A 57,671-nucleotide genomic window follows, 5' to 3' on the forward strand; every position below is an offset into this window, starting at 1 on the left:
CGGCCAGTTGGCCGTATGCCTCAATTATCGCCTGGGACAAGGTATTTTCACTGGCGGCGATCGATGTCGATGGTGAGCGGTTATCGGTCAGAATGCTGAAGATACCGCTGGCGGTATTGTGCACCGACTGACTAAATCCTATGGGTGAGATAGGTTGCTGACGCACTATGTCCTGCAGCAGATTCACAGTGCGATTAAGTTCACCATGGCGCGAGGCAAATATGGTGCGGCACTGAGACGGCGCCTCGCACTGAAAGGCAACCTCTAACAGCATCTTAGTGAGCTTGCTAAAGCGACGCCTTTGCATGGCGGGTACTTGCTTGAGAGCCGGTATAGTCTGCGCTGACGTTTCTGTCTCGTTGGCAATAGAGGGCCACCGCTGCCAGTCGTCCAGTTGCTGGTAATGGGGAGACCAGGCACCCGCTGAGTGTATATGAAAGTGTAACCGCACTACTTTGCCTCTAAATACAGCATCTTGCTGATGTTTTCCATAACCAGAAACTAAGCCACAAGGTAAATTTGTGGGGCGGCTATTGTACACCTATTCAAGGTTTACATAAATATGTGATTGTTGAGAGATAATGGCGTGGGATCGCGGCGTGGTTGCCGGGAAAATGTCGCCCGATCAGGATCGGGCGACAGGTCTGTTATGACTGTTTTAGCTGCTTCTTGAGCTTACGCAGGGCGGCTTTGACCTTCTTGCTGTTCTCTGGGCCCATGCGAATCATCAACTTCTGTGCATTGGGCAAGCCTTCAAGTGCAGGGTCGACAAACTTGTAGTTAACGCTGACGCTGTCTAGCTCTATGGGCGCCTCGATAACGGGGGCTGAGAGCATGACGTCGATCGCCTCTATCATGCGGTCATCGAAATTCATGTCTGGATAACCTAACTCTTCAAATGCCTCGCCCAGTAGCGGTTTTACCTTGTTGTAGGTGGCGAAGAGCTGCTGTTCATCCAGATTGTCCACGAAGTTCGCGTAGAGATCGTATCTATGATAGCTATCAGGATTGAGATAGGTCTTATTGGTGACCTCGGAGACGGTAAACTTGCTGTTGGGCGCCTTGAGCGGGCTGACCTTACGCGCCAATTCGCCTTGGGCCAGATTATCAACAAATACCACAAAGTGTCTGACGATATCTTTTTCAACCAAGATGGGCTCAATCTTCATGCCATTGGCGACTTCGACCGTCTTATCAACAATATACTCATCGCTCTGTGCCAATGTTGGCAACGGCTCTTCTGTGTCGCTTGGGGACTCAGGGATGGGGTCTTCCACTTCTGGTTCGATAATGTCAGGCTCAGGCAAGGCGGCGTCTGTCACTAGGGGCTGCTCCGGTTCTGGCTCGGGCAGGGTTATGGGCGCAGGTATCTCTGGCTCAGGCTGAGGTTCGTCACTGCCGAGGAAGTAATAGGCGCCGCCGGCGAGCATGAGCACAATGATCACCACTGCAATACTGAGCGCATTAATTCCATTGCGCGATGTCTGTGGGGCAATTCTATCTTCTTGACTGACTTGCATGAGATTTCCTTGAATTGTGGCTGGATTGGCCCTGTGACCACAGAGGCCTTACTCCATTCTGCAAAATTCACCGGGCTTGTCTAGGGGTGGCCAGTGAAATAAAAAATATTTAATTGCTGGCAGGCCCTAGTCAAGCCTGCACGTATTGCTGGCGCTCCCCTAACCAGCGCAGCACTATGGCGTCAACATTTTCCGGTACCTGCTGCATCACATGTTGGGCTAATTTCTGAATGTGGGGGATGAGGGCCTGATCCCTGACCAGATCGGCGATCTTCATTTCGGCAATTCCCGTCTGCTTGGTGCCCAGGACTTCACCCGGGCCACGAATTTCCAGATCTTTCTGGGCGATCACAAAGCCATCGTTGCTGTCTCTGAGTACGCCAAGGCGTTGGGTGGCGGTATGCGACAAGGGCGCCTTATAGAGCAACACGCAGTGGCTGGCCACGGCGCCACGTCCGACACGTCCTCGCAGCTGATGCAGCTGCGCCAGTCCCAGACGTTCAGGATTTTCGATGATCATCAGGCTGGCATTGGGCACATCGACCCCAACTTCAATCACAGTTGTGGCGACCAGAAGCTGAATGGTGCCCGTCTTAAAGGCGTCCATGACAGCCTGTTTCTCAGCGGGTTTCATGCGGCCATGCACTAGACCAATGGCAAGTTCTGGCAATATTTGCTTTAGTTCTTCGGCGGTATCTTCTGCCGCCTGACATTCGAGTACCTCGGATTCTTCGATCAGGGTGCAGACCCAATAGGCCTGACGCCCGCCCTCTAGTGCGGCCTGGCGCACGCGATCGATCACCTCACTGCGGCGGTTGTCTGAGATGGCGACCGTGGTGACTGGTGTCCGCCCTGGTGGTAGCTCGTCGATGATAGAGGTGTCCAGATCCGCATAGGCCGTCATCGCCAGAGTGCGCGGTATAGGGGTGGCGGTCATGATCAGCTGATGGGGATGAAAGCCCTGGCTAATTCCTTTCTCTCTCAGCCCTAGACGTTGATGTACCCCGAATCTGTGCTGTTCGTCGATGATGATCAGTGCCAGGCGGTTGAACTCGACCTGTTGCTGAAAGATGGCATGGGTACCGATGACGATATGGGCCTCGCCGCTCTTGATCTGTTCCAGCGATTGGGTACGCGCCTTGCCCTTGAGTTTGCCAGCCAGCCAACCAACCGTTAACCCTAGAGGCCCAAACCAGGCAGCAAAGTTATTGGCATGCTGCTCGGCGAGCAGTTCGGTTGGCGCCATCATGGCCACCTGATAGCCACTCTCAATGGCTTGCAGCGCTGCAAGAGCCGCCACCAGTGTCTTGCCCGAGCCCACATCGCCTTGCACTAAGCGCATCATGGGATGGTGTTGGGCTAGATCGGCTGTGATCTCTGTGACGACTCGCTGCTGAGCACCCGTGGGTTTGAAGGGCAGCGAGGCCAAAAAAGGATTGAGCAGTTGCCCGGTAGGATGCATCGCCTGGGCCGAATCTTGATTGCTACGTTGCCTGAGCTGCAACATGCTGAGGTTGTGGGCCAGCAGCTCCTCTTGAATAAGGCGCTGCTGCGCCGGATGGGTACCTTGCTCTAACGCAAAGGGACTGACATCGCTCGGGGGTCTGTGCAGTAGCTGCAGCGCATCGACTAACGAAAGCTGATTGGGTTGTAACTGGGGTGGCAGCAACTCCTTTAGCGCGCCATGGGCCAACAGGGCAAGCGCCTGGTCGGTTAATTTGATCCAGCTGGCTTGTTTAAGTCCTTCGGTGGTCGGATAGATAGGGGTTAAGGTTTCACTCAGACTCGGTTCGCTGCCGTCATGGAGTAGCTTGTATTCCGGATGAATGATCTCTCGATGAAGTTTGCCTCGGCGCACTTCACCATAGGCGCGAATGCGCGCACCCTCTTCGAGGCCGTTGCGCATGGCGGCCGAAAAATTAAAGAAGCGTAGCGTTAGGGTACCCGAGTCATCCCGCACCGTGCAGGTGAGCATACGCTTGCGGCCTTGGACTATCTGGGTCGATTGGATCACGGCTTCTATGGTGCCGTAGCTACCGGGATAGAGGGCGGCGATAGGATAGATCTGGGTACGGTCTTCATAACGTAGCGGTAGGTGAAACAGCAGATCCTGAACCGTTTTGATGCCGAGCTTCTCCAGCCGCTGCGCCATCTTAGCAGCAACGCCTGTTAACTCTGTCACCGCCATGAGATCGAGTCTATCCACGCTTTATACCCATTTGATTTAACGTTCTATTTAAACAGTATCTGAGTCGATCACTGTAAATATATACATATACTATCAGAGTTCTGTATGAACGCAATCTTGCGCCAAGCTTGCGGGGGGAAAAGCATGCTGGCCTAAATGCAAGTGGCCTTACAGCCAGCCTTTTTGCAGGCACAGATGTCACCGATAAGGGGTGACAAATGTCATCTCTTATCGGTGAGTCGCAATGCCGTCTTATACAGATTGGGCGGAGAGGATCAGGTAGCTCAAGTAGATAAGATAGCAGAGCAGCAGCAATGCCCCTTCGCGCCGACCGATGCGCAGGCCGCTCCAGGCCAGGGGCAGAAGCAGCAGTGCCAGTGTTACCATCACCAGCAGATCCATCGCAGGTACGCTAGCGTTTATGGGCTGGATGAGTGCAGTGATGCCTAAGATGCCAAGCAGGTTAAACAGATTTGAGCCGACCAGGTTGCCGATGGCGATATCACTCTCACCACGTCTGGCTGCCACAACTGAGGTGATAAGTTCTGGCATGCTGGTGCCTATGGCCACAATGGTGAGACCGATAAGCAGTTCACTCATTCCCAGCTGTGTAGCCAGCGCAACGGCGCCGTCGACAAATAGGGCGCCGCCACCGACCAGCATGCCGATCCCCAGGGCGACTAAGAGCATTGACAGTAAGGGCGGAAGGGGACGGCTTGTTTCTTCGACCTTGGTTGCCTGCTGTTTATCAAACAGATAACTCATGGCCAGAAAGGCGACAAGCATAGAAGCCAGGAGGGCACCATCGAGACGACTCAGTCCACCATCGCTTAGCAGTCCACAAAATAGCAGAGTCGAAAACAGCATTAGGGGAATATCCCGCTTCACCATCTGCGACTGTACCCCTACCGGACGCACCAATGCCGTGAGTCCGAGGATGAGACCTATATTGGCGATATTCGATCCCACCACATTGCCCAGGGCGATATCTGCATTGCCAGCGATGGCCGATTTAAGGCTGACGGCCAACTCTGGGGTACTGGTACCAAAGGCGACTATGGTCAGGCCTATGACTAGCGGCGTGACACCGAGTCTGAGGGCGAGGGCACTGGCACCACGAACTAAAGATTCGGCGCCGAGAATGAGGATGAGCAGACCAGCAATAAGGGCTAGCGGGGTAAACATGATTAACTCTCAAATATGGGGGGAGGCAAGCATAGTGATTGTTGAAATTTAGGCAACAAGAATTTAGGGGGACGCTATTAAATTTTGTTTATCTCATCCTATACCGGGCAATAAAAAACACGCCTGATGGCGTGTTTTTATGTCAGACGAGTGTAAGTTTGCGATTACAGCTCATCTTCCCAGCGCACAATAGCGCCGCGCTGTCCATCGACCTTGGCGCTGTATCTCTGCTCCAGCACATGGCGTTTGATCTTCAAGGTAGGTGTTAGCACATCGTTGTCTACATCCCAAGCCTCGGTGACCACTATGATAGCATCGACGGTTTCGTGGGACTCCAGATGAGGGTTAACACTATCTAAGGTCGCCTTGAGTGAGGCTCGCACCTCCTCTTTCGGCTGCAGTGAGGCTCCTTCTGAGAGCTGAACTAGCGCTACCGGATGAGGCAGGCCAGAGCCTATGATGCAGATCAGCTCCACATGGGGGTCTTGCGCCAGCTTACGCTCGATAGGCACAGGCGCAACATACTTGCCTTTGGCTGTCTTGAAGTTGTCTTTGACGCGGCCCGTGATAGTGACACAGCCGTCGGCGTCGATTGAGCACAGATCGCCAGTATGGAAATAACCCTCTTGGTCGAAGCTGGCCTGAGTGACCTCCGGTTGTTTGTAGTAACCAGTCATCAAGCCTGGACTCTTAACCAGTAACTCTCCACTTTCGCTTTGCTTGACACTACAACCCTCTACCGCACGTCCGACTGTGCCAATCTTGCTGGCGTCGAAGGGGTGGTTGATGATGGAGTAGGCGCTGTTTTCTGTCATGCCCCAGGCTTCACAGATATTTAGGCCAATCTTGTGGTACCAGGCGATCAGCGAAGGAGGGATTGGTGCCGAACCTGAGCCTAACAGGTGGCAATGTTCCAGCCCTAGCCCTTGACGGATCTTCTTTTTCACCAGCGAGCTGATAAAGGGGATCTTGAGTAGTAGATTGAGTTTGGTGTAGCCAATCTTGTCGATAATATTTTTCTGGAACAGGCTCCACAGACGCGGCACAGAGAAGAAGACGGTTGGCTTGGCTCGTTGCACGTCAGCGACAAAGCTGTCGAGACTCTCGACAAAAGCAACGCTGCTGCCTGAATAGAAGGAAGAGCCTTCGATGGCAACGCGTTCGGTAATGTGGGCCAGCGGCAGATAGGAGAGCAGTCTATCGTTGCCATCAGTTTTGAGGTCACGCACCACGGCGCGGCAGGTCCAATCATAACTGGCGAAGGTCTGAATCGCCCCTTTAGGTTTACCGGTCGAGCCCGAGGTGTAGATGATGGTCATGATCTGCTCGGGCGTTGGTGCCTCGACATCAGTCAAGGGCTGGCCCATCTTCAGCAGAGTGTCCCATTGGTATTGAGCTGGCATAGTATCGTATGGCATGGCGAGACGCAGTATGTCGCCGCCGACACCGGCTTCCTGATCGGCCCAGTAATCCAGCTTACCGATAAAGATCGCCTTAGATTCGCTGTGCTCCAGCACGTAACGTATGGTATCGGCATTGGCGGTGGGATAGATGGGCACGCTGATGTAGCCACCAAGCATTAAGGCGAGATCGGTAATAAACCATTCGGCGCAGTTTTTCGATAAAACCGCGACCTTGTCGCCTGGCACTAAGCCGAGGTGGCGCAGTGCGCCGGCGATCTGCTGCATCTTCTGCTGTACTTCACGCCAGCTGAAATTGACATATTGGCCGTTTATGGGTTGTTTCAGGTAGGTGTTATCGCCATATTGCTCAACCCAGTGGTGCAACATGTCGACCGGTGATTTGAATAGTGAGTCCATCTTGCCATTCCATATTTATTCTTAGTGTTAAAGGAGACGCAACTTGGTTCGCTTGGCTTTTGCCACTGCGATACTCAACAACCCCCATTATTGAGCGGGCACTGATGTCTGCAATGAGAGCGCCTGGCCACTTTTTATGCGCGTCTTTGAGTATGGCGAAGAATGTGATCTATGACAATTGTTTTGCCGGAATAAAAGGCCAATTGTCATAGTCTTAGAGAGTATGGGGTGATAGGCGTGCTGGTGTTAGCCTTCTAGCTCGGCCTCGGGATCCGGTGCGCGCATTCGCTGCCACCAGGTTTCGTCGGCGACGATCTGCCCCTTTTCGTCGATGGCGGGATAGGGGATCTTCTTGCGTCGACAGGCCTTGGCGTAGATGGGATGTCCCTGTTCGAACAGCATGGTCTGGCAGTAGGCGTCATCTAAGGTGCGCTTGCCATACATGCCTGCCTGGGCGCGCTGGCGCTGGGCTTCATACATGATCAAGGCTGAGGCCACCGACACATTGAGCGATTGCACCATGCCGATCATCGGGATGATGATCTGCTGGTCGGCAATGGCCAAGCCTTCGTCGCTGACGCCGTCGCGCTCATTGCCCATGATCACAACAGTCGGCTTGGTATAGTCTATTTCGCGAAAATCTACAGCGGTTTCTGAGAAGTTGGTGGCCAGGATCTGCATGCCTGCCGCCTTGAACTGTGCCGCAGCCTCATCCATATGATAATGCTTGATGGTCTTGACCCACTGCTGGCTGCCCGAGGCGGTGTTGCCTGAAACGCGCATCTCGATATCGGGCCAAACGGCGTGAATTTGATGTATGCCCACGGCGTCGGCGGTGCGGATCACCGCGGCGATATTGTTAGTCTTGTGTACCTTGTCCAAACACAGGGTGAGGTCGGTCTGGCGGTTGTCTAGCATCTGGTTGATGCGGGCGAAGCGTTCTGGACTCATGATGTTTCGTTTGTAATGTTTATCAAGAACAAAGGGCGCCGCAGCGCCCTCTGGTGTCAACTTAGAGCTTACAGCTCCATCACGCCATCCATCTCAACCAGCGAGTCTTTTGGCAGCTGCTTGACGCCAATGGCGGCGCGGGCAGGATAAGGCTGCTCGAAGTAGCGACCCATGATCTCGTTCACTGTGGCGAAGTTAGCCAAGTCTGTCATGAAGATGTTCAGCTTAACGATATCTTTCAGGCTACCACCGGCGGCTTCACACACAGCAGTCAGGTTGTCGAATACCTGTACGACCTGGGCTTCAAACTCGTCGCTGACCATCTGCATGGTTTCAGGATTTAGCGGGATCTGGCCAGACAGATAGACTGTGTTGCCAACCTTAACAGCTTGAGAATAGGTGCCGATCGCCTGTGGGGCCTTGTCGGTTGCAATGATGATCTTCTCTGCCATAACGCTCTCTCTACTTAGGTTAATAATGGTGGAACTAACGATTACGTGATGTGCGCAGTACTTCCGGTAGTACCCTGATACGGCGCATCACGTTGGCTAAGTGGACCCGGTCGGTGACCGATATCCGTAAGTTAATCAAGAATACCCGGCCGTCGCGCTCTTCGGTGCTCAGGTTGTGGATATTTGAACCTTCGGCGGCCACGATAGAGGTGATCTTCGCCAGTGCGCCCTGGTGGTTGACGATCTCGATCCGCAGGTTGGCCTGGAACTCAACGCCCTCGGCGTTATCCCAGTGTACCGGGATATACTTGTCCGGCTCGCCCTGATAACCACGGATGTTGGCGCAGCTCTCCATATGCACTACCAGCCCTTTACCTGGGCTTACGTGGGCAATCACCGCATCGCCGGGAATGGGGCGACAACAGTTGGCGAAGGAGACCAGCATGCCTTCGGCGCCGCGGATCGGCATCATGTTGGATTCTTTATGCTCGTGTTGCTCGACGCGATCGCCTTTAAGACGCTGGGCGATCACTATGCTCATGGCGTTACCCAGACCGATATCGGCCAGCAGGGCATCGAGGGTGGCGTGCTTGGTCTCGCTGACCACCTTATCGATCTGCTCCTGGGGAATATCCTTGAGCTTGATGTCGCCTAAGGCATGGTTGAGCAGACGCTTGCCGAGCAGTACGGCATCATCTTCTTTGAGGCTCTTAAGCAGCTGTCTGATTTTCGAACGTGCCTTACCCGTCACCACAAAGTTAAGCCAGGCGGCATTAGGTCGTGCGCCCTTGGCGGTGATGATCTCTATAGTCTGGCCGGAAATAAGTGGCTGACTCAGAGGGTAGGCCTGGCGGTTAACCCGCGCGCCGACACAGGTGTTACCCACATCGGTATGAACTTCATAGGCAAAATCCACCGCGGTGGCGCCCACAGGTAGCTCGAGGATGCGTCCCTCTGGGGTGAAGACATAGATCTCTTCGGGGAAAAGTTCTGTCTTGAAGTTTTCGACAAATTCGAAGGAGGTGCTGGCGCTTTGTTGAAGCTCCAGCAGGCTCTGCATCCATTTACGGGCGCGGACCTGAGTCGTGGTGCCTTGCTGGGCCGAACCGGCGCCCTTGTAGAGCCAGTGTGCCGCCACCCCTTTGTCGGCCATCTGATCCATATCCTCGGTACGTATCTGAATCTCTACGGGCACGCCGTGGGGACCAAACAGTGAGGTATGCAATGACTGATAGCCGTTGGCTTTAGGGATGGCGATATAATCTTTAAAGCGGCCTGGGCGTGGTTTATAGAGCCCATGCATGGCGCCCATGACGCGATAGCAGGTGTCGATAGAGTCGACGATCACCCTAAACGCATAGATATCCATCACCTCTTGGAACTGCAGCTCCTTATTACGCATCTTGTTGTAGATGGAATAGAGGTTCTTCTCGCGGCCCTTGACTGTGCCCTGAAGGCCAGTGTCGTCAAGACGTGTCTTGATGGCGCCTTCGATATTCTGGATCAGTTCTTTACGGTTGCCCCGGGCTGATTTGACCACCTCTTTAAGTACGCGATAGCGCATGGGGTAGTACGCCTGGAAGCCTAAGTCTTCCAGCTCTGTCTTGATATTATGAATACCCAGACGATTGGCGATAGGGGCGTAAATTTCCAGGGTTTCCCGGGCGATGCGGCGACGCTTGTCGGGGCGCAGGGCGCCAAGGGTGCGCATGTTATGGGTGCGGTCGGCCAGTTTGATGAGAATAACCCGAATATCCTGGGTCATGGCCATCATCATCTTGCGGAAGTTTTCCGCCTGGGCTTCTTTCTTGTCTCTGAACTTCAGCTTGTCCAGCTTAGAAACGCCTTCGACCAGCTCGCCCACTGATTCACCAAACAGCTCGGAAAGCTCCTCTTTGGTGACAGGGGTATCTTCTATGGTGTCATGCAGCAGGGCAGCCATCAGCGTCTCATGGTCGAGACGCATATCGGCCAGGATGCGGGCAACCGCAACCGGATGGGTAATGTAAGGTTCGCCACTCGTGCGCATCTGCCCTTCATGAGCATCTCGCGCTACCTGATAGGCCTGCTTGAGTAATTCAACCTGCGTCGCTTCTAAGTAGCTGGACGCAGACTCCCTGAGACCTTCAAACAGATACAAGTGGCATCACTCCTTAGATAGCGTTACGGCCTTCAGCGATGGCAGCAACGGCAGCAATTTCGGCTGCTTCACGTTCGCGGACAGTTTGACGCTCATCGGCATCCAATGTGTCGGCGGTGACCAGGCCAAGTTCGATTTCGCGCAGGGCGATAACCGTTGGCTTGTCGTTCTCTTCTTCAACCATAGGGTCTTTGCCCTGCACAGCGATTTGGCGAGCACGACGCGCTGCAACCAGGATCATATCAAAACGGTTGCCGATTTGGTTTACGGCGTCTTCTACAGTTACGCGAGCCATGTATTGAAACTCCAGTGTTTATGGGTGAAAAAATGACGCAAAATTGTACACTATGGCAGCTAGTCTGCCAACAGATCATTAAGCATATCATTTAGAGCATGAATTTGACTAGCACGAGTGAGACGTTGGCTGCGAATAATTGCCTTTAAGTCCACTTGTGCCTGCTCGAAATCATCGTTGACTATGATGAAGTCGTATTCGTTGTAGTGAGAGATCTCCGACGTCGCCTGGGCCATACGTCCGGCGATCACCTCTGCGCTGTCCTGACCGCGACCGGTAAGGCGACGCTCAAGCTCCGTTTTTGATGGCGGCAGGATAAATACGCCGACAGCTTCTGGCATCATCTTTTTGACCTGCTGCGCGCCCTGCCAGTCGATATCGAGAAACACATCGATACCTTTCGCTAGCATGACTTCAATGGCTTCGCGAGAAGTGCCGTAATAATTGCCAAATACCTCGGCCCACTCAAAGAAGGCCTGTTTATCGATAAGCGCCTTGAACTCGTCGACTGTGACAAAATGGTAATGCTCGCCGTCGACTTCGCCCACTCTGGGTTGGCGTGTCGTGTGTGACACAGAGACCTTCATATCGGCTGGGTTATCGCGCAAAATCGCGCTAAGAAGTGAAGATTTGCCGGCGCCACTGGGCGCTGAAATGATAAAGAGGTTTCCGCGAGCGGTCATGTATTTGCTATCCAAAGGCTGTATCGTTTTAGGTAGCCGGATATTATACAGCCTAGAGGTAAATTTAGGCTAGGGTCTGTTGACCTTTCTTATTTTTTTCTGCCTTGATGGGGATCCGTTTGAACGGGGATTCCTTTGACAGACATTAGGCTGGCGGGGAAAATTAACCAAAATTAAGCGTCATCCAAGGCAAGATCCTTTAGACTCTCTGCTGAGATAGCCGTGAAGTGGAATTTTTTATGTTGTTAAACACCTTTTTTTGTCGTCAGGGCGTAGATACCAGCTTACGTTTTCTTGTCATCACCTGTGGCTCGCTCTGTCTTATTTATCTTTTCTCACTGCTGTTTGCCGGCCATGGCATTTTGGTGTTGTTTGCGCTCCCTCTGGTGGCCTTGAATATCCTTAGTGCCGCCCGTCGCCTGCCTAAGGCGCTGAGTTTGCAGGCATTGATTATGCTCCCTGGGCCACTGCTGTTTAGCGTGAGTCTAGTATTGGCTGAGCAGACTTGGCTAACTTGGGTGGCGCTCATTTTGAGTTTGTTGGCGGCCGGCTATATCGTTTCTCGGCCTCAACCTAAGGCACTATCTGCTTTTGATAGCCTAGGTTACAGCGGTCCTAAGCAGCATAGTCAGACGCGTCGACCCCGGGTCGAGCCCACGCTGGCGGGCTCGGCGCCACTTGAGAGTATTGCGTTTGATGCGGTGGACGAGATATCCCCCAGCGATGACCATTATCAGAGTGACGATAAGCTGTCACGTGGTCTCGATAGCGTTAGGCCAATCTTGAATGATCTGCTTGCCAAATTAAAACGTCACCCGCGAGCAGCCTTGTTGGGGTTTGGTTGCCTGTCACTGCTGCTCGGCAGTCTTTTCTGGTTGAGCGGTGATAACACCACTGAGCAAGTCATCAGCGAGGCTGAACCTGAGGCCACAGTTGACCAGGCACCAAGGACGGCCATTAAGCAGGTTTCGATGCCAGACGGCTTTAAGGTGCAGCTCGAAGGCAAGGTGCTGATGCTCAGCTGGTTGGGTGAGCGAGGTGAGCCGGGTATTATTTGGTCGCTCGCCAGCGCCGAGGGCGATAGTAGTTGCCAAAATTTGACCTTCAACAATGGCGCGAGTTATCGGCCGATGGAGGTTCATTTGCTAGCTGACTCCTCGACCCAGGCCCGTTTTTCACCTTTAGATGTTCCCGCCATCATTAACGATATCGCCATGCGCGGTAGTCTGACCCTATGTGGTTATGAGTTTAGCCTCAAGGGCAGTCAGGCGGCGCTGGCTAAAGAGGCGGCATTTAGGCCTTACCTGTGATCTAATACCATGACACGGGCGGTTATAGCGCCGCCTGTGTTATCTCTTCTTAAGGCGAGCTATTCGTCTCGTGTGGTTTGATGTCGATGAAGTTAACAGATGTTGTGTCCAGCGGGGATGATAACTATCCATCTCTGACCCTAGTGATCATGGCGGCGGGGCTGGGGAGCCGTTTTGGCGGCGATAAGCAGTTGGCGGCGCTTGGTCCCCAAGGTGAAACCATGTTGCAGCTGTCGATAGCCAGTGCTATCAAGGCGGGGTTTTCGTCTGCGGTGATCGTTACCAGAGCATCACTGATTGCTCCCTTGCAGGCGCTGCTGGCGGATCTGCCCAGTTATTTTACGGTGCGGTATTGTGTGCAGCAGCTCACCGATCTGCCTTCGGTTTGTCGCGAGATAGTGGCAGAGTGCAAGCATCGCACTAAGCCTTGGGGCACGGCTCATGCGCTCTGGAGCGCTCGCAAGCTTGTCTCAGGTCCCATGGCGGTGATTAATGCCGACGATTACTATGGCGACCGAGCCTTTAGCCTGTTGGCGCAAGGATTTAAGCAAAGACCAAGTCAGTGGCAGATGGTGGCCTATCCCCTTAAAGAGACATTATCTGACCATGGCGGCGTGAATCGCGGCATCTGCGTTACCCGGGATAATCTGCTGATTTCTGTCGAAGAGTGGCTGAATATTGCCTGGCAAGGTGATAATCTGGTGGGCTCGCATCAGGGACTGCAAGCCAATTTGGCTCCCGATGCCTTGGCCTCTATGACCTGTTGGGGTTTTACCCCTGAGATCTTTGAGATCCTAGCCCAGGCCTTGAGTGCTTTTATAGTGCAGCAGGGGCAGAGGCCAGGTAGTGAGTGTTATCTCCCTGCCGTGGTGCAAGCTGCTTTGAGTGCTAAGACGAATGCTAAACAGGTATTCGTGAGCCAAACCTCGGATACCTGGTTAGGGGTGACCTATCCGCAAGATATTGATTGGGTAAAACAAAAATTAATGGAGTTACTGGGTGATTGATTTTATTAGGCAGCAGGTGCTGCCGCACTTTGGCGTAACCGATTCGGCTAAAGTGAGCCCGCTTGGCAATGGTCATATCAATGATACTTTTTTAGTGCGCTGGCCCGAGGGGGAGTTTGTTCTGCAGCGCATCAATACGGACGTTTTTACTCAACCCTTAGCGCTTGTGCGTAATGCACAAAGAGTCGCGCAGCATCTGCAATCGAAACATGACAATGGCGAGTATCGCCTCAATGTGGTGGCTCCTGTGGGTAACTTACAAGATGAGTTGGCGCTGGATTTAGGTGAGCAGGGCTTTTGGCGCGCCATCTCATATCTACCTTATAGTCATAGCCTTGAGGTGGTTGAAGATGCCTCGCAGGCAGAATCTGCCGCCAAGGCATTTGGTCACTTCTCTCGCGCCTTAAGCGATCTCGATGCCAGCCAGCTTGAGGATGTGATCCCTCAATTTCATCATCTGCCGGGGCGTATCGCCCAGCTGCAACAGGCGGTGGCTAAAGACAGTCTAGGGCGCCTTAACGAGTGTCAGGCGTGGGTCGACTTTGCTCTGTCACAGGATGAGCTGCTGAACGAGCTAAGCGAACTCGAGGCGCAGCTGCCGCCGCGAGTCTGCCATAACGACACTAAGATCAATAACATGCTGTTTGATAAGCGCGACATGAGCAGTATGGCAATTATCGATCTCGACACCTGTATGCAGGGTCATCTGATGTACGACTTTGGCGACATGGTACGTACCTTTACGTCGCCAGAGGCAGAAGATTCCACCAACTTGCCCAAGGTCGAAGTGCGCGAGCCTATCTTTGCCGCCATCTGCCGGGGTTATTTAAGTGAGCTGGGTGAGGTGCTGAGTGACAAGGAGCGCCAAAGCCTGTGGTTAGGGGCCAGAGTGATCTGTCTGATGATTGGGGTGCGCTTCTTAACCGATCACCTCAATGGCGATGTTTATTTTCATATTCATCATGATAATCATAATCTTGAGCGGGCAGCTAATCAGTTTACCTTGTATCAAAGCTTATTGGCGCAACAAGCGACGCTCAGGGCTTATCTAGCCTAGAGTCGATAAAAAGGGGCTTTTGGCCCCTTTTTTGTGGCCGCTTGTTGGTAACTTTTGCTTAAGATCAACTTAAGGTGATCTCATTGATAACTTTGCTATCAAAGCGTTAAGTTAGCTCGTACACTGCACACAGTTTTCCGACTATAGGTGAGATAGATGCCACCCATTATCTGTAATACTGCATTAGAAGCCGTCGCCCTGATCCAGAGCGGCGAGACCCTCTGGACTCACTCCATGGGCGCCACCCCCAAGTTGTTACTCGATGCTTTGGCCGAGCACGCCCTCACTAGGCAAGACCTTACCTTGTTGCAGCTGCATACCGAGTGCGCCGAATCTCTCAGTGACCCGCGCTTAAAAGGCCACCTGCGTCATCGCTGTTTCTTTGGCGGCTTGCCGACCCGTTTGTTGTTGCAGCAGGGCGATGCCGATTATGTGCCCATCTTTCTCTCCGAGGTGCCAAAACTCTTTCGTTCGGGTGAGCAGCCCATAGATACGGCGATCGTTCAGGTATCGCCGCCCGATAAGCATGGTATCTGTTCCTTAGGGATCTCGGTGGAGGCCACGCTCGCCGCCTGTCAGGTAGCGGGTAAGATCATCGCCCATATCAACCCCTGTATGCCGCGCACCCATGGGGATGGTTTCATTCATTACGATAAATTTGCCGCCGTATTTGAGCAGATCATGCCGCTACCACAACATCCGCTTGCCGCCAGCGATGAGACCAGCCTCGCCATTGGCATGCATGTCGCCAGTTTAGTGCGTGACGGTGACTGTCTGCAGATGGGCATAGGGGCCATTCCCGATGCCGTATTGTCTTGTTTAACGGATCATAAAGATCTTGGGGTGCATACCGAGCTGTTTTCCGATGGCGTATTGAATCTGGTTGAGCTGGGCGTGATTAATAACAGCCGCAAGAAGGTGCATCCGGGTAAGCTGGTCACTGGCTTTGCTCTGGGCAGTCAGCGCCTGTATGACTATGTGGACGATAATCCTTCGGTGATCTTCATGGATATCGAGCAGGTCAACGATACCTCGATCATTCGTAAGAACCCTAATGTGATGGCCATTAACTCGGCGCTACAGGTGGATATCTCGGGGCAGATCTGCGCCGACTCCCTAGGTACCCGTATCTATTCCGGGGTTGGTGGTCAGATGGACTTTATTCGCGGCGCAGGCCTTTCCGAAGGTGGCCGCTCGGTGATCGCACTGCCCAGCACTGCGGCGGGGGGCAAGGTGTCGCGGATCACCACTGTACTTTCTCCTGGGGCTGGCGTGGTCACCACTCGCGCCCATGTGCATTACATAGTCACCGAATATGGCGCGGCTAATTTGCGGGGAAAATCCCTGCGTGAACGAGCCAGAGCGCTGATCGACATTGCCCATCCCGATTTCAGGGAGCAGCTTTGCCAGGAGACCTTCGATATGTGGGGATTAAGCGTTTAGCCTAGTTTCCTATAACGAAAAAGCCCCGAGTTGATACACCAACTAGGGGCTTTGCTTATATTGTGCACGCTAAGCCTCAGGTCGACGGCTGTTTTGGTTTACTCATCATCATGTTGGACGCGATGGCAAACAGGCAATAGCCGGTGAAGAACCAGAAGCCGATCTCTAATTGGGCATGCATAATGAACAATTCGCCCATTTGATCCTTGGCGTTGCCGGCAAGGTAGCTGACAATGATGGCGACCACAAATACATCGGCCATGCTCCATTTTCCTATGGTATCGATAAGGCGTGTGAGCCTTGCGGCAGCGTTACCCTCAGCAAAAACAAGAATGGCCTGCGCCAGCAGTTTCAGGGTAGGAATGATCACCGAAAAGGTGGCTATCAAGATGCCGACCAGCAGGTTACCGCTCTGCATCAGATCTTCTACCGTCCCCAAAATACTGCGCTGCTTGCGATAAATTTCCACCTGACCCTCAAGCTCATTAAAACCGAGGAAGGCTGATACTGAGCCAAGTAGGCCACGCACTTCGCTGTCTTCTGTCATCAGCTCTATGCTGGTCTTGGCAAACTTGGATTTGTCGGCCTGGCCATCAAGGCTAAGCATCGGCAGGCTGAGCCCGGGGATAAGTAGGGCCAGCGCGATAATAATCACTAGTAGTTGTGGCCATTTACTCCGTTGTGGCATGAGTTCTCCATTTTCGCTGTTTAGCCTATGGTCGGCATGAGACTTAGTTATACATTGATTGGAATGAATGCTGGCTGAATATAGTCATTCGCCCGAGAGATACTTTCTATCATGCCCGGAGTTGCCTTGGAAGCCTTGCTGCCTAAAGGCATTTGCGTGAGTTCATTAGGAGATTTATTCACTTTACGCATTTAATTTCAGGGAACTGTTCCGTTCTATATGGTCACTAAGCGTTTAGATTGCTGATGTAGAAACGAAAAAAGCCTCAGAATTGAGGCTTTTTGCTAAGGGTGAGGAGTTTATTCCACATTCTGGATCTGCTCATTGAGTAGCGGTATAGAACCTAACAAACTCAATGATTTACCGAGAAGAAACCGTTCAGAAATGCCTGTTTGCCCACCAAACTGCCCACCACTTGCCTATGGCTTTTACTAAATCTTAGTGGTTAGCAATGGAAAAACAGTGCCGTTTTTATGCTGCTGTTAGGGTCTAAAAATAGCAGTTTTGAAGGGCTTTATCGAGTAATTTTTTCAACACTCTACGCACTGATGGATATTATAGTGTCCAAGTTCTGTTTTATTTCGCTATAATGGATATAACTGTATCCATTTGGTCTTTGCGGATGAATTTTACCTTACTTGATGATACCGATGTAAGCCAAGCTTATGCGGCCTATTTACGTGAGTTACGCAAGCAGGCAAAGCTGTCGCGCGCTGCATTGGCTGAGCGAAGCTGCGTACCTGCGGCCACCATTAAGAAATTTGAGCTGACCGGGCAAATTTCATTTCGTCAATTGCTGTTGCTATGGCAGACACTTGATTCGCTAGATAGGCTTTATCAGCTCACGCAACTTAGCAAAGAACGCGCTGCTATACCCACGAGTATTGATGAGGTGCTAAAAGATGAGTTTTAAACCGATTCAGAAGCTTAATGTTACTCGTACGCTAAGCTCAGGTGAGCAGATCTCTGTTGGAGTCTTGGCGCAGAATCGGCAAGGCGTTTTTTTTCAGTATGCTGACGACTATTTGCAGCAGTTTGGCAATTTATCACCGTTTACCTTGCAAGCGAATAGGCAAGTTCAAGCCGCACCTAAAGCGCCGCACCAAGGAGTACATGGCGTATTTGGAGATTGTTTGCCCGATGGCTGGGGCATGTTGTTACAAGATCGTATTTTCCGGCAAAAGGGCATCCTACCTAATCAATTAACGGCGATGGATAGATTGGCCTTTGTCGGTGATAAAGGCATGGGAGCGCTGTCTTTTGCTCCGGTGTCTGAGTTTTCAGCCACGACATACGCGGACATTGATTTAGCAACCTTGGGCTTAGAAGCACAAACGCTGTTCGATGCTTCAATGTCAGATTATATGGATGATAATCACGATGAGTTAGATGGGCATACGCAACAGGTGTTGGCCGCATTAGTCGCCGGTGGTAGTTCGGGTGGAGCAAGGCCCAAGGCGCAGATTTATATGCCTGCAGGGGAAACTCAGCATTGTCGAACCTTTGCTCAGCCTGGAGATGAGGCTTGGCTGATTAAATTTACCTCGAAAAATCTCGCGCTCGGGCATGAAGAAGGGCTGTGTGAAGCGGTTTATTTGCAAATGGCCGTGCTTGCCAAGTGCCAACCACCAGTCTGGCAACTCATTGAAGCACCAACTACAAGCGGTGCGTCTGCCTGGTTGGCGCTTAAGCGTTTTGATTATGTCACGGAGCAGGCCCGTTTAAGCGGTAATCGCAGTTCAGGTCGCCTACATATGCATAGCGCTTGCGGGCTGCTGGATGCAGACTTTCGAACGCCAAGTTTAGATTATATTGACTTGATCAAAGCCAGCCGTCAGTTGTGTAAATCCCCCGCTGCTGGGCAGCTGCAATTTCGCCGTGCCGTTTTTAACCTGCTGTCGTCTAATCAAGACGACCACAGTAAAAACTGGGCGTTTTTGCAAGCGGATGACGGTCAATGGGATCCTGCCCCTTTTTACGATGTTACCTACAGCCCGCATCCATTCAACGAACACGCCACTGCTTTCGGCGGTTATGGCAAAGCGCCATCGCTTAAGGTGATGCAAAAACTTGCTACTAGTGCTGGCTTTGCGAATTGGAATGATGCAAGGCAAGTCATTGAAGAAGTCGCAGAAGCCATCAGCCAATTTACTTATCTTGCCAAGCAACAAGGGATCAGTAAAACAACAGTGTCTGCGATTGCTAAGACATTGGCTCAGCGCAAACAGGAAAATGCAGCGCTTTTTCAATGAAAGTAAAACAAACTTTTCAATTCACAATAAATACATAACAAGGTCATCGTGAGCGAATATCAATACTATAAATTTGAGCGTCTGGATGGGTATTTAGATGCTAAAGCACGTCAAGCACTCCGATCAATTTCAAGCCGTGCCGAGATCAGCGCTACGTCCTTTCAGGTGTATTACACATACAGTGACCTAAAGGCGGAGTCTTCTGAGCTGATATTAAAATACTTTGATATTGGTTTTTACTATGCCGATTGGGGCTCAATCGATGCCTACATCAAGCTACCAGCTGGAACGCTCCCTGAAGCGTTACTTGGCTTTTCAAGTGATGGGCTTCATGTTCACGAAAACGATGAGTGGCAGTTGCTGATTTTTTCCCTTGAAGAGTATGACGAGTATTTTGACGATGAAGATGCTGACGACTTTTTCCAGCATTTAGCTGCTTTACGCAGCGGGTTAATGCAAGGGGATTGGCGCCTTGTGAACTTTATGTGGCTCAAAGCGTTTGATTTTAATGATGACGTTGAGCGAATGCCGTTGATTCAATTCGACTTTGAACACCTCAGTGAAGAGTTGCAGGCCTTTGCAGCGCTGTATGAGATTCCCTTAGCCTTAGTTAAGGCGCTCGCCATGGTGCTGACCGAACAACCCAGTCATCAAGCCAAACAAACCCAATTTCAATTTGATGAATGGCTCCATAATCTCTCGCAAGCAGAGAAAGACACGCTATTACGCACGTTGTTTGAGCAAGGCCAGCTAACCCGTCACCAAGCCTTAGCGCTGACGCGAAAAGAACCAGGCAACACAGACGAGATCTATCAATATTGGTTAACACCCGATCTGATATCCCCTTTCATTGAGCAAGCGCAAAGTCTGTTACAGCAAGAGCAAGCCGCAGCACTCGCAAAAAAATTAGCCATCGAAAAAGCGGAAAAAGAAAAAGCGTTGACGGATATCTACAATCAACGTGAGCACTACTGGCAGCAATCACAAGAGCAAGCGGATCGAACTTGCGCCAGTGGTTACGATGCGGCATCACGCTATCTGCATCAGCTGTTTGAGGCCTATCAGTTCAAAGCTGATGAAGCGGCGTTTGAACAACGCTTTAAGCGCTTTGTTGTGGCGAATAATAGCCGTAAAGCACTGTTAAATCGCTTGAGTGATTTGCTTTAAACGATGAGGCGATAGGCTGGCCAAATGACGTTAGCAAAAAACCGATTGAGGGTTGGTTGAAAGGTTGTAAGCCCACCAAAGGTCTACAAATTGTTACCTATGAAGTCACTTTGTGTAGACCTCGGGGTCTAAGCAACGCGCTTTTACCATCTCTGTGGTAAATACTGCGTGAAATACAAAGGCATCACGATATTGGTTTGCTCTAATGCGGATGAGCCTTGTGTACCCGTTAACTTAAAGGTTTTACTTGGAGTACATTTTTCAACGTAGGATGTCAACGATTTTGCTCTTGTACGTTTACCACTTTTGACCTCCACAGGGACGATATCGCCTTCATCGGTCGCCAAAATAAATTCGATTTCGGCGCGGGCGTCATTCCATGAATAGCTTGGGTCAACGCCAATGGCAGTGAGCTCTTGTTGCACAAAGTTTTCAGCCACATAACCTTTGTATTCATAGTTTTGTTGCTTAATTTCTTTATAACTGCTGCCGAGCATATGATTAAGCAGGCCCACATCAAACAGAAACAGTTTCACCATATTTTCTTTTTTATAGGCCGCTAACGGAGATTTCGGCAATCCTTCAATAGGGTAGTTTGGCAAAGCTAAGCGGCAGCAGTTAAGCCTATGGATCGCGGTTTCAAAATCGCTATAACGAGATTTACGCTCATGCACATGCTTAAATTTAAAGCGTTTAACCGACTCATCGCTGACAAGTGATAGCTGGGCTGGAATGCTATTAAATACCGATTCAATCAGTGTGGCGTCGACCTTGCCCGCGTACTTACCAAAATCGCGGCGATAACCTTCAACTAAATCGGCATGAATTTTTGTGACTTTTTCAACACGCTCTAGAATGCTTGAATCTTTAAACTGATACCAAGCAGAAACGGCTTCCGGCATACCACCTGTAAAAAAATAGTCGGTTAGTTTATCCATCAATTTAGTATGCACCGCCGGTGTACTTGCTTGACTATCAAATGCTTTGATCAGTGCTTGCTCGTTGGATGCGTAAATAAATTCTTGGAAGGTCAGTGGTCGTAAATTGTATTGTTCTACCTTGCCCACAGGGAAGGTGTTGAGCAAACCAATATTTGAGCCGCTGGCTGCGACAAAATAAGACGGTGCTTTTTCGGCAAAATACTTAAGTGAAGTAACGGCACGTTCGCACTCGCCAATTTCATCAAATATCAGCAAGTCGGTTTCTGGGTTGAACGCTTGGTTGGTTAACAACTCAATGTTCATTACTAGCTCGTCAGGTGACAACGAGCCATCGAACGCTTCTTTGTAAGCTGGGTTTTCAAGGAAGTCGATACGAAGGATGTTGGCAAAGGTGTTCCCAAATAACTCTTGTAGCAGATAGGTTTTACCTGTTTGTCTTGCACCATCGATCAATAATGGCTTGCGCACCGGTTTATTTTTCCATGCTATAAGGGCGTTTAGTAAGTTGCGTTGCATTGTCATTTCCCGCCAATTAAGACTGTTAACTGCCTGTAGTATAACTCAGTTTACACTTTTACGCGCAGAAAAGTGCGGAATTTCACATTTTTATGCGCATAAAAGTGTGAACGGGTTCTGGTTGAGTATAAATCAGCCCCTTAATAGCTATCTTTCTTCTTTGAAGCTGGCTGGCATTGTTTGCCAAGTTTTAGCGATGTGGACATGAGCAAATGCTATAAGAATATGACGCCCTTATTTTTTATTTAGCAATTGGATGTCTTGCAGCTTTCTTCCCAGCTCGTCATCACGGGCGACCTTGGTTAGGTCGTCTAACAATCCGAGGACTGCCAAAACCTTAACGTAGTGACCAAGTGAAACAGAAGGATCACCTTTTGATATTTTACGCAGTGTTGGCTTAGAAATCCCTGTCCTACTATGCATCATTTCTTGAGTAATGCCGCGTCTCTTCATCGCCAATGTTAAGTTTTCGCCCAAGATGTTTAACATCTTCCTTTGTCTAGGGAATATGACCGCAGTGCGTTTTGATTTTGGCTCGACAGTATCCATAATGAAACTATATTTTCTTAAATTTTAATTTAGTGAAATTATAGTTTCACTTTTATCTTCAAGTTGTAAAGCAATAAATTGCCATCTCTCGAAGTAAAGTGAGCCAAGATCTGAATAGGTCATGTCGATTTTTTACTGTTTTTTCGACATGACTTTCTTGTGTGTCGATACACTCGACATATCAACACTCAATCCATACGACTCACCAAAACCGAGTTTTGAGTCGGAAACTTCAAAGCAGTACGCCATCCACTGGGCTTTTGGGGCAGTATGGGCAACGCGTTAATTCACGCAGCTTAGCCTCACACTAACCCTGCCCACAGAGCATTTATTGTTTTGGGCACTAGCTACAAACTGGGGCAGGTAGCTACCTGCACCCTCAGAAAGCTGCACGATCTGGGCATTTATCTACCTACTGCGTCCGTTTAGTACTGGCAAACTCCAAACTGAACTTAACAGATCAGTGAGGAAGCAAACGATGAACCCAACGACACAATCCCCCTCAAACTCAGTACACCCAGCGCGTCAGCAGCGGATTTTGCGCTTGCCCGAGGTAAAGGCCAAAACCGGCTTTGGCCGCAGCACCATTTATGCCTTGATGGCCAACGGAGAATTTCCGCGATCTATTCGCATTGGCGCGCGTGCCGTGGGCTGGTTAGAAAGCGATATCGACCAGTGGATTGAAACTCGCCGTATCGGTGCTGCTTATGGCCGTGGATAAACCATCAACACCAACCCCGTTACCAGCCAGTGAGATGAATAATAACGCGCCAACATTACCGGCTGGTTTTGCCTATAACGCGCAAAACTGGCTGGTGATGCAACCGACAGGGCAAGATAGCCCAGTCAAAATCTGTTCTTGGCTGCAAGTAGCTGCTCGTACTCGCGATCCGCAAGGGGACAACTACGGCTATTTATTGCACTGGTTAGACGATGACAATCGCCATCGCTATTGGGCCATGCCCGCAGAACTATTGGCCGGAGACGGCAGCGAGTACCGCCGAATTCTACTCAGCCGAGGCATGCGGCTAAGCAACAGTGTTAAAGCGCGGCAGTTGCTCTCGCTGTTTATTCAACAAATGGGCGAACTGGCCACGCAAAAGGCTATCAGCGTGAACTGCATTGGCTGGCATCACCACGCTTATGTGCATCCGCGCCTCACCATTTACCCAAGCGAATACAGCAATAACCCGCGCATGGTGCTGCAAACTATGCACCCAATAGAAGGCTTTATTCAACAAGGCAGTAGCGATAGTTGGCGGCAGCACGTTGGCCGTTATTGTCTGGATAATCCGCTATTAATCGTTGGTGTCTGTGCTGCACTGGCTGCCCCTTTGTTACACTTGTGCGGGGTGGATGGTTTTGGTTTACACCTCTACGGTGCCAGCAGTACCGGTAAAACCGCAGCGCTGTATCCGCCGTTATCAGTGTGGGGCGAGCCTAATCAGCTGCGCCATAGTTGGCGTGCCACGGCCAATGGTTTAGAAGGCACAGCATTGGCGCATAACGATGCCTTACTTGCGCTCGATGAAATGGGCGAAGTTGACCCAAAAGAAGCGGGTGATGTCGCTTATATGCTTGCCAATGGCCAAGGTAAAACCCGCGCAGGCAAATACGGTGAAATGCGCTTACCCGCCCGTTGGCGTTTGGTGTTTTTATCTACTGGCGAAGTGACGCTCGAAAGCCATCTGGCCAGTATCGGCAAGCGCGTAAAAGCCGGCCAGCAGGTGCGCGTGATTGATCTCAGTGCAGATGCCGGTGCGCAAATGGGCGTGTTTAACCATTGCCATGGTATGAACGCCGCCGATTTAGCCGACCACCTAAAACAACAAAGTCGCCGACATTACGGCAGCTTGGCCTTGGATTGGTTGCGGTATTTAACGCAGCACAGCGCTCAGGTGCGACCCGTTTTCCAAAACGTACGCCAACGCTTTTTAACCAGCTTGCCACCTGATGCAGACGGCCAAGTGCGCCGGGTCGCCGAAAAGTTTGCCTTACTGGCCAGCGCTGGCCTTTTAGCCATTCAAGCCAAAGTACTTGATTGGCCAGCTCAAAGTGTCGAAGCCGCCTGTTTAAGCCAGCTAAACCAATGGATACTTGCCCGCGGTGGTGTGGCCGCCAATGAAGACCAACAAGCCATCCGCCAAGTACGCAGCTTTATTGAGCAACATGGCGAAAGCCGCTTTACGCTTAAACAATCCGGTTACAGCAGCCAAGTACGCCAACGAGCAGGTTGGATAGACAACAGCGGCCCACAAACCCTCTACCTGTTTTACCCAACCGGTTGGCGTGAAGCCACCGAAGGACTCAGCCCAGATCGCGCCGCCAAAGCACTGATGGCCGCAGGCTACCTAATCCCTGATGGTAATCGGCCACAGCGCAAAGTCAGTCTGCCCGACAACACCCGCCCACGCATGTACTGTGTTAAAGGCAGCATCTTGGATGACTAAAAAGGCGATGAATCCTGTGTAGGCTTGTCGCCTTGCAGTGTACCGCCAGTCAACCTAAGGGCTGGGCGAGGATTCAAGGCTAAGGCGGACAAGACCGCCAGAGGCATTCCCGTGAACTGCTAGCACACCAACAACCAGCACCGAACGAATAACAAATGGTCTCAATTATTTGGTTTTAACTCAAATAAGTTGAGAATAATCATAATCGTGGTAGGGTAAGCAACAGTGAAAAATCCCCAAGTTTATGGTTAAGAAAACACCGTGGAGAGAGCATGATCCGCTGCCACCTAGCCCGATTAATGGGTGAGAGAAAAATGCGCATTAGCGACGTGATGCGAGAAACCGGCCTCAGCCGTACCACCGTCACGCTACTGTACAAAGAAACCGCGCTTAAGGTGGACTTAGAAGCGCTTGATAAGCTGTGTGAGTTATTTAACTGCCCGTTGAGCGATTTGCTTGAGCAGGTTCCAAATTAAAACGATTACAAGGAATGTTATGGCCTTCAATACCAAAAAATTCAATGAAGATAGCCGAGTAAAAATCCCTGCAATTCTTCATTTAATGCGTCTAGGTTATAAGTACCTGTCACTTAAAGGGCAAAGCTGGGATCTCGACACCAATATCTTCCCTGACGTATTCAAAACCGCTATCGGCAAAATTAACCCTGGTATTGAAGATGCTGAAGCCGGTCGATTATTAGATGATGTAAAACTACTGCTTGATAACGAAGACTTGGGAAGAGCTTTCTTTGAGCGCCTATCAGAACGCTCAAATATCAAACTAATTGATTTTGAAAACTTTAATAACAATACCTTCCATGTTGTTACCGAGCTAACCTGTCAAAACGGCGATGAAGAATTCCGCCCCGATATCACGCTGCTTATCAATGGTATGCCGTTGGTGTTTATCGAAGTGAAGAAGCCCAATAATCGCGAAGGTATTTTGGCCGAGCGCGACCGCATCAATAAACGCTTTCAAAACCCTAAGTTCAAGCGTTTTGCCAACATCACTCAGTTTATGATTTTCTCCAATAACATGGAGTACGACGACGGCGATCCTGAACCCGTGCAAGGTGCGTTCTATGCCAGTAGTTCTTACCATAAGCCGGTGTTCAACTATTTCCGCGAAGAAGAAATCTTCAATTTAACCGCCTTGTTGAAGCCGGTATCGGATGATGACGAGCTTAAAGTCTTAAAAGACAATAATCTGGAAGTGATCCGCAGTAACCCAGAGTTCCAGACCAACAAGCAACCCGAGCGCCCAACCAACCGCATTTGCACCTCTTTACTCAGTCGTGATCGCTTAGCCTTTATTTTGCGTTACGCCTTGACATATGTGTCCGAGTCGGACGGGTTACAAAAACACATCATGCGTTACCCGCAGTTGTTTGCCACCAAGGCCATTGAGCGTAAGCTCAGCGAAGGCGTTAAAAAAGGCATTATCTGGCACACCCAAGGCAGTGGTAAAACCGCCCTAACGTTTTATAACGTGCGCTTTTTGACCGACTACTTCCAAAAGCAGCAGGTCATTCCAAAGTTTTACTTTATTGTTGACCGCCTAGACCTACTGCAACAAGCACAGCGCGAATTTACCGCCCGTGGTTTAACCGTACACACCATCAACTCACGCGATGACTTTACCCGTGACATTAAAGCTACACAGGTGATCCATAACCATTCTGGCAAGCCAGAAATCACCGTGGTGAATATTCAAAAGTTTAAAGATGACCCAGATGTAGTCAGCACCAAAGACTACAACGTCGCGATCCAGCGAGTGTATTTTTTAGACGAAGTTCACCGCAGCTATAACCCCAAAGGCAGTTTCTTAGCCAACTTAAGCCAGTCAGACAGCAACGCCATTAAAATCGGTTTAACTGGTACGCCGCTATTAGGTGACGATTACAACTCACGTGCCTTGTTTGGCGACTACATTCACAAGTACTACTACAACGCGTCCATTGCCGACGGTTATACACTGCGCCTAATCCGTGAAGAGATCAGCACCCAATACAAAATTGAATTGCAAAAAGCCTTAGAAGAAGCCGAAGTGAAAATGGGCGATGTGGATCGTAAGCTGATTTACGCCCACCCAAGCTTTGTTGAGCCCATGCTGACTTACATCGTAAACGACTTTGAAAAAAGCCGTGGTGCATTAAACGATACAACCATTGGTGGCATGGTCATTTGCGACAGCTCAGATCAAGCCAAGCAGATGTTTGAAATCTTCAATGGCGTTTATGCCGAAACGCCTATTCTGCCGCAAACATCCAACTCAAAAACCGAAGTGCTTGGAGTCGCTGAGCCTGCGCCAACCAGTTATGCAGAGACTGCCAAACAAGCCCAAAAGGTAAAAAATGCCGCCTTGATTCTGCACGACATTGGCACCAAAGAAGAGCGTAAAAACTGGGTTGAAGACTTTAAGGCAGGAAAAATCGATTTTTTGTTTGTGTATAACATGCTGCTCACTGGTTTTGACGCCAAACGCCTGAAAAAGCTCTACCTTGGTCGGGTGATCCGCAAGCACAACTTGCTGCAAGCGCTCACCCGAGTGAACCGCACTTACAAAGATTTCCGCTACGGCTATGTGGTCGATTTTGCTGATATTCGTAAAGAGTTCGATGCCACCAACAAAGCCTATTTCGACGAATTACAGTCAGAACTGGGCGATGAGATGGAGCACTACTCACACCTGTTTAAATCGCAGGAAGAGATCAAACAAGAAATCGAGCATATCAAAGACGTACTGTTCCGTTTTGATACCGACAACATGGAAGAGTTCTGCAACCAGATCAGCCAAATACAAGACCGCGACACCGTACTGGCGCTAAAAAAAGCCTTAGCCGATGCCCGCAGCTTGTATAACTTAATCCGCTTGCAAGGTGAGTATGACTTCCTCGATGAACTCGATTTTGCCAAGCTTAATGTGCTGTATCGTGAAACCAGCAATCATCTGGATTTGCTCAACCTTAAAAACGACTTAGAAAGCGGCGAAGACACCAGTAACTTGCTCAACCGCGCTTTGGAAGACGTGATCTTCAAGTTTGTAAAAATCGGCGAAGAAGAGTTGGTTCTGGCCGATAAGCTGAAAAACACCCTGCGCCAAACTCGAGAAGCACTGGCTAGCAACTTTGACCAGCAAGACCCGCAATTTATCAGCTTAAAAGAAGAGCTAGAGCGCCTGTTTAAGAAGAAAAACTTAAGCGAAGTGACTCAAGATGAAATGGTTGCCAACATCGACGCGCTGAATAAAATTCACGACCGCGTTAAAGAGCTGAACCGCCAAAACAACCAACTGCGGCAAAAGTACTTAGGTGATGCCAAATACACCCGTATTCATAAACGCTTACAAGAGCGCCAGCAAAGCCAAAGCGATATTAGCGAATCAGAACGAAAAATTTTCGAAGCATTGGCAGGAGTAAAGCAAGATGCCGACGAGCAAGTGCTCAACAACAGCCAAGTGCTCGATAACGAAAGTTACTTCGAACGGCAAATGATGCCGCTGGTGATTGGCCGCTTTATGAAAGAACAGCAAATCAAACTTAACGCCGACGCCTCGCGTTACATTAACCATCTCGTCGTCGCAGAATATTTAAAAGAATTTAATACCGGCAGCCAAGCGTGGTAATGCGGGTAACACTAATTAGGAAGTAAACATTAAAATGGTTGAATTAGAATTTCAGCAAAAAACCAAAACCTTAATTGATAGCTTAAAAAGTATCTGTGCCAACTATGGGTTAGGTAACGACGGTAACGAATTTAAAATCATTACCCAAACCTTTTTGTACAAGTTTTTAAACGACAAGTTCGCCTTTGAAGCGAAAAAGCTCGATGACACCATCGCCAAGGCCGAAAAATGGGAAGAAGCCCTCGCAGCCATGTCAGAAGACGACCTCGACATGCTGCAACTGCAAATGGGCGGCGATACCGCACGGCTAAAACCACAGCACTTTATCAGCTATCTGTTTAGCCAACAAAACGCGCCGGATTTTGCCAAGCTGTTTGACGATACCTTAATCGACATTGCCATTAGCAATAACGATGTATTTGCAGTAAAAACCGATGGTGGCGCAAAAGTGGTGCTGTTCGACCGTATCAGCCAATATATTGCCGACGATTCTAAACGCGATGCCTTCTGCCGCGCCATTATCAATAAACTGGTGGAGTTCAGTTTTGAACGTATCTTCACGCAAAAATTCGACTTCTACGCCACCATCTTTGAATACCTGATCAAAGACTACAACAGTAATTCTGGCGGCAAATACGCCGAGTATTTTACTCCCCATGCGGTAGCGCGCATTATGGCGGAAATTTTAGTGCCCCAAGAACAGCGCGGCACAGTACGCAACGTCGCCTGTTACGACCCATCAGCAGGTTCGGGCACGTTATTAATGAACGTGGCGCACGCCATTGGTGAAAACCGCTGTAGCATCTACACGCAGGATATTTCGCAAAAATCATCCAACCTGCTGCGGTTAAACCTGATCTTAAATAATTTGGTGCACTCAATCCCGAATGTGATCCAAGGTAATACCGTGCTGCACCCCTATCATAAAGACGGTAAAGAACTAAAACGCTTTGATTACATCGTCTCCAACCCGCCGTTTAAGCTCGATTTTAGCGACTTTAGAGATGAGCTGGATAGCAAAGAAAATAAAGAGCGTTTCTTTGCCGGTATTCCAAAGATTAAAGCCAAAGCCAAGGACAAGATGGAAATCTACCAATTGTTCTTGCAGCACATCATTGCCTCACTTAAACCGGGCGGCAAAGCCGCAGTCGTGGTGCCCACAGGTTTTATTACTGCACAATCGGGCATTGATAAGGGCATTCGCGAACACTTGGTAAAAAACAAAATGTTGGCGGGCGTGGTATCCATGCCATCCAATATTTTCGCCACCACCGGCACGAACGTCTCTATTCTATTCATCGACGCCAGCAACAATGGCGATGTGGTACTGGTGGATGCCTCCAACTTGGGTGAAAAGGTCAAAGACGGCAAAAACCAAAAAACCGTACTTAAGCCGGAAGAAGAACAACAAATTATTGATGTGTTTAACGCCAAAGAAGCAGTGGAAGATTTTTCCGTTGCCGTAAGTTATGCCGACATCGAAGCCAAAAACTACTCGTTAAGTGCAGGACAGTACTTTGATGTCAAAATCGAATATATGGATATAACCCCAGAGCAGTTTGCTGAAAAAATGCAGGGCTTTACCAGCAACTTAGATAGCCTTTTTAGTCAGTCGCGTGAGTTGGAAACTGAGATTAAAAAACAGTTGGCGGGGTTGAAGTATGAAAAATAGTGCAACCCCGATAACTGAGTTACTGTCCTTTATGGTAGATAATCGAGGAAAAACGGTGCCAGCTGCTGAATCAGGCTTTCCCTTGATTGCTACTAACTGCATAAAACATAACAGTATTTACCCAACTTTTGAAAACGTTAGGTATGTCGACGAAAAGACTAAAGACTCTTGGTTTAGAGCGCATCCTGAACCAAATGATATTATTTTTGTGAATAAAGGCACGCCTGGTCGAGTGTGCCTTGTTCCTGATCCTGTGCCATTTTGTTTTGCCCAAGATATGATTGGATTTAGATGTGATCCAGAAAAAATCGATTATCAGTATTTGTTCGCTGTTTTACGTTCCGACTACATCCAAAAGAAAATCGAGAATTACCACGTTGGACTGGTAATCCCGCATTTCAAAAAAGGTGATTTAAAGCATCTAAATATTCCACGCTTAGAAAACCGTGACGCTGAGCTCGCTGCTGGAAAGTTGTATTTAGCGCTATCGGAAAAAATCGAACTCAATAATCGCATCAACGCCGAGCTGGAAGCCATGGCCAAAACTCTGTACGACTATTGGTTTGTACAGTTCGATTTCCCCGACGACTCACCACAAGGCCAGGGCAAACCCTACAAAACCTCCGGCGGCAAAATGGTCTACAACCCAACCCTCAAGCGGGAAATACCGGAGGGGTGGGATGATGGCACGCTGGAAGATCTTGGTCAAATTGTTGGAGGCAGCACTCCGTCAACACAGAAGCCTGAAAATTTTGCGACTGATGGCATACCTTGGATAACGCCTAACGATCTATCTAATAACCAAGGCAACAAATTCATTTCTCGAGGTGGTCAAGATGTCTCTGTTGAGGGCATAAAAAACGCGTCGTTGAAAAAGTACCCCGCAGGTACGGTTTTACTTAGTTCAAGAGCGCCAATCGGCTATATGGCAATATCAAGAAATGAAGTAACAACGAATCAGGGATTTAAGTCTTTTGTACCAAACAAAGGATATTCAACTGAGATCATCTATTACACGGTGAAAAACTCTCTTAAAGCAATTACTCAGTATGCTTCTGGTTCGACGTTTAAAGAGGTTTCAGGTGGTACATTGAAGACTGTTAAGGTTGTTTTACCTAGCGTAGCTATGTCAGATACATTTACCGAGAAAGTTAAGCCAATCTTTAGCCAGCAAGATTTTATCGAAAGGGAAAATGCAGAGTTAGTTGCACTCCGCGACTGGCTTCTCCCCATGCTCATGAACGGACAAGTCATCGTTGGGGAGGCGAGCTAAATGTTAAACCTTACACCACACCGCTTAATCAGGAGGCAGCATGAAATTTAACTTTGCACACTTAGGCGGTATTGATAACGGCACCGTTGAGCTGGGTGATTTAACCGTGATTTGCGGCCCTAACAATATGGGCAAAACCTATATTAGCTATGCCATTTATGGTTTGTTGCGCCATTTTAAGCAGTGGATTGATTTGTCGGTCTCCCGTGAGCGTTTGACAAAGTGGGTAATAGGGGCTGCAAATGGCTAAAGACCTAACCGCTTCATCACATGACCGCCAAAATATCCTTAACAACCGCTACGCGCTGCAACAAGCCGAGCAGCACTTGGGCTTGGGCGGTGTGACCTTTGAAGGTGAAACGGTATTTACCAAGGCACAGGTGGTTGCCTTGTATGACGTTACAGACCGTACTATTGAGCGCTACTTATCTAGCCATGCCGATGAGTTAAAAAGCAACGGCTATCAGGTGCTAAAAGGTAAAAAGCTAAAGGAATTCAAGGAGCTAATGTCTGGTACCGACATCAATGACGGTACCAAAACCACCGCGCTGGGTTTGTTCGGTTTTCGTGCAGTGCTCAACATAGGGATGTTACTAACAGAAAGTGAGCCCGCACGCCTTTTGCGTTCACGTCTGCTGGATATTGTCTTGGATGTAATGGCTGAGCGCGCTGGGGGCCATACCAAGTTTATTAATCAGCGTGATGAAAATTACCTTGTCTCTGCTCTGCAAGAAGAAAACTACCGCCGCCAGTTCACCGATGCATTGGATAAGTATGTAGAGGTCAATGAATGGACGTATGCACGCTTTACTAACCTTATATATCAAAGCATTTTTCATGAAAACGCGACTGAATATAAAAAGGTTTTAAACCTAGCAACGAAAACCAATATCCGCGAGACCCTATATTCAGAAGTACTAAATCTGATTGCTAGTTACGAATCAGGCATTGCTCATGAACTAGAGCAAGCTAGCAATAAGTTAGGCCGCAAGCTTTCGCAGAAAGAGGCGGAGGGGTTGTTTGCGAGTTTTGAAAGTCACCCTCTGTTCAAACCGCTGATTTTGGATGCCAGAACTAAAATGGCCAGCCGCGATTTGTGCTTCCGTGATGCCTTGCATGAAAAGCTGGAAGCTTATATTCAATCGGTACCCGAAGCTGATTTTGATCGCTTCTTAGGTGAAAAGAGCCGTTCTTTGGAAGAGCAATTGAGTGATCCAGAAACATTGGCTGTACTCAAACGCTTGAAAGATCGATAAGCAAAGGAATGTGGCTATGAGCGATTCTACAGACACAGGCTTACGGTTCTTCTATTTCGATGTGGCGCATGCGATTAGCGTTCACGATTGGATCATAGAGCATTCTGGCGGGCTAGCAGGCACCAAAGACGTTGGTCAGTTAGCCAGCCCCTTAGAACACATACAAAATGACTGGTATTACCCAGAAATTGAGGACAAGCTGACTCACTTGGTATTCTCCATTAATAAAAACCATGCTTTTAATGATGGCAATAAACGATCATCGTTGGTGTTAGGCGCTTATTTCCTTGAATTAAACGGTTTTGACTATGTGGTAAAGCGCTTTGCCAAAGAAATGGAAAACATCGTCGTTTGGGTTGCAGATAACGTGATCGACAAGGATCTATTACGTCAGATCATCAGCTCAGTACTTTATGACGACGATTATCCAGAGTCCGTTAAATTGGCTATATTTGAAGCGATCGAAGCTGCTAAAGATTACTAACCATTTCGTGGATCATCACGAGATGGTACGAGTAGATGGCCATTTAGCATTGTTAATATTAAAATCGCATCAACAACACCCCTCCCGCTACCCGTCAGATCAGCGCCCTGTGAGGGGTTACTCTTTTTTCAGGCTTCTAATTTTTGGTACCGTAATGAGTTACGGCACCAAAATTCGCTTTCAACCACACATCATTCTCCGGCCTACAAAGGTGGTGCAGCAACGCTAGGTTAATTTGGTGGCTGATCACGTTGCCGTTTCGTTTTTGGCTTTCTTTTTTCAAACCTCTCAGTAATAACCCTGTGCATGATTTTCCTATTTGCTCCGGCGAACTGGGCAGGCAAAAGGCGCGATTTTGCTGTTTGGGGTGCAAGGTAGCGCGCTTTCCTGTTTTAGATAAAGGCGTTATGCACCAAAAGATACAGGCGTTGGCAGGTGTGTTTGCTTGCAATGTGTTGGTTTGACTTGTGCCATTCCTGTCTGTCGGTAACAAATGAGCTGGCAACAAAACTAGCCCGCCTTGCGCGTGGCCATCAATCTCAGGTAAAGGCAACCAATACAGGTTTGGCCGTTGCTCGGGGCTTTGCCACTTTTCTACGATCACTTGTGCACCAATGCTGTTTAGCCATTGATGAATCGGGCAGCCTGGGTGCGCTTGTTTAACCCGCGGTAACTGATAGGCCAGCCATCGGGTTAAACGTTCGGCGGCATTATCACATTGGCTCAATGCTGGGTAGAGGGTAAACGCGCCATGCCCAACGAGTAAATCGACCACCTGCTTTATCCATTCTCCATCCCAATCGTTACCACTTGCCCATAACACGTCACTTATCACCTTATTGGTTTTTCATGCCGTCTATTTTCAGTGGTCGGGTGCAGACTCGGTGGTGAATTAGATGAAAGAAATGGCCATCAAACTAACCAGTCAAATCAGTTTTTTCTGATGACCTGTGCGCAGCTAAATGTTTGATATACATAGTCCAATACGGCGCTGTTTGGCGTCATTCAACTAGTGCAAAAAAATCGAGACGCCAAACGATCGTTTGCATTCTGGGTTTAAAAAATCAAACGGTTTGCACTTTGGGTTCGAGGTTGGTTTAGGGTGTTAAAAATGCCAAACCTTGCTTTGAGCCAGTACTGGCAAGGCCTGCCAGCGTTGGATTTCAATCGAGAAGCCAAACAGTAAATGGGCAAATTTCCCTGTTTGGCGTTTCGATCCAAAAGCCAAACGGATAGTGGTTTTGGCGTATGGGTATAAAGGCATGGGGAAGTGTTTAATGAAGTGCTGCTGTTTATTTTGGCTTGGTATTTGGTGAAGGGATGTTTTCTAACTTCAATGAAGGTTGCTTGTTACTGTTGTCATCAATGTACTCAAGGGCATACCCCATTGCCTTGTAGCTTTTCTCGCGTTTTTTAAACATGCGTTGCAGCATAGGGAGGGCGCAGTCTACATAGTCGTGAATGGTCACTTGTGTTTTTCCTTCCGATTCACGATGAATACGACCGGCATATTGGGCCAATGTGCCTTTCCATGCGATTGGCATGGCCAAAAACAACGTATCCAATCTTGGTAGGTCAAATCCTTCGCCTACATATTTTCCTGTTGCGACGACAACTTGAGCCGATTGCAGATGATTGTCAGCGTTCTTGCGTTCGGTAGCTTTCATGGCGCCTTTAAGTACGACAGTGCTTATACCCATCTCGGTAAGTCGTGAGTGTATGTACTCTGCGTGCTCTCTACGCTCTGTAAGGACTAACGGGTGTCCACCATTTTGAACACACTGAGAGGCGTCTGAGACAATTTTTGAAGTACGCTGTTGGTTATCGACGAGCCAGCGGTAGGCATCGCTTATTTTGGGGCGCTCATCTGTTTTTATTAGCTCTGCTGCTGGTACATCGTAGAGCTGATGAATCATCACGGTTTGAGTAAATTGCTCATCAGGGCTTTGTTTCACTTTGTAGCGAATTGGCCCTGCTGTCATAAAAATGATCTTTTGATGACCATCTTGTCGCTCTGGTGTTGCTGTTAGGCCCAATACATATTTTGCTCTTACCTCGTTGAGTACCATTTCAAACCTAGGTGCAGATAGATGATGGCATTCGTCAACAATAATGTGGCCATAGTCTTGGATGAGAGGCGTGATGGAGTTGTCTTTTTTATTGACCAAGCTTTGGTAGGTGGCTATGTCGATAATGCCACTCGGCTTTCTTTTACCTCCGCCTATACTTCCAATGGTTACTTCGGGTAGGAACGTGCGCAAGCGCTCTTGCCACTGTTCAAGCAGTTGTCGGCTATGAACCAGTATTAGGGTATTTACTTTGCGTTTTACGATCATACCAATGGCTGTAACCGTTTTTCCAAATGCGGTCGGCGCATGCAAAATACCGAAGTCATGTTTGGTTATTGCGGCCACTGCGTCCCGCTGATTCTTTCGCAAAGTGAACTCAGGGGTAAGTTTTAATAATGGTTTGCCGTTTTCACGCTTATCGTCAAATAGTGGCGAAATATTTTGCTCTTGTAGCAAAGCAATCGCATCATCGAGACAGCCTCGCGGTAGTGCTAGATAACCGTTTTCAATACGAGCACAGGAAATAAACCTCGGAATGCCATGGGTTGAAAAGCGCAACGCTTGTGTTTTAAAAAACACAGGATTAGAAAAACTCGCTAATCGCTTTAGTCCTGCCAGTAGTGGCCCAGGTAACTCGCTCATCAAAAAGTAGATATGGTTGGCCAAGGTAATGGTCACGTTTTTCGGCAAAGACTCTAATTTTATTGGTGCGGCTTTGGCCGTGATTTCCCAAGGAGGGCGGTTGTCTGTTAGCCCTTGTTCGGACAGCAATAGGGTATTGGGTGAAATGGTTGTTATGAGTTGATCAATACTCGACTGAGTGAGCGTTTTAAGCCCAGCAAGGTACTGCCATTGATCATCGATGGCATTCAGATCACTGTCAACAAAGCAACTACGGCCTGAAAGGCGAGCTTCCTTTTGAAGTGGTAGCGCAATGAGATTGCCAAACCCGCCTTCAGGAAGTACATCTTGGTTAGGAAAGAGCCTGTCATAGGAGTCAAACGAAAGATTTGGAAATATTTCCATGGCTTTATCAAGCAAAGCGAAACCCAGTGCCCGAGCCTGGTTAGCGGGGATATTGGTTTCAAAAAATATCCATAAGTGCGCCCCGTTGCCAGAGCGCGAGATTTCTATCGCGTGGGGAATATTAAACGCTTGGCACGCTTTGGACATTGCTTTGACTTCTTCTTGCCAACAGCCTTTGTCAAAATCGGCTGCCAACAAATAGCACGTATTATCTTTCAGTAAGGGATACAGCCCCACCACTTGATGACCGGTAAGGTGCCTGTAAATAATGCGCTCGTTTAGTTCGCTAAACTTTCGGTGTGAACAGTCTTGGCATTTAATGCGGGGTTTGTTGCAAACCCCGTTTACCCATTCATTATCACAGGCTACGGAGTAGCCACTTCGGCCCTGTTGGTTTTGCCAACGATTGGCAAAGATATCCTCTCGTCCACGAAATCGTTGTCTGAACAGGGTGACCTTTTGTGCTGGCGTGAATGTCTGTACTGAACGCTCGTTTTGAGCGCTACGCAAAGCCTCTCTTAATGCGAGAAGCTGCTGCTTTTCGTTTTCAAGCTCAGCTAGCCTGTTATCAATAGCAGAAATGTTTGGGTAGCGAGCGTCATTCATAACAAACTAATTTTGATTCGAAGCACTATGAAGCGCGAACTTGCGGTGGCTTGATCAGCGACTCTGCTGGAATACCTAACCCTTCATGAAGTTTCCAAATCATTTTTAGCGTGAGTGATCGCTTATGGTTTAGGATTTCATAAACACGATTGCTTTTACCTATCATGGGTTCAAGATCTTTAACCGTTAAGCCTTTGCGCTCCATCTCAAACTTTATTGCCTCAACAGGGTCTGGCAAATCCATTGGGAAATGCTTTGCTTCGTAGGATTCAACTAACGTAACCAAAATGTCCAGTTTTTCGCCTTTAATGGTATCTGGCTCCGCCATCATTAGGTTTTCGATGTCGTTTAATGCCGCGCGGTAGTCGGCATCTGTTTTAATAGGTCTGATGTCCATTATATTTACCTCTTGTTACTACCTCTTGGCTTTAAATCGTTTGCACATCAATTTGATCGTATTGTGCATGGCTGCCTATAAACCTTATGTAAACCACCTTGTAGGCATAATTGATCCAAACGACTAATCGGTATTTATTACCGGCAATGTTAAACACGACACGCCCATCTTTGAGGATGCTGGCATTTCTAAAGTCCTGTTTCACATCCGCCGGTGCTTCCCAATCAGCGTTTAATGCATGCCTATACCACGCTAACGTTGGCTCTTTCGCGTCAATGTATTCTGGGCTGTCTTCCCAAAATGTTTTTAAGGTTGATAATGCGATAATTCTCATAAATAGATGTTAGTCCCAGTTTGGGACTTTTGCAAGTTTGGTATTCTTGATGCGGTTAGGAGTTCTTACCGCATCCCCAATTGCCCCATTCCTTGGGGCAGTTTAATTTCCTCTTATTCACCTTCTAATGCTTGTGGTATCAAATGTTGCCCCATTGTCCCAACTGCCCACAGTAAGTGAGCAAATGGGGCTTGCTAATTTCGCCTGATTGGCTTTTTTGGCATACGGCTGCGTTTGCCATCGAAGAACGCCAATACTCTGAACCAATAGAGCGATTCTTCATAACCTAGGCTGTACGTTGGGCGTGCAGGCGGGATGAGTCCTAGTTTACGTCCTAGGCTGACAATCATGTAGAACGTGAGTTTTAACGTCAGCCAAGGAGCGAGTACCAAAAATACCATCAGGCAATGCCGGGTAAGTGCGTAGCCTACGCCATGAGGCTGTTCGAGTAAGGCAATGCCAATACAGCAACCAAGGCCTGCCAGCATGGCTATTGGAAAGGTAATGGGGGCGAGTCGCATCATTAGTTGCATGTTAACGCCCTCCTGTGTTGTGCTGTGAAGGGTGTTCAAAGTTCACCAGCGGTTCGATCACATCAGCTACGGTTTGATGGGCAATACGGCGCTCTTCAAAGTAATCGTGGCGGTCGTAGATGCCCTCAACGCCTTTTAGCTTATGGTTAAGACAGCGTTCGGCCACGTTGCCTGCGATCCCCAAAGAGGCGGCAAGGCTGCGAAAGGTGCGGCGTAAATCGTGTACGGTGAAGTGTTCAAGTTTGCCCATTTTATTGGGTGGCTGCTTTTTGCGCCCAGGCTCGCGACCAAACAACTTAGAAATGGCGCGGTTCAGCGTATCTGGCCCCATATGTGGACGGTGGCTTGCTCGTCTGGCAGGGAAAACATAAGGCGATCCACAAGCACGGATTTGCAGCTCGTTAAACCAGGTAATGGCTTGGCGCGGTAAGGGGATGCTGATTGGCACGCCTGTTTTACTGCGTTCTTTGGGTAGATCCCACACGCCCGTGGTTAAATCCATTTCACGCCACATGGCTTCGCATAGTTCGCTTTTACGCACGCCCAACACCAAAAACAGGCAGCAAGCGAGGTAGTTATCGCGGCCAAAGCTATTGATATGGGTATGGAACACGCTGAAGGCGTAGTGAATTTCCTCTTTGCTGAGCATCCTGTCTTTACTGGACTCCACACCACCGGCATCGTCCACGGTAAATGCTGCGGCTGGGTTATTCAGCGTTAAGTCGAGCTTAATTGCATGTCGAAACAACTGCTTCATGTACATCAAGGTGTCGTTGGCAATGGTAGGGCGGTTACTTTCTCGAATGCGTTCCAATACTTCGCGCACATCGCGTGCGGTCACCTCAGAAATACACTTAATGCCAATGACTGGGCTTATCTCTTTGGTGTAAACCCGATACGGGATCTTGGGGTGCTTTAGTCGTCGACTCAGATCGGTTCGATACCAGTCATGGAACAGTTGATCCACGGTTTCAATCTCAGGTAACTCGATTTTCTGTTTTTCTAGAAGAGGATCGATGCCGTCACGTACTTCCTTTCGAAAGTATGCGGCGGCAATTCGAGCGTCTGCCAACGACATTAAAGGAAATTGCCCCAAGGTCGCTTCTCGTCTTCCTTTGGCTGTGGTGTAGCGGATCATCCAATAAGGCGAGCCCTGTTTGCGGACGCAAAAGTATAGGCCTTCACCGTCTGAATATTTTTTTGGTTCGGCTTTGCTGTATGCAATAACCTGTTTTGCTGTGAGTTTTCCCATGTTTACTCCATAGTTGCTGAAATAATGGAGGGGGCAATAATGGCTGCCCACCACCGATTTGCTTATTGAATCAGCAGCTAACCTGTTGTGGTGGCGAGTTAAATGCGAAAATTGGGCAACTTACTGCTCACCAATTTGCTCACCGCAAAACGCTTATTGAGCCAAAATGAGGGGGCTGCCCACCATTCTGCCCACCACTAAACAGGTAGTTGGTAACGGACATCTGCAAACCGATTTGGACGGGAAAAATAAAAAAGCCCTGTATTTACAAGCAAATAACAGGGCTTCTAAGACATTCTTGGACGGGTAAAAAAACTATTCGATATTTTGGATCTGTTCGCGCATCTGCTCGATAAGTACTTTTAGCTCTACCGCTGCGGCGGTGACTTCCGCACTGATAGACTTAGAAGCCAGAGTGTTAGATTCGCGGTTGAATTCTTGCATCATGAAGTCGAGGCGTCGGCCTTGTGCGCCGCCTTTCTTGAGGATGCGGCGGGTTTCGGCAACGTGGGCGTCGAGTCTGTCCATCTCTTCGGCGACATCCATCTTTTGGGCAAGCAATACCATCTCTTGTTCCATACGGGCGGGATCGAGTTCGCCTTGAATTTCGCTTAAGCGGTTGCTGATCTTATCACGCTGCCATTGCATGACCATTGGCATGTGCTCACGGACGATGGCGACTTGCTCTATGATGGCGTCTAAGCGTGTTTCTAACATGGTCTTAATGGCATCGCCTTCGCGGCCGCGGGCTTCGATAAACTGATCGATGGCACTGTCGAATGCGCTTAACAGTTCCTTGCCAATGGCATCCATATCCTGTTCGCTGCCAGACATAACGCCCGGCCAGCGTAGTATGTCAACCAGGTTGATCTCACCCTGACCGGCTTCTTGTTTGACCCAGTTGGCCGCCTGAATGATCTGACTGGCCAAGGCTTGGTTAAGCTGTAGGTCGCTATTTTTGTCTTCACCGAGATCGTAGCGCAGATTGACCTCAATCTTGCCGCGATTTAAACGTTTGCGTAGACGGTCTCTGAGCACGGGTTCTAGGCTACGAAGCTGTTCAGGCAGGCGCAGGTAGGTTTCGAGATAACGCTGATTGACTGAGCGGATCTCCCAAGAGGCGGTGCCCCATTGTGCTTTGTGCTCGATACGAGCATAGGCTGTCATGCTTTGGATCATGGGTAATTCCAATAGGTTAAATCGATTGAGTGACCTAGGATTATAGTCCGATGAGGTGCAGGGTTAAAGCAAACTCTCCTCGCTTTACGCTTTCGGTCATGATTAACATGGCATCCGTCGGCGCAAGCCCCTATAATATGCAGCCAAATCTGCTTATCTAATTTCAAACAGGAAATGCCAATGCGCCCAAGTGACAGAACCCCAGCTCAATCTCGTCCGGTAACCATTACGCGACAGTTCACAGCCCATGCAGAAGGTTCTGTATTAATTGAATTTGGTGAAACTAAGGTACTGTGTACCGCTAGTTTTACCGAAGGGGTGCCACGTTTTCTGAAAGGCCAGGGTCAAGGTTGGGTAACCGCTGAGTATGGCATGTTGCCGCGTTCGACCCACAGCCGTATGGATCGTGAGGCTGCCCGTGGTAAGCAGTCTGGTCGTACTCAAGAGATCCAACGTCTTATCGGCCGTGCCCTGCGCGCCGCCGTAGATATGAAGGCACTCGGTGAAAACACTATCGTCATCGACTGTGACGTGATTCAGGCCGATGGTGGCACGCGTACCGCAGCGATTACCGGTGCCTGTGTGGCCTTGGTTGATGCGCTTAACTGGGCGCGTGGTAAGGGATTGATCAAGACCAACCCACTTAAGTTCCTGATCGCTGCCGTGAGCGTAGGCATCTACAAGGGTGAGCCTATCTGTGATTTGGAATATATCGAAGACAGCGCCGCCGAGACCGATATGAACGTGGTGATGACAGAAACCGGTAAGATCATTGAGATCCAGGGCACCGCCGAGGGCGAACCATTTAGCCATGAAGAGTTACTGAGCCTGCTGGATCTGGCCAAGCACGGTATTCGTGAGATCGTCGATGTGCAGAAGGCGGCATTGAGTTAATCATTATTTTGTTGAACAGGACCCTACGGGGTCCTTTTTTTAAATCGAATTGAGCGTACCCCTACATTTTAAAAAGGAGAGATTGTGAAAGCCTATCAACGTGAGTTTATTGAGTTTGCCCTAGAGCGTCAGGTATTACGTTTTGGCGAATTTACGTTAAAGTCAGGCCGCACTAGCCCTTACTTCTTTAATGCCGGTCTGTTTAATACCGGGCGTGATTTGGCGCGTTTGGGACGCTTTTATGCGGCGGCGCTGGTAGATTCGGGCATCGAGTATGACCTGCTGTTTGGCCCAGCCTACAAGGGAATCCCGATCGCGACTACCACAGCCGTGGCCCTGTGCGATCACCATGATATCGATATGCCTTACTGTTTTAACCGTAAGGAGAAGAAGGACCACGGTGAAGGTGGTAGTCTTGTGGGCAGCGAGCTTAAGGGTCGTGTGATGTTGGTGGATGATGTGATCACCGCAGGTACCGCGATTCGTGAATCGATGGAGATTATCGAAGCCCATAATGCTGAGCTAGCGGGCGTGTTGATTGCGCTGGATCGTCAGGAGAAAGGCAAGGGCGAGCTGTCGGCGATTCAAGAGGTTGAGCGTGACTTTGGTTGCAGTATCGTTTCTATCATCAAGCTGGAAGACCTGATCAACTATCTGTCGGAAAAACCTGGAATGGAAGCACAGTTAGCATCAGTTAGTGCTTATCGTGACCAATACGGTATCTAATCGGTATCAATTGTTGTGATACAAAAAAACGCTGCCTAGGCAGCGTTTTTTATTGCGAGAAGTCGGTTACAAGCAATAAGAGTTAATTGCTTAGAAACTCGGCGCGGGTGGCCGGGTTAGACTTGAAGATGCCGCCCAGTGCCGTGGTGGTTGTGGTACTGGTTGAGTCCATCACACCGCGGGATTTAACGCAGTAGTGCACCGCATCCATCTTTACCGCCACATCTTTGGTCTCAAGTAGCGTCTGTAGTGCCACCAGAACCTGTTGAGTCAGGCGTTCTTGCACCTGAGGGCGCTGAGCAAAGAAACGCACGATACGATTGATTTTAGACAGGCCTATGATGTTTTTGCGTGGCAGATAGGCCACGGTAGCAACGCCATCTATGGTCACCAAATGGTGCTCACAGGTGCTGGTGAGGCTGATGTCGTTGACCTTGACCATCTCATCGAAGCCCATCTTGTTCTCGATAACGGTGATCTTGGGAAAGTTAGCGTAATCTAGGCCAGAGAAGATCTCGTCGACATACATCTTGGCGATACGCTTAGGAGTTTCGATCAGGCTGTCATCACGAAGATCCAGTGACATTAAGGTCAAGATCTCGCGCATATGGTGCTCAATCTTTTCCTTGCGCGCTTCGCTGCTTAGTCCGCACGGGACCATAGGCGTCTCAAGACCACGCTCTAATAATGCGGTTTGCACCTGCTGTGCTGCTTCACTTAATGCCATTGTATCCTCCACCATAAATAGTGGTCTGTTCAGTAAGATTAATTTGCTAATAATGTTAAGAAATTAACCCATAAGGTATTCATTATAGCCCGCCCTGTGACAGTTAACATAGGGGAGCGGGTCAGGGAGGATACCCTGAATTGCGGGTAATTTATACCCAGAATTAATAAGGGAATAACAAAAAAGCCGATTGCGGTAATCGGCTTTTAAGGTTTCAAGGGATTAAAGCTTCAGGTTCTCTTTGAGGAAGCTCATCATCTGACGGTAATATTTGGCCCTATGCTCGTCGTTATAGAAGCCGTGGCCTTCATCGTCCATTACCAGCTTCTCATAAGGGTAGTTATGCTTCTTGAGCCCTTCTTCCAGCGCTTCTAGCTGTTCGATTGGCGCTCTATCATCTTCACCGCTGTTAACTCTGAAGTAGCTGTTGCTGAATGAATTGCCACTGCTCGGCGAAGTGTTCTGTAGGCTTGTTTTTAAAGTCGCTGCGAACGAATTGGGCGATACGGCCTTCGGCCACCGACAGTAACAAGTTAGCCAGAATGGCTTCGTCCAGGTTAAAGCCTTTGCCTTCCCTTAGGGTCTTTTCTCTCAATATCTGCTTTAGATGGGTCTCCACCTTGGAAAAGATCTGTCCGGTACGATTACGTAAGCGCTCATTTTCTCCCAGTAGGGCATCGCCATTGAGTACACGGGAGATCCCAGGGTTGCGCTCAGCAAACACCAATAGGAGTTGCAGCAGTAACTGGCAGCGTCTCATGGTGTCTTTCTCTTCATCCATGATGAGGTTGATGCGCGACAGCAGTGACTCTTCGATGAAGTCGATCAGCCCTTCAAACATTCTGGCCTTGCTGGGAAAGTGACGGTAAAGCGCCGCCTCAGAGACCCCTACTTCAGCAGCGAGCTTTGCCGTGGTGATCCTTTGTCCTGGGCTGGTCTCTAGCATGGTAGCGAGGCATTGTAGAATGTGTTCACGTCGGTTGATTTTGGGGCTTGCAGCCATCTAAGTATCCTTTACTCAATTACTACAGGAGCCGATGGGCACACTATAGGTGTAGTCCATGACTCTCTAATTATTTTGTGCGGCGGTATTTGGCGTTCGCGTGCCGGGCTATCCAATATCTGGCTATCTAAGGCCTGGTTATCGAGTACCTGAGTGGCCGAAGCCGCCTTCGCCGCGATCTGAGCTGTCGAACTCATCGACCAGTTTAAATTCGGCTTGGACGACGGGGACAAACACCAGTTGCGCCAGGCGATCACCTATCTCTAGGGTGAAAGGCTCACTGCTGCGGTTCCAACAAGAGACCATGAGCGGGCCTTGATAATCGGAATCGATAAGGCCAACTAAGTTACCCAGCACTATGCCCTGTTTGTGGCCCAAGCCTGAGCGCGGCAGAATGACGGCCGCTAAGCTAGGATCGGCCACATGGACAGCTATTCCCGTAGGGATCAGTTTGGTCTCGCCCGGCTGGATCACCATAGTGGTTTCTATCATGGCACGCAGATCCATGCCGGCACTGCCTGGAGTAGCATAGGCTGGCAGGGGAAATTGTGAGCCGATACGAGAATCGAGGATCTTGAGTTCTATAGGCGTCTTCATGCTGTCTTCATCTGCTGTGCGATTAGGGTGAGTAATTGCTTGGCTAGGGTGTATTTGTCGGTAGCGGGCAGCTCATATTGGCCATTGGGCCAGAATACCTTAAGGGCGTTGGCGTCGCTGTTAAAGCCTAACGCCGGATCAGACACGTCGTTAGCGGCGATCATATCCAGCTTCTTTCGCGTCAACTTATCCTTGGCGTAATGCTCGACATCCTGTGTCTCGGCGGCAAAACCTACGGTAAAGGGGCGAGCCTCATGGGCCGCGACCGTGGCTAAGATATCAGGATTGCGCACAAGCGCAAGTGACATCTCAGTCGAGGATTTTTTAATTTTCTCGTCGGCAATATCCGCGGTGCGATAGTCGCAGACAGCCGCGCAGCCGATGAAGATATCGCAGTGATGTACTTGCTCCATCACGGCGTCAAGCATCTCCTGCGTAGAGCCGACATTGAGACGATTGACATTCATCGGTGTCTCTAAGTTCACAGGCCCTGTCACTAAGGTGACCTTGGCGCCCATCTCGGCTGCGGCTCTGGCTAAGGCAAAGCCCATCTTGCCTGAGCTGTGGTTGGAGATGTAGCGCACGGGATCGATAGCTTCTCGGGTAGGCCCTGCGGTGAGCAGTAGCGATACCCCTTGAAGCAGTTTAGGGGCAAAGAAGTGTTCGACACGTTCAGCGATAACCAGCGGCTCTTCCATGCGTCCTGGGCCGATTTCACCACAGGCTTGGCTGCCTGACGCCGGTCCCCAGATGGTGAGGCCACGTTTTCTCAGGTTATCCAGATTGTCCTGTGTAGCGGCGTTGCGATACATCTGCTGATTCATCGCCGGACAAAGCACCACTGGCGCTTCGGTGGCTAAGCAAGTGGTAGTGATCAGCTCGTCGGCCATGCCGGCATTGATGCGGGCAATCAGATTGGCGGTCGCTGGGGCTATCAGTACCATATCCGCCCAGCGGGCAAGTTCGATATGGCCCATCGCTGCCTCGGCTGCCGGGTCAAGTAAGTCGGTGGCTATTGGGTGGCCAGAGAGCGCCTGCAGCGTCAACGGTGTAATGAACTCCTGCGCACTTTGACTCATCACGACGCGCACATCGGCGCCGCGCTCTTTCAGGCGACGTACCAGGTCGGCAGACTTATAGGCGGCAATACCACCGCCAATTCCCAGCAATATCTTTTTGTTAGTTAGGCTCATATTGATCACTAATCGCGTTTAATTTTGCCCGCTAACCATACCACAATCGTGTCTCGGTTGAGGATACAAGTTTTTAAAAACTAGACCATACTCTAAACCCTAGGTGTAACAAGTTGGCCACGACAAGGAGTGTTTATGGCGATCAAGGATTGGCCCCAAGGAGAGGGGCCTCGTGAAAAACTGTTGCGTAGCGGCGCCGGGCAACTCTCTGATGCTGAATTACTCGCGGTGCTGCTCAGAAACGGCCTTAAAGGCCAAAGTGCCGTATCGCTCGCCAGAGTCATGCTGAGCCACTTTGGGGGGCTAAGACCTCTGTTTACCGCTTCAATGAATGAAATATGCCAGATACAGGGCATAGGCCCGGTTAAATACGCCCAACTGCAGGCAGCTATTGAATTAAATAAGCGGATTGCAAAAGAAAATCTACAAAGAGGAAAGATTTTGACAGATCCTGATTTAACTCGGGACTATTTAATGAGACAATTAGCGGATCGTGCCTACGAAGTGTTTGCCATCTTATTGCTCGATAGTCAGCATAGGGTCATTCAATTCGTTGAACTGTTCCGTGGCACCATAGATTCAGCCTCGGTTTATCCACGAGAAGTGGTAAGCCTAGTGCTTGAGAAAAAGGCCGCAGCTGTGATTGTGTGTCACAACCATCCTTCCGGGGTGGCTGAGCCCAGTCATGCTGATCGGCGAATTACTGAGCGATTGAAATACGCGTTGGCGACTATAGATGTTTCGCTGTTAGACCATATGGTTATAGGCGATCGTGAGATAGTTTCGTTTGCAGAGAGGGGATGGATAGATTGAATATCCCTTGATCTTTGATTTTAGATCCTGTATAAAATGCGCCCTCTTTGTGTGCCTCGGGCGACGGCCATATTCGAGGTACATTAATGCTCGAGCGTTAAATTGTTTTTGGAGAAGATTGACATGTCAAGAGTATGCCAAGTTACTGGCAAGAAGCCGATGGTTGGTAACAACCGTTCGCACGCTAAGAACGCGACTCGTCGTCGTTTTTTACCTAACCTACAGAACCACCGTTTCTGGTTAGAAGACGAAAAGCGTTTCGTACAGCTACGTGTATCTACTAAAGGTATGCGTATTATCGATAAGAAAGGTATCGAAGTTGTTGTTGCTGAACTTCGTGCCCGCGGCGAGAAGGTGTAATAAACCATGGCTAAAGCTAAAGGTAACCGTGAGAAGATCAAGCTAGTTTCTAGCGCTAAAACAGGTCACTTCTACACGACTGAGAAGAACAAGCGTAACATGCCTGAAAAAATGGAGATCAAGAAATTTGATCCTGTTATCCGTCAGCACGTTATGTACAAAGAAGCGAAAATCAAGTAATTCTTGATTAACGTCTTTTTGGAAAAAGCCCCTCTTGTAGGGGCTTTTTTTTTGTGCAGAATTCATTAAAACCCCCATAGTTTACCGCCAAACTTTCCCAGAGCTTTGCTATTGCTCTAGGGGCGAAGTTTCTATCGCTTACACTTACCTTTGCTTGCTAAGCTCCTGATTTAAGCCTGTTCTGCTATGCTTTATCCCAGCGTTATTCCTGTGATGAAAAATATCGCCCATAATGAAAACAAATGCTTTTAATGTGAATTTAAATGCAATAATATTGGCTTGTTATTCGTTTGGTGGCGATGTTGTCACATATTTATTGTTGAGGTTACGCGCGTGCGCACTACTGAGTTGGTCGAGGGGTTTCGTCATTCTGCTTCCTATGTGAATGCACATAGGGGGAAAACGTTTGTGGTCATGCTGGGGGGGGAGGCGCTCGCCCAGAGTCAGTTCCGCTCAATCATTAACGATATCGCCTTGCTCCATAGCTTGGGGATCAAAATTGTCTTAGTACATGGCGCCAGACCGCAAATCGATGAGGCGCTGGCGGCGCATAACTTGAAGCCCGAATACTATAATGGCGTACGCATCAGCGATGAAGAATCCTTCAAGGTGATCAAACAGGTTGTAGGTGGTTTGCAACTGGACATTACCGCCCGTCTTTCCATGAGCCTGAGTAATACCCCAATGCAGGGGGCACAAATTAACGTGGTGAGTGGCAACTTCGTGATTGCTCAGCCCCTGGGCGTCGATAATGGTGTGGATTACTGCCTGAGTGGCAAGGTAAGACGCATCGATGTAGCAGGTCTAAGACGTCAGCTGGATAACCATGGCATAGTGCTTTTAGGGCCTGTGGCGGCTTCGGTCACCGGAGAGTGTTTTAATCTGACCGCCGAAGAGGTGGCGACCCAGATTGCGGTCAAGCTTAAGGCCGATAAGATGATTGGCTTTAGCGCCAAAGAGGGGATTATAGACAGTAATGGCGAGGTGATTGCGGAGCTGATGCCTACCGACGCCCAGCGAATTTTGTCAGAACTAACCGATGAAGATAATTGGTGCGTGGGTACACGTGCCTTTTTACAGGCCAGTATCGATGCCTGCCGTAACGGCGTGGCACGTTGTCACTTTGTCAGTTACCTCGATGACGGTGCCCTACTGCAAGAGCTGTTCTCCCGTGATGGTATAGGTACTCAGATCGTCACTGAGAGTGCTGAGCGGCTGCGCCGGGCAAGTATTGCCGATATCGGTGGTGTCCTGGATCTTATCCGTCCGTTAGAGCAAGCGGGTATATTGGTCAGACGCTCGCGCGAGCAACTGGAGATGGAGATAGATCAGTTTATGCTGATCGAGCGTGATAGTTTGGTGATAGGCTGCGCCGCGCTTTATCCTTTCGAAGAAGATAATGCCGGTGAGTTTGCTTGTTTGGTGGTGCATCCCGATTATCGTGACGCAGACCGCGGAAGCGTATTGCTGAAGAACATCATCGGTCAGGCCAAGGTGCGCGGCTACTCTCGCTTGTTTGCGCTCACGACACGCAGCATACACTGGTTCCTTGAACATGGTTTCCAGATAGTCGATGTTGATGCCCTGCCAAATAAGAAGAAACAACTTTACAACTATCAGCGCAAGTCGAAGATTCTTGCGTTAGATCTTTAATAAATACAGATTCCAAAAAACCACGCTTAGCGTGGTTTTTTACTTCGAGATCATATCAAAGCGCTATCTTGACATAATATGTCGCCAGCCCCATAGTAATCCTAATTTCTCGAGATAAGACTTTGCGCAGGCTTGTTAATGGCGTGTGACCTGTGGCTGTTCTTATCTTAGCAGCCATTTTTTGTAGGATACTTAAACATGGAATCTCAAATTTTTCCGCTCGCAACCTTTGACTCGACGACCAGCATGGCATTTGTTTCACTCTTGCTTGGCATCGCCTTGGTGATAGTGTTAATCAAGGTTAAGCCCATGCCCCAAGGTGCTAAATTTGCGGCCTCAGGTATGGTGATTGCCGTACTGGGTCTATTGTCTTGGGTGTTCTTGAAGGCCCACAACGCCAATGTGCGCCTTACTCCCACAGCAATGATGGTCGATATCCCGCTTTATGGTGTTGAGTTGCCACTAGAGAGCTTGTTGCCGTCTCAGGCGAGTATTATTAACCTAGATGATGAGGAAGCGCCGCAGATCAGTTACCGCAGCAATGGCGTTGGTTTACCGGGTTACCAGCTTGGTTGGTTCAAATTGGCTAAGATGACCAATAATACAGATAAAGCCCTGCTGTCAGTCACCAATAGCCAGCAAGTGCTGGTCCTTCCGACCACAGAGGGCTATCTGCTTCTCTTGAGTGTTGAGCGTCCCGAGGCCTTGTTATCCAGCTTGCTTGCGCCGACTCTTTAACGCCAGATCCAGGGTAAAGATCACCAGCGCGCTCCAGATAAAGGCAAAGGTGATCCCTTTTTCGAGATCGAAGGGCTCGTTAAACACGCTAACGGCCATGATAAACATGATACTGGGGCCGATATATTGAAAAAAGCCAAGCATGGATAGCGGGATACGAGTGGCGGCGCCGGCAAAACAAAGTAGCGGGACAGAGGTCACCACGCCGGCTGCTAACAAGAGTAAATTCATTTGCACACTATTTTCCATCACGCTGATACTCTCGAAATTCGTTACCAAGTAGAGCAGCGCTACGGGCACCAGTATGGCGGTTTCGACCAGTAATCCTGTTTTGGCGTCGACATTAACCTTCTTGCGCAATAGGCCGTAAAGCCCGAAAGAAGCGGCGAGCGCCAGGGAGACCACAGGAATCGAGCCAAATGAGATCAGCTGGATCAATACGCCAGTAAAGGCAAGTGATACGGCGGCCCACTGCAGTTTTCGCAGTCGCTCCTGCAAGAAGATCATTCCCAGCAGCACATTAATCAAGGGGTTGATAAAGTAACCCAAACTGGCATCGAGCATATGATCATTGTTGATCGCCCAGATAAATAGCAGCCAGTTGCCGGCGATCAGAATCGAAGTGATCGCTAACACGCCCAGTTGTTTGGGTTGACGAAACAGCGCCCTTAACTTGGCAAAGCCGCCGATAAACTGCATCAACACTAGCATGAACACGAAAGACCATAGCACGCGGTGTAGCAAGATCTCTGTCGCCGAAACATGATCTAGCAGTTTAAAATACAGAGGAGCAAAGCCCCAAAAGCAGTAGGCGCAGATGGCTAGTACTACCCCTTTACGATACTCGATGTCAGCCATAGCTTAGGATTTCAAAAAGATGAAGGAGAGGCATTGTAGGCGCCTGAAGGGTCTGACTCAAGCGGCGATGGGGATTCTTTGTGGGAGTTCTGTGTAGTGGTCATTTGCCAGCGAGTATCGCTAGCTTGACAGTTCATTCTAGGACTCCCTTGTCGTTAGCCCACCATGTAGGTTCCAGTACCGAAGGCGATGTGAGCGCCTTGTTCGTTATGCAGCTCCATGCGGCAGACTGAAACGCGATTGCCGGCGCGGATCACTGTACCAGTGCCGGTAAACACCTCGCCGCGACCGGGTCTTAGGTAGTCGATGCGCAGATCTATGGTGCCTAAGGTTTGTAAGCGCTTTTGCAGGTCTTCCAAGCTCCAATCATCACGACTGGCCACCAGTCCTGAGAATGCCGTCAGACCGCCTACTACGTCCAGTACCGTTGCGGTGACACCCCCGTGCAGGATCTGCTGATGAATATTGCCGATGAGATTGCTGTTCATCTTCACTTCAACTTCGACACCCTCTAGATCATAACGCTTAATATCCATGCCAAGCAGTTGATGGAAAGGCACCTTAGTATCGAAGATCTCGGCGACGGTGGCGAGGGTTTGTGCTTGTACAGGTGTCGTCATAGGGCACTCCTTGTTAAGCCTATTTCGTTAGAGCATTTAATCTATCGCTAATTCAGTAAGCTAAGCAAGCCCATGGCTGAATTTTCACCAAATAGGGGCTGTGAACAACAATTAATTTCGGCAGAGTTGAGACAAGCAGGGCTGGCTTGATTAGAATAAGCGGCCAAATTGACCATAAATTAGCGCCATGGACTTAGCCTTAAGCACGCCCGAATCGACCGATAGCGATCCACTCGCCAGCTGTTTGCAGGCGGTGTTTGGCTATCGCACCTTCAGGACAGGCCAGCGAGAGGTAATAGAGCAGGCCTGTGAGGGGCGTGATTCGCTGGTGATTATGCCAACGGGCGGCGGCAAGAGTCTTTGCTATCAGCTGCCGGCGCTTATCTTACCCGGCTTGACGCTGGTGGTTTCTCCGCTCATCTCCCTGATGAAAGATCAGGTCGATAGCCTGAAACAAATGGGCGTAGCGGCGGCTTTTCTTAATTCGTCTCAGTCGCGTGAAGAGGCGATGAGCATCTACCAGCAACTGCATAATGGCGAGTTGAAGCTCCTTTATGTGTCGCCCGAGCGCCTGCTGACGGCAAATTTTATTGAGCGTCTGCACCACCTGCCGATCTCTTTATTTGCCATCGACGAGGCGCACTGTATTTCCCAGTGGGGACATGACTTCAGGCCTGAATATGCAGCCCTAGGACAGTTAAAACAATATTTTCCCCAGGTCCCCATGATGGCGCTCACCGCCACTGCCGATAAGGCCACCCGAGAAGATATCTGTCAGCGGCTGGGGATCACCCCTTATGAGCTGCTCACCAGTTTCGATAGGCCCAATATTCGCTACACGGTGGCGGAAAAACTCAACGCTGCCAACCAGCTCAGACAGTTTATTCAGGCGCAAAATGGCAATAGCGGTATCATCTACTGTAGTAGCCGCCGCCGTGTCGATGAGGTGGCCGATCGCCTGCGCATGCAGGGATATGACGCCGATGCCTATCACGCCGGTAAGACCCAGGAAGAACGCGCCGATATCCAGGAACGTTTCCTGAAAGATCAACTGGATATCGTGGTGGCGACTGTGGCGTTTGGCATGGGAATAAACAAGTCTAACGTGCGATTTGTCGTGCATTACGACATTCCCAAGAGCGTAGAGGCCTATTATCAGGAGACGGGCCGCGCCGGTCGTGATGGACTGGATGCCGAGGCCTTTATGTTGTTCGACCCCGCTGACATTGGCCGGGTGCGTCATCTTATCGAGCAGCAAGAACCTGGACCCCAGCAACAGGTGGAGTACCACAAGCTCAATACCATGGCGGCCTTTGCAGAGGCTCAGACATGCCGTCGCCAGGTATTGCTGCACTATTTCGACGAGAGTGCGTCAGAGCCTTGTGGCAACTGCGATATCTGTCTGGACCCACCCAAACGCTACGATGGCGTCGAAGATGCCCAGAAGGTGCTTTCTTGTATCTTCCGTTTGCAGCAGAAGTTTGGCATTAACCACCTGATTGAGGTATTACGCGGTTCTAAGGCTGCGCCAGTGGTCGACCGTGGCCATGATAAGCTATCAACCTGGGGCATAGGTAAGGATAAAAGTCATGAGTTTTGGCTCAGTATAATTCGCCAAATCATACACTTAGGCTTTGCTAGTCAAGATATCACCCGAGGCTCGGCCATTAAGCTTAATCCTCAGGCGCGGGCAGTGCTTAAGGGCGAAATAGCCTTGCAGCTGGCAGAACCAAGAATAAGTATCACCACACATGTGAAACGCCGCAGCAGTAGCCGGGCGCCGCTAAATTACGATAGAAAGTTGTTTGCTCGCTTGAAATTGTTACGTCGCAGCCTGGCCGAGGAGCTGGATGTGCCCCCCTACCTGGTGTTTAACGACGCCACCCTGGCGGAGATGGCGGCTATGGTGCCCACCAGTCCTGCAGAGATGCTGGCGGTCAATGGGGTGGGCGAGACCAAGCTGAACCGTTTCGGCGGCGAGTTTCTCGACGAGATAAGCGATTACATTACCCGAGGGTAATGCAGCTATAGGCAAGCGATTAGGCTAGTGAGCCTGTTGGCCGCTGTACTTACTGAGTTGATCGACACTGGCTCGTTTGACCAGGGAAGAGAGAGTATCGTGATGCTGCATGACCGCCATTCCCATACTGACGCGAGTGCCATTTTGCAGAGGCTCTATGATGGCGCTCAACTGTCGCCCAATCAACTGCGCCCCCGGTAATGAGGTAAAGGGCAGCATGATCAGAATTTGATCGGCGCTGGTGCTCAATAATATATCCTGCTGGCGTATTTTCTGGGCCAGCCTGGCCTGCAGTTTCTCATAATCTGCCATAGCAAGATGGCTGGAATTGATCAGTAAGATGGTGATCGGAAAGCCAATTTGTTTAGCACTGGCCAACAGCGCTTCCATCTTCTCCTGAGTGCTCATCGGCTCATCTCTTTGGCTCTGTGGCAGCGGCGCCTTAGGCGTTCTGATACGGTTGAGCAGAATAAACAGCGTCAGTAGCAGGAAGAGCACCAGGATGCCGATGAGGCCATAGCTGTCGCTGATGTGGGCATCAAGCTTGATCGGCTTAGGTTGATTGGCCTGTGCGAGTTGTTGGTAACGTCCAAGCTGAGCCTTGATCTGTAGTAGCCGGGTATCTTTAAGGAACTCATAGCTGCGCTGGGCCATCTCGAAACGTTTTAGTTGATATTGATAGGCTTCTTGATACTGAGCTATATCGGCAAAATAGCGGCTCAAGATACCATAACAGTAGACAAGCTCGTCAAACTGGTTGGTGCGCTCACCAATGGCAATAGCCTTTTGCATCAACTCTGTTCCTAACGCCTGTTCGCCATTGGCCAAATGAATATTGGCCAGCAGACGGTTGGCCCGTAGGCTGTCGTTAATTTTCTTCTGTTTATCAAAGGTGTTGAGCGCAATATTAAGTAGTTGAATAGCGCTCTTGTCATTACCTCGTAAAAACTCGATTTCTGCTAGCTGGGTGTAACTTTCGGCCAGTTCGGTGGCAGTCGCCAGTTCAGGTAGTAAGATCTTGGCTTCGAGTACCATGTCATCCCTAAACTTAACCTCTTGGTTATAATGGGAGACTTTAGCGAGAGCCAGCAAGACGGTGAGTCTCACTTTGCCTGTGGTCTGCTCGCTATCTAGTGCTCCCTTGGCATAGTTGAACGCCTGGTTATAGAGCCCCTTGGTTCTTAGCAGTTCGGCCATGGCCAGTTGAATGTATGGCCTAGGTGGTGTCAGCCATTGGGGCTGCTGCTTTTCGGTATCTGGGTAGATATCCTGAGCCAGGCGCAGATCTTCTAAGGCGCTGCTCTGACTCTCGATATGGGTATCTATCTTGCCTCTTAGCATCAGGCCATTGACCAGTGATTGCGGCTGCTGCTGTTCGCGTGACTGGAAGATAGCCGAGTCGAGTAGGGTGAGTGCCTGCCTGAGATCGCCATAGTCCATGTAGGCCGCTGCCATGCAGTTTAGAAAATAGGGACCGAGTTGATTAAGCTTGTTCGATTTGGCTTTGGCTTCGCTCATGCGGCCAAGATTGATGGCGGCCTCGTTTTCACCTAGCTGCACAAAGGCTTCACATTTTAGGATGGAGAGTCGAAGCCGATTTTCTTCAGACGTGTCTTCTTGATCCAGGCGTTGTTCCAGCGCCTGGATTTTTGTCAGGGTCTTGTTGGGATATTGGTAGACGTTATGGGCCAACTCATCCAACTCTGTCATAGTGTTCCCATAAGCGGGGATCAGCCAAAGGCTGAGGCTTAACACTATGAGACGAAAATCCATTTTTAAAAACTCCGGAACGAGTGTGCTGTTTCCATTCGCGGCATTATACTGATTTTCCATCAGCAATTGCATAAAAAATAATGCCCAAGATTGGAATCAGATAGATTGCTCGGCAAATGACCTAGTATGCTGAATTTAATCACTTAGTCACTCTTGTTGGCAAATAATTGGTTAGATTTGAGCGGTTAATCAAGATTTTTATCTGGTCTAATGTGGCAAACTTGAAAAATATGGGGTTGACTATTCGCCAGACACACGTTAAATATTAATCAGTCCAACGAAATGAAACGAATAATTACTTATTTTTTTTGAATACAATGATGACCATTAACCGTGCCCTACTCAACCTCCTCATTCTCATTCTCGCAGTCTCTGCGCGGAGAATGTAGTGTTGCACGCTTAATAACACGACCAGCATTCATAAACCCCGCGCTCAACAACGCGGGGTTTTTTTGTTTATGGATTTGACGAATACCCAAAATTAGAGCCTAGACGTACCATGGAGAAACCAGATGTCTAACCGAGTGATAATATTTGATACGACCTTACGCGATGGTGAGCAAGCATTAGCAGCGAGTTTAACGGTTAAGGAGAAATTGCAGATAGCACTGTCACTCGAGCGTCTGGGCGTGGATGTGATGGAGGTCGGTTTTCCCGTCTCATCCCCAGGTGATTTCGAGTCGGTACAAACCATTGCCCGTACTATCAAGAATAGCCGGGTGTGTGCGTTAGCCAGAGCATTGGAAAAAGATATCGACGCCGCGGCTCAGTCGCTGTCGGTGGCCGATCAGTTCCGTATTCATACTTTTATCTCCACTTCGACCATTCATGTAGAGAGTAAGCTTAAGCGCTCGTTCGACCAAGTATTGGAGATGGCGGTTGGCGCGGTGAAATATGCCCGCCGTTTTACCGATGATGTGGAGTTCTCCTGTGAAGATGCTGGCCGCACACCTATAGACAATCTATGCCGTATGGTTGAAGCCGCGATTAACGCTGGCGCTAAGACAATCAATATTCCCGATACCGTGGGCTATACGGTGCCGAGCGAATTTGGCGGCATTATTCAAAACCTGTTTAACCGCGTGCCTAATATCGATCAGGCGGTGATCTCGGTGCACTGCCATGACGATTTGGGTTTGTCGGTGGCCAATTCGATCACCGCAGTGCAGCACGGTGCGCGCCAAATTGAATGTACCGTCAATGGTATCGGCGAGCGCGCCGGTAACTGCTCCCTTGAAGAGATCGCCATGATCATCGCCACCCGCAAGGCAAGCCTTGGGTTGGAGACGGGTATCAACGCTAAAGAGATCCATCGCACCTCTAATCTGGTGAGCCAGCTATGTAATATGCCGGTCCAGGCTAACAAGGCGATCGTTGGTGCCAACGCCTTTACTCACTCTTCGGGTATTCACCAGGATGGTGTGCTTAAGTCGCAAAATACTTATGAAATTATGACGCCAGAGAGCATAGGCCTTAATCGCAACAACCTCAACATGACCTCTCGCTCGGGCCGCCATGTGATCAAGCATCGCATGGAAGAGATGGGCTATGGCGAGCAAGACTATGACATGGACACCCTGTATGAAGCTTTCCTTAAGCTAGCGGACAAGAAGGGTCAGGTGTTCGACTATGATCTGGAAGCCTTGGTCTATATGGAGGCTCGCAGTGATGAAGAAAATCACTATGGACTACAGCAATTGGTGGTGCACTCTGACTTGGCTGAGGGTAAGGCCACAGCGACTGTGACCTTGATGGTCGATGGCAATCCAGTGACCGAGGCGGCCACGGGGAACGGCCCAGTGGATGCCGCCTACAAGGCGATTGCCCGCGCCAGCGGCTGTGAGATCAATATCAGTAGCTATCAACTCAGTGCCAAAGGCCAGGGGCAAGATGCCTTGGGGCAGGTGGATATCACCGCCAAGTACCATGATCAGAGTTTCCACGGTGTCGGCCTGGCAACCGATGTGGTTGAGGCTTCTGCGGCGGCGCTTATCCATGTGATGAACTTGACCTGGCGCGCAGACAAGGTGGCTGAGAACAAACATAAAATAAAACAAGCGCGTGTCGAGTTAGGCGGCGTTTAATCGCTTTTCAATATAACAGAATAAAGATCAATTAATTGCAGGGAGTCTGGTGTGGTATGAGTTATCAAGTCGCAGTATTGGCGGGTGATGGTATAGGCCCGGAAGTCATGGCTGAAGCACGTAAGGTGCTTAAGGCAGTAGAAGAGCGTTTTTCGTTGGATATTGAATATAGCGAATACGATGTGGGAGGTGCTGCCATCGATAATCATGGTTGTCCGTTGCCGGAATCGACCCTAAAAGGCTGTGAGGCCGCCGATGCCATCTTGTTTGGCTCGGTAGGCGGCCCTAAATGGGAACATCTGCCACCCAATGATCAACCTGAGCGCGGTGCCTTGTTGCCTCTGCGTGGCCATTTCGAGCTGTTTTGTAATATGCGTCCTGCCAAGCTTCATGCTGGGCTTGAGCATATGTCGCCCCTGCGCAGCGATATCTCGGCGCAAGGGTTCGATGTGCTGTGCGTGCGCGAGTTAACCGGCGGTATCTACTTCGGTAAACCTAAAGGACGTCAGGGAGAGGGAGAGCAAGAGGAAGCTTTCGATACCATGCGTTACAGCCGCCGTGAGGTGCGCCGCATCGCGAAGATCGCCTTCGAAGCGGCTCGCGGGCGTCGTAAGAAGGTGACTTCTGTGGATAAGGCCAACGTATTGGCCTGCTCTGTCTTATGGCGTGAGGTGGTCGAAGAGGTAGCTAAGGATTTCCCTGATGTCGAGCTGGAACATATCTATATCGATAATGCCACCATGCAGCTACTGCGTCGTCCCTTCGATTTCGACGTGATGCTCTGCTCAAACCTGTTTGGCGACATCATCTCAGATGAGATCGCTATGCTCACCGGTTCCATGGGCTTGCTCTCTTCGGTCAGCCTCAATAGTGACGGCTTTGGCCTGTATGAACCCGCCGGTGGCAGCGCACCAGATATCGCAGGGCAGGGCATTGCTAACCCTGTTGCGCAGATCCTGTCGGCGGCGCTACTGTTACGTCATAGCCTTAAAGAGGAAGCGGCGGCCAAGGCGATTGAAGATGCGGTTGCCAAGGCATTAAGCGATGGCTATCTAACTGGTGAACTCTTGCCAGCGGATCAGCGTGACAAGGCAAAATCAACCCGCGAAATGG

Annotated in this window: 53 protein-coding genes and 1 pseudogene (2 of these 54 cut by a window edge); 26 read left to right on the forward strand and 28 right to left on the reverse strand. The window is 49.5% G+C overall.

All coding sequences use genetic code 11. The annotated features are described in order from the left end of the window. From NY07_RS10590 to gmk, 10 genes are all read right to left on the reverse strand, one after another. A protein-coding gene (locus tag NY07_RS10590; protein WP_033539327.1) for a beta-ketoacyl synthase chain length factor crosses the window boundary here: on the reverse strand, positions 1-451 show its 5' portion. The gene continues 284 nt to the left of window position 1, outside the view; 451 of the gene's 735 nt are visible here — the first part of the coding sequence; its start codon is at positions 449-451; its stop codon lies beyond the left edge, outside the window. Positions 452-647: 196 nt separating this feature from the next. After that, positions 648-1,520 (reverse strand): DUF3014 domain-containing protein, encoded by an 873-nt coding sequence (locus tag NY07_RS10595; RefSeq protein ID WP_033539328.1) that lies wholly within the window; start codon positions 1,518-1,520, stop codon positions 648-650. A gap of 130 nt (positions 1,521-1,650) precedes the next feature. Next, the gene (gene recG / locus NY07_RS10600) at positions 1,651-3,726 is read right to left on the reverse strand and encodes an ATP-dependent DNA helicase RecG (RefSeq protein WP_033539329.1); all 2,076 of its coding nucleotides are present in this window, start codon (positions 3,724-3,726) and stop codon (positions 1,651-1,653) included. Between the two features lie 234 nt (positions 3,727-3,960). Further along, complete coding sequence (locus tag NY07_RS10605; RefSeq protein WP_033539330.1) at positions 3,961-4,893, reverse strand: calcium/sodium antiporter; 933 nt, start codon at positions 4,891-4,893, stop codon at positions 3,961-3,963. 164 nt (positions 4,894-5,057) lie between these two features. Continuing rightward, positions 5,058-6,713, reverse strand: a complete 1,656-nt coding sequence (locus NY07_RS10610) for an AMP-binding protein (protein WP_033539331.1) — start codon at positions 6,711-6,713, stop codon at positions 5,058-5,060. 246 nt (positions 6,714-6,959) lie between these two features. Further along, the gene (gene trmH / locus NY07_RS10615; protein ID WP_033539402.1) at positions 6,960-7,664 is read right to left on the reverse strand and encodes a tRNA (guanosine(18)-2'-O)-methyltransferase TrmH; all 705 of its coding nucleotides are present in this window, start codon (positions 7,662-7,664) and stop codon (positions 6,960-6,962) included. A gap of 68 nt (positions 7,665-7,732) precedes the next feature. Further along, on the reverse strand, positions 7,733-8,116 hold the full coding sequence (locus NY07_RS10620; protein WP_033539332.1) for a RidA family protein: 384 nt from the start codon (positions 8,114-8,116) through the stop codon (positions 7,733-7,735). Between the two features lie 34 nt (positions 8,117-8,150). After that, on the reverse strand, positions 8,151-10,256 hold the full coding sequence (spoT, locus tag NY07_RS10625; protein ID WP_033539333.1) for a bifunctional GTP diphosphokinase/guanosine-3',5'-bis pyrophosphate 3'-pyrophosphohydrolase: 2,106 nt from the start codon (positions 10,254-10,256) through the stop codon (positions 8,151-8,153). Positions 10,257-10,269: 13 nt separating this feature from the next. Next, positions 10,270-10,551 carry a DNA-directed RNA polymerase subunit omega gene (gene rpoZ / locus NY07_RS10630; RefSeq protein WP_012275521.1) on the reverse strand — a complete coding sequence of 94 codons (282 nt, stop codon included), beginning with the start codon at positions 10,549-10,551 and terminating at the stop codon, positions 10,270-10,272. Between the two features lie 59 nt (positions 10,552-10,610). After that, positions 10,611-11,234: a guanylate kinase gene (gmk, locus tag NY07_RS10635; protein ID WP_033539334.1), complete on the reverse strand. Its 624-nt coding sequence runs from the start codon at positions 11,232-11,234 to the stop codon at positions 10,611-10,613. Positions 11,235-11,473: 239 nt separating this feature from the next. Here gmk and NY07_RS10640 point away from each other — a divergent pair, with 239 nt between their 5' ends. The 4 genes from NY07_RS10640 (at position 11,474) to NY07_RS10655 (ending at position 16,051) form a co-directional block, all read left to right on the forward strand. Beyond that, the gene (locus tag NY07_RS10640; protein ID WP_033539335.1) at positions 11,474-12,544 is read left to right on the forward strand and encodes a hypothetical protein; all 1,071 of its coding nucleotides are present in this window, start codon (positions 11,474-11,476) and stop codon (positions 12,542-12,544) included. An 80-nt stretch (positions 12,545-12,624) separates the two neighbouring features. Continuing rightward, a complete protein-coding gene (locus tag NY07_RS10645; RefSeq protein WP_081953817.1) occupies positions 12,625-13,551 on the forward strand; it encodes a nucleotidyltransferase family protein in 927 nt (308 codons plus the stop codon). Next, positions 13,544-14,608 carry a phosphotransferase enzyme family protein gene (locus tag NY07_RS10650; protein WP_033539336.1) on the forward strand — a complete coding sequence of 355 codons (1,065 nt, stop codon included), beginning with the start codon at positions 13,544-13,546 and terminating at the stop codon, positions 14,606-14,608. Before NY07_RS10645 ends, NY07_RS10650 begins: the two co-directional genes overlap by 8 nt. A gap of 156 nt (positions 14,609-14,764) precedes the next feature. Beyond that, positions 14,765-16,051 carry an acetyl-CoA hydrolase/transferase family protein gene (locus NY07_RS10655; protein ID WP_033539337.1) on the forward strand — a complete coding sequence of 429 codons (1,287 nt, stop codon included), beginning with the start codon at positions 14,765-14,767 and terminating at the stop codon, positions 16,049-16,051. 76 nt (positions 16,052-16,127) lie between these two features. Here NY07_RS10655 and NY07_RS10660 read toward each other — a convergent pair whose 3' ends face one another. Further along, positions 16,128-16,739, reverse strand: coding sequence for a paraquat-inducible protein A (locus NY07_RS10660; RefSeq protein WP_033539338.1), 612 nt, complete (start codon positions 16,737-16,739; stop codon positions 16,128-16,130). Positions 16,740-17,361: 622 nt separating this feature from the next. Between NY07_RS10660 and NY07_RS10665 the strand changes: the two genes are divergently transcribed. Genes NY07_RS10665 through NY07_RS10675 form a run of 3 tightly spaced genes read left to right on the forward strand, consistent with a single transcriptional unit; the run spans position 17,362 to position 20,158 of the window. Continuing rightward, positions 17,362-17,652: a helix-turn-helix domain-containing protein gene (locus tag NY07_RS10665; protein ID WP_001011876.1), complete on the forward strand. Its 291-nt coding sequence runs from the start codon at positions 17,362-17,364 to the stop codon at positions 17,650-17,652. Further along, positions 17,642-18,991: a type II toxin-antitoxin system HipA family toxin gene (locus tag NY07_RS10670; RefSeq protein ID WP_033539339.1), complete on the forward strand. Its 1,350-nt coding sequence runs from the start codon at positions 17,642-17,644 to the stop codon at positions 18,989-18,991. Before NY07_RS10665 ends, NY07_RS10670 begins: the two co-directional genes overlap by 11 nt. Positions 18,992-19,039: 48 nt before the next feature. Beyond that, complete coding sequence (locus tag NY07_RS10675; protein WP_033539340.1) at positions 19,040-20,158, forward strand: hypothetical protein; 1,119 nt, start codon at positions 19,040-19,042, stop codon at positions 20,156-20,158. A gap of 143 nt (positions 20,159-20,301) precedes the next feature. Here the strand turns inward: NY07_RS10675 and NY07_RS10680 are convergent, their stop codons facing one another. Together NY07_RS10680 and NY07_RS10685 are read right to left on the reverse strand one after the other, a co-directional pair. After that, entirely contained in the window at positions 20,302-21,615 is a 1,314-nt protein-coding gene (locus NY07_RS10680; RefSeq protein WP_033539341.1) for an ATP-binding protein, read from the reverse strand. A 234-nt stretch (positions 21,616-21,849) separates the two neighbouring features. Next, the gene (locus NY07_RS10685) at positions 21,850-22,164 is read right to left on the reverse strand and encodes a helix-turn-helix domain-containing protein (protein ID WP_012518681.1); all 315 of its coding nucleotides are present in this window, start codon (positions 22,162-22,164) and stop codon (positions 21,850-21,852) included. Between the two features lie 478 nt (positions 22,165-22,642). Between NY07_RS10685 and NY07_RS10690 the strand changes: the two genes are divergently transcribed. The 9 genes from NY07_RS10690 to NY07_RS10730 all read left to right on the forward strand — a co-directional run bounded on the left by NY07_RS10690 (position 22,643) and on the right by NY07_RS10730 (position 32,923). After that, entirely contained in the window at positions 22,643-22,885 is a 243-nt protein-coding gene (locus NY07_RS10690; RefSeq protein ID WP_033539342.1) for a helix-turn-helix transcriptional regulator, read from the forward strand. Next, positions 22,872-24,614 carry a DUF927 domain-containing protein gene (locus NY07_RS10695; protein WP_033539343.1) on the forward strand — a complete coding sequence of 581 codons (1,743 nt, stop codon included), beginning with the start codon at positions 22,872-22,874 and terminating at the stop codon, positions 24,612-24,614. Before NY07_RS10690 ends, NY07_RS10695 begins: the two co-directional genes overlap by 14 nt. Before the next feature lie 272 nt (positions 24,615-24,886). Beyond that, positions 24,887-25,090 carry a helix-turn-helix domain-containing protein gene (locus NY07_RS10700; RefSeq protein ID WP_033539344.1) on the forward strand — a complete coding sequence of 68 codons (204 nt, stop codon included), beginning with the start codon at positions 24,887-24,889 and terminating at the stop codon, positions 25,088-25,090. Positions 25,091-25,109: 19 nt separating this feature from the next. Then, entirely contained in the window at positions 25,110-28,238 is a 3,129-nt protein-coding gene (locus NY07_RS10705) for a type I restriction endonuclease subunit R (protein ID WP_081953818.1), read from the forward strand. A gap of 34 nt (positions 28,239-28,272) precedes the next feature. Then, positions 28,273-29,910 carry an HsdM family class I SAM-dependent methyltransferase gene (locus NY07_RS10710; protein WP_033539345.1) on the forward strand — a complete coding sequence of 546 codons (1,638 nt, stop codon included), beginning with the start codon at positions 28,273-28,275 and terminating at the stop codon, positions 29,908-29,910. Continuing rightward, positions 29,900-31,183: a restriction endonuclease subunit S gene (locus NY07_RS19205; RefSeq protein ID WP_140946946.1), complete on the forward strand. Its 1,284-nt coding sequence runs from the start codon at positions 29,900-29,902 to the stop codon at positions 31,181-31,183. Before NY07_RS10710 ends, NY07_RS19205 begins: the two co-directional genes overlap by 11 nt. 40 nt (positions 31,184-31,223) lie before the next feature. Then, positions 31,224-31,433 carry an ATP-binding protein gene (locus NY07_RS10720; RefSeq protein ID WP_033539346.1) on the forward strand — a complete coding sequence of 70 codons (210 nt, stop codon included), beginning with the start codon at positions 31,224-31,226 and terminating at the stop codon, positions 31,431-31,433. Beyond that, positions 31,426-32,439, forward strand: a complete 1,014-nt coding sequence (locus tag NY07_RS10725; RefSeq protein WP_033539347.1) for a hypothetical protein — start codon at positions 31,426-31,428, stop codon at positions 32,437-32,439. Before NY07_RS10720 ends, NY07_RS10725 begins: the two co-directional genes overlap by 8 nt. Positions 32,440-32,455: 16 nt before the next feature. Then, positions 32,456-32,923, forward strand: coding sequence for a type II toxin-antitoxin system death-on-curing family toxin (locus NY07_RS10730; protein WP_033539348.1), 468 nt, complete (start codon positions 32,456-32,458; stop codon positions 32,921-32,923). Positions 32,924-33,059: 136 nt separating this feature from the next. On the opposite strand, the gene NY07_RS10735 is transcribed toward NY07_RS10730, so the two are convergent. The 7 genes from NY07_RS10735 to NY07_RS10765 all read right to left on the reverse strand — a co-directional run bounded on the left by NY07_RS10735 (position 33,060) and on the right by NY07_RS10765 (position 40,319). Continuing rightward, positions 33,060-33,746, reverse strand: coding sequence for a hypothetical protein (locus tag NY07_RS10735; RefSeq protein ID WP_033539349.1), 687 nt, complete (start codon positions 33,744-33,746; stop codon positions 33,060-33,062). A gap of 469 nt (positions 33,747-34,215) precedes the next feature. Next, positions 34,216-36,624, reverse strand: coding sequence for a TOTE conflict system archaeo-eukaryotic primase domain-containing protein (locus NY07_RS10740; RefSeq protein ID WP_033539350.1), 2,409 nt, complete (start codon positions 36,622-36,624; stop codon positions 34,216-34,218). Between the two features lie 25 nt (positions 36,625-36,649). Next, positions 36,650-37,021: a helix-turn-helix domain-containing protein gene (locus NY07_RS10745; protein ID WP_033539351.1), complete on the reverse strand. Its 372-nt coding sequence runs from the start codon at positions 37,019-37,021 to the stop codon at positions 36,650-36,652. Between the two features lie 31 nt (positions 37,022-37,052). Continuing rightward, positions 37,053-37,355, reverse strand: coding sequence for a type II toxin-antitoxin system HigB family toxin (locus NY07_RS10750; protein WP_033539352.1), 303 nt, complete (start codon positions 37,353-37,355; stop codon positions 37,053-37,055). Positions 37,356-37,549: 194 nt separating this feature from the next. Next, positions 37,550-37,888 carry a hypothetical protein gene (locus tag NY07_RS10755; RefSeq protein ID WP_033539353.1) on the reverse strand — a complete coding sequence of 113 codons (339 nt, stop codon included), beginning with the start codon at positions 37,886-37,888 and terminating at the stop codon, positions 37,550-37,552. Position 37,889: 1 nt separating this feature from the next. Then, positions 37,890-39,140 (reverse strand): tyrosine-type recombinase/integrase, encoded by a 1,251-nt coding sequence (locus NY07_RS10760; RefSeq protein WP_033539354.1) that lies wholly within the window; start codon positions 39,138-39,140, stop codon positions 37,890-37,892. Positions 39,141-39,455: 315 nt separating this feature from the next. Continuing rightward, positions 39,456-40,319 (reverse strand): YicC/YloC family endoribonuclease, encoded by an 864-nt coding sequence (locus NY07_RS10765; RefSeq protein WP_033539355.1) that lies wholly within the window; start codon positions 40,317-40,319, stop codon positions 39,456-39,458. A 180-nt stretch (positions 40,320-40,499) separates the two neighbouring features. Between NY07_RS10765 and rph the strand changes: the two genes are divergently transcribed. Both rph and pyrE read left to right on the forward strand, forming a co-directional pair. Beyond that, on the forward strand, positions 40,500-41,213 hold the full coding sequence (gene rph / locus NY07_RS10770) for a ribonuclease PH (protein ID WP_033539356.1): 714 nt from the start codon (positions 40,500-40,502) through the stop codon (positions 41,211-41,213). A gap of 84 nt (positions 41,214-41,297) precedes the next feature. Then, positions 41,298-41,939, forward strand: a complete 642-nt coding sequence (gene pyrE, locus NY07_RS10775) for an orotate phosphoribosyltransferase (RefSeq protein ID WP_033539357.1) — start codon at positions 41,298-41,300, stop codon at positions 41,937-41,939. A gap of 82 nt (positions 41,940-42,021) precedes the next feature. On the opposite strand, the gene folE is transcribed toward pyrE, so the two are convergent. From folE to coaBC, 5 genes and pseudogenes are all read right to left on the reverse strand, one after another. Beyond that, positions 42,022-42,666, reverse strand: coding sequence for a GTP cyclohydrolase I FolE (folE, locus tag NY07_RS10780; protein ID WP_033539358.1), 645 nt, complete (start codon positions 42,664-42,666; stop codon positions 42,022-42,024). Between the two features lie 222 nt (positions 42,667-42,888). Beyond that, a pseudogene (locus tag NY07_RS19210) lies at positions 42,889-43,080 on the reverse strand (alpha/beta hydrolase family protein); the annotation flags it as partial. Then, positions 43,076-43,669 carry a nucleoid occlusion factor SlmA gene (gene slmA, locus NY07_RS10785; RefSeq protein ID WP_033539359.1) on the reverse strand — a complete coding sequence of 198 codons (594 nt, stop codon included), beginning with the start codon at positions 43,667-43,669 and terminating at the stop codon, positions 43,076-43,078. The gene slmA and the pseudogene NY07_RS19210, both read right to left, overlap by 5 nt. A 138-nt stretch (positions 43,670-43,807) precedes the next feature. Continuing rightward, complete coding sequence (gene dut / locus NY07_RS10790) at positions 43,808-44,266, reverse strand: dUTP diphosphatase (RefSeq protein WP_033539360.1); 459 nt, start codon at positions 44,264-44,266, stop codon at positions 43,808-43,810. Continuing rightward, positions 44,263-45,459: a bifunctional phosphopantothenoylcysteine decarboxylase/phosphopantothenate--cysteine ligase CoaBC gene (coaBC, locus tag NY07_RS10795; RefSeq protein ID WP_033539361.1), complete on the reverse strand. Its 1,197-nt coding sequence runs from the start codon at positions 45,457-45,459 to the stop codon at positions 44,263-44,265. Before coaBC ends, dut begins: the two co-directional genes overlap by 4 nt. 135 nt (positions 45,460-45,594) lie before the next feature. Here coaBC and radC point away from each other — a divergent pair, with 135 nt between their 5' ends. From radC to NY07_RS10820, 5 genes are all read left to right on the forward strand, one after another. After that, entirely contained in the window at positions 45,595-46,272 is a 678-nt protein-coding gene (gene radC / locus NY07_RS10800) for a RadC family protein (protein ID WP_033539362.1), read from the forward strand. A gap of 123 nt (positions 46,273-46,395) precedes the next feature. After that, complete coding sequence (gene rpmB, locus NY07_RS10805; RefSeq protein WP_011867275.1) at positions 46,396-46,632, forward strand: 50S ribosomal protein L28; 237 nt, start codon at positions 46,396-46,398, stop codon at positions 46,630-46,632. Positions 46,633-46,638: 6 nt separating this feature from the next. Continuing rightward, positions 46,639-46,812: a 50S ribosomal protein L33 gene (gene rpmG / locus NY07_RS10810; RefSeq protein ID WP_028773492.1), complete on the forward strand. Its 174-nt coding sequence runs from the start codon at positions 46,639-46,641 to the stop codon at positions 46,810-46,812. A 333-nt stretch (positions 46,813-47,145) separates the two neighbouring features. Then, positions 47,146-48,465: an amino-acid N-acetyltransferase gene (argA, locus tag NY07_RS10815; RefSeq protein WP_033539363.1), complete on the forward strand. Its 1,320-nt coding sequence runs from the start codon at positions 47,146-47,148 to the stop codon at positions 48,463-48,465. A 198-nt stretch (positions 48,466-48,663) separates the two neighbouring features. Then, entirely contained in the window at positions 48,664-49,203 is a 540-nt protein-coding gene (locus tag NY07_RS10820) for a hypothetical protein (RefSeq protein WP_033539364.1), read from the forward strand. Here NY07_RS10820 and rarD read toward each other — a convergent pair. Together rarD and NY07_RS10830 are read right to left on the reverse strand one after the other, a co-directional pair. Then, positions 49,174-50,061, reverse strand: a complete 888-nt coding sequence (rarD, locus tag NY07_RS10825) for an EamA family transporter RarD (RefSeq protein WP_033539365.1) — start codon at positions 50,059-50,061, stop codon at positions 49,174-49,176. The two genes, NY07_RS10820 and rarD, sit on opposite strands and share 30 nt — an antisense overlap. A 155-nt stretch (positions 50,062-50,216) precedes the next feature. Continuing rightward, a complete protein-coding gene (locus NY07_RS10830; protein ID WP_033539366.1) occupies positions 50,217-50,681 on the reverse strand; it encodes a thioesterase family protein in 465 nt (154 codons plus the stop codon). Between the two features lie 187 nt (positions 50,682-50,868). On the opposite strand from NY07_RS10830, the gene recQ reads away from it, so the two are divergent. Then, positions 50,869-52,701 (forward strand): DNA helicase RecQ, encoded by a 1,833-nt coding sequence (gene recQ / locus NY07_RS10835; protein WP_033539367.1) that lies wholly within the window; start codon positions 50,869-50,871, stop codon positions 52,699-52,701. 24 nt (positions 52,702-52,725) lie between these two features. On the opposite strand, the gene NY07_RS10840 is transcribed toward recQ, so the two are convergent. Then, positions 52,726-54,474: a tetratricopeptide repeat protein gene (locus NY07_RS10840; RefSeq protein WP_033539406.1), complete on the reverse strand. Its 1,749-nt coding sequence runs from the start codon at positions 54,472-54,474 to the stop codon at positions 52,726-52,728. 512 nt (positions 54,475-54,986) lie between these two features. Here NY07_RS10840 and leuA point away from each other — a divergent pair. Together leuA and leuB are read left to right on the forward strand one after the other, a co-directional pair. After that, on the forward strand, positions 54,987-56,558 hold the full coding sequence (gene leuA / locus NY07_RS10845; RefSeq protein ID WP_033539368.1) for a 2-isopropylmalate synthase: 1,572 nt from the start codon (positions 54,987-54,989) through the stop codon (positions 56,556-56,558). A gap of 56 nt (positions 56,559-56,614) precedes the next feature. Beyond that, positions 56,615-57,671 carry the 5' portion of a 3-isopropylmalate dehydrogenase gene (leuB, locus tag NY07_RS10850; protein ID WP_033539369.1) on the forward strand. The gene runs 38 nt beyond the window's last position, so the window shows 1,057 of its 1,095 coding nt (coding positions 1-1,057); its start codon is at positions 56,615-56,617; its stop codon lies off the right edge, out of view.

Source organism: Shewanella sp. ECSMB14101, assembly GCF_000773485.1.
Classification (GTDB): Bacteria; Pseudomonadota; Gammaproteobacteria; order Enterobacterales; family Shewanellaceae; genus Shewanella; species Shewanella marisflavi.

Coding starts and splice junctions, on each gene's coding strand:
- coaBC (WP_033539361.1), bottom strand. CDS start 45,459: ATGAGCCTAACTAACAAAAAGATATTGCTGGGAATTGGCGGTGGTATT.
- NY07_RS10690 (WP_033539342.1), top strand. CDS start 22,643: ATGAACCCAACGACACAATCCCCCTCAAACTCAGTACACCCAGCGCGT.
- gmk (WP_033539334.1), bottom strand. CDS start 11,234: ATGACCGCTCGCGGAAACCTCTTTATCATTTCAGCGCCCAGTGGCGCC.
- NY07_RS10710 (WP_033539345.1), top strand. CDS start 28,273: ATGGTTGAATTAGAATTTCAGCAAAAAACCAAAACCTTAATTGATAGC.
- NY07_RS10745 (WP_033539351.1), bottom strand. CDS start 37,021: ATGGACATCAGACCTATTAAAACAGATGCCGACTACCGCGCGGCATTA.
- NY07_RS10705 (WP_081953818.1), top strand. CDS start 25,110: ATGGCCTTCAATACCAAAAAATTCAATGAAGATAGCCGAGTAAAAATC.
- dut (WP_033539360.1), bottom strand. CDS start 44,266: ATGAAGACGCCTATAGAACTCAAGATCCTCGATTCTCGTATCGGCTCA.
- NY07_RS10605 (WP_033539330.1), bottom strand. CDS start 4,893: ATGTTTACCCCGCTAGCCCTTATTGCTGGTCTGCTCATCCTCATTCTC.
- NY07_RS10685 (WP_012518681.1), bottom strand. CDS start 22,164: ATGGATACTGTCGAGCCAAAATCAAAACGCACTGCGGTCATATTCCCT.
- NY07_RS10725 (WP_033539347.1), top strand. CDS start 31,426: ATGGCTAAAGACCTAACCGCTTCATCACATGACCGCCAAAATATCCTT.
- NY07_RS19205 (WP_140946946.1), top strand. CDS start 29,900: ATGAAAAATAGTGCAACCCCGATAACTGAGTTACTGTCCTTTATGGTA.
- NY07_RS10640 (WP_033539335.1), top strand. CDS start 11,474: ATGTTGTTAAACACCTTTTTTTGTCGTCAGGGCGTAGATACCAGCTTA.
- NY07_RS10595 (WP_033539328.1), bottom strand. CDS start 1,520: ATGCAAGTCAGTCAAGAAGATAGAATTGCCCCACAGACATCGCGCAAT.
- NY07_RS10830 (WP_033539366.1), bottom strand. CDS start 50,681: ATGACGACACCTGTACAAGCACAAACCCTCGCCACCGTCGCCGAGATC.
- NY07_RS10620 (WP_033539332.1), bottom strand. CDS start 8,116: ATGGCAGAGAAGATCATCATTGCAACCGACAAGGCCCCACAGGCGATC.
- rarD (WP_033539365.1), bottom strand. CDS start 50,061: ATGGCTGACATCGAGTATCGTAAAGGGGTAGTACTAGCCATCTGCGCC.
- NY07_RS10740 (WP_033539350.1), bottom strand. CDS start 36,624: ATGAATGACGCTCGCTACCCAAACATTTCTGCTATTGATAACAGGCTA.
- NY07_RS10720 (WP_033539346.1), top strand. CDS start 31,224: ATGAAATTTAACTTTGCACACTTAGGCGGTATTGATAACGGCACCGTT.
- NY07_RS10610 (WP_033539331.1), bottom strand. CDS start 6,713: ATGGACTCACTATTCAAATCACCGGTCGACATGTTGCACCACTGGGTT.
- NY07_RS10765 (WP_033539355.1), bottom strand. CDS start 40,319: ATGATCCAAAGCATGACAGCCTATGCTCGTATCGAGCACAAAGCACAA.
- trmH (WP_033539402.1), bottom strand. CDS start 7,664: ATGAGTCCAGAACGCTTCGCCCGCATCAACCAGATGCTAGACAACCGC.
- NY07_RS10750 (WP_033539352.1), bottom strand. CDS start 37,355: ATGAGAATTATCGCATTATCAACCTTAAAAACATTTTGGGAAGACAGC.
- rpmB (WP_011867275.1), top strand. CDS start 46,396: ATGTCAAGAGTATGCCAAGTTACTGGCAAGAAGCCGATGGTTGGTAAC.
- rpoZ (WP_012275521.1), bottom strand. CDS start 10,551: ATGGCTCGCGTAACTGTAGAAGACGCCGTAAACCAAATCGGCAACCGT.
- NY07_RS10660 (WP_033539338.1), bottom strand. CDS start 16,739: ATGCCACAACGGAGTAAATGGCCACAACTACTAGTGATTATTATCGCG.
- NY07_RS10670 (WP_033539339.1), top strand. CDS start 17,642: ATGAGTTTTAAACCGATTCAGAAGCTTAATGTTACTCGTACGCTAAGC.
- NY07_RS10700 (WP_033539344.1), top strand. CDS start 24,887: ATGATCCGCTGCCACCTAGCCCGATTAATGGGTGAGAGAAAAATGCGC.
- rpmG (WP_028773492.1), top strand. CDS start 46,639: ATGGCTAAAGCTAAAGGTAACCGTGAGAAGATCAAGCTAGTTTCTAGC.
- NY07_RS10820 (WP_033539364.1), top strand. CDS start 48,664: ATGGAATCTCAAATTTTTCCGCTCGCAACCTTTGACTCGACGACCAGC.
- recQ (WP_033539367.1), top strand. CDS start 50,869: ATGGACTTAGCCTTAAGCACGCCCGAATCGACCGATAGCGATCCACTC.
- rph (WP_033539356.1), top strand. CDS start 40,500: ATGCGCCCAAGTGACAGAACCCCAGCTCAATCTCGTCCGGTAACCATT.
- slmA (WP_033539359.1), bottom strand. CDS start 43,669: ATGGCTGCAAGCCCCAAAATCAACCGACGTGAACACATTCTACAATGC.
- NY07_RS10760 (WP_033539354.1), bottom strand. CDS start 39,140: ATGGGAAAACTCACAGCAAAACAGGTTATTGCATACAGCAAAGCCGAA.
- leuA (WP_033539368.1), top strand. CDS start 54,987: ATGTCTAACCGAGTGATAATATTTGATACGACCTTACGCGATGGTGAG.
- NY07_RS10655 (WP_033539337.1), top strand. CDS start 14,765: ATGCCACCCATTATCTGTAATACTGCATTAGAAGCCGTCGCCCTGATC.
- NY07_RS10840 (WP_033539406.1), bottom strand. CDS start 54,474: ATGGATTTTCGTCTCATAGTGTTAAGCCTCAGCCTTTGGCTGATCCCC.
- NY07_RS10680 (WP_033539341.1), bottom strand. CDS start 21,615: ATGCAACGCAACTTACTAAACGCCCTTATAGCATGGAAAAATAAACCG.
- NY07_RS10755 (WP_033539353.1), bottom strand. CDS start 37,888: ATGCAACTAATGATGCGACTCGCCCCCATTACCTTTCCAATAGCCATG.
- folE (WP_033539358.1), bottom strand. CDS start 42,666: ATGGCATTAAGTGAAGCAGCACAGCAGGTGCAAACCGCATTATTAGAG.
- radC (WP_033539362.1), top strand. CDS start 45,595: ATGGCGATCAAGGATTGGCCCCAAGGAGAGGGGCCTCGTGAAAAACTG.
- NY07_RS10645 (WP_081953817.1), top strand. CDS start 12,625: ATGTCGATGAAGTTAACAGATGTTGTGTCCAGCGGGGATGATAACTAT.
- NY07_RS10665 (WP_001011876.1), top strand. CDS start 17,362: ATGAATTTTACCTTACTTGATGATACCGATGTAAGCCAAGCTTATGCG.
- NY07_RS10730 (WP_033539348.1), top strand. CDS start 32,456: ATGAGCGATTCTACAGACACAGGCTTACGGTTCTTCTATTTCGATGTG.
- NY07_RS10695 (WP_033539343.1), top strand. CDS start 22,872: ATGGCCGTGGATAAACCATCAACACCAACCCCGTTACCAGCCAGTGAG.